Source organism: Rhizobium sp. 01L419, from assembly GCF_056400025.1.
The window spans coordinates 1-43,685 of record NZ_JBFTSM010000031.1 but is presented as its reverse complement, the minus strand read 5'-3'; the positions used below and the strand labels follow the sequence as shown (position 1 = coordinate 43,685).

At 58.3% G+C, this 43,685-nt stretch carries 45 protein-coding genes and 5 pseudogenes; 24 read left to right on the top strand and 26 right to left on the bottom strand.

Annotation, left to right across the window (positions count from 1 at the left end; translation table 11 throughout):
* The coding region (locus tag AC1DUP_RS34960) for a hypothetical protein (protein WP_477837067.1) at positions 1-331 on the top strand (331 nt) is incomplete at its 5' end.
* Here the strand turns inward: AC1DUP_RS34960 and AC1DUP_RS34955 are convergent.
* Complete coding sequence (locus AC1DUP_RS34955; RefSeq protein WP_113310518.1) at positions 309-731, bottom strand: type II toxin-antitoxin system VapC family toxin; 423 nt, start codon at positions 729-731, stop codon at positions 309-311. The two genes, AC1DUP_RS34960 and AC1DUP_RS34955, sit on opposite strands and share 23 nt — an antisense overlap.
* Entirely contained in the window at positions 728-994 is a 267-nt protein-coding gene (locus AC1DUP_RS34950) for a type II toxin-antitoxin system Phd/YefM family antitoxin (protein ID WP_113310519.1), read from the bottom strand. Before AC1DUP_RS34950 ends, AC1DUP_RS34955 begins: the two co-directional genes overlap by 4 nt.
* Before the next feature lie 402 nt (positions 995-1,396).
* Between AC1DUP_RS34950 and AC1DUP_RS34945 the strand changes: the two are divergent.
* A pseudogene (locus AC1DUP_RS34945) lies at positions 1,397-1,666 on the top strand (alpha/beta fold hydrolase); the annotation flags it as partial.
* 51 nt (positions 1,667-1,717) lie between these two features.
* Here the strand turns inward: AC1DUP_RS34945 and AC1DUP_RS34940 are convergent.
* The 3 genes and pseudogenes from AC1DUP_RS34940 to AC1DUP_RS34930 form a co-directional block, all read right to left on the bottom strand.
* A pseudogene (locus AC1DUP_RS34940) lies at positions 1,718-1,917 on the bottom strand (IS6 family transposase); the annotation flags it as partial.
* Positions 1,884-2,057 (bottom strand): hypothetical protein, encoded by a 174-nt coding sequence (locus AC1DUP_RS34935; protein ID WP_477837072.1) that lies wholly within the window; start codon positions 2,055-2,057, stop codon positions 1,884-1,886. The pseudogene AC1DUP_RS34940 and the gene AC1DUP_RS34935, both read right to left, overlap by 34 nt.
* Positions 2,058-2,251: 194 nt before the next feature.
* Complete coding sequence (locus tag AC1DUP_RS34930) at positions 2,252-3,502, bottom strand: histidine kinase dimerization/phosphoacceptor domain -containing protein (RefSeq protein WP_113310520.1); 1,251 nt, start codon at positions 3,500-3,502, stop codon at positions 2,252-2,254.
* Between the two features lie 209 nt (positions 3,503-3,711).
* Here AC1DUP_RS34930 and AC1DUP_RS34925 point away from each other — a divergent pair, with 209 nt between their 5' ends.
* Entirely contained in the window at positions 3,712-3,882 is a 171-nt protein-coding gene (locus AC1DUP_RS34925) for a hypothetical protein (protein ID WP_477837064.1), read from the top strand.
* A 141-nt stretch (positions 3,883-4,023) separates the two neighbouring features.
* Positions 4,024-4,422 (top strand): response regulator, encoded by a 399-nt coding sequence (locus AC1DUP_RS34920; RefSeq protein WP_113310521.1) that lies wholly within the window; start codon positions 4,024-4,026, stop codon positions 4,420-4,422.
* Positions 4,423-4,575: 153 nt separating this feature from the next.
* Here the strand turns inward: AC1DUP_RS34920 and AC1DUP_RS34915 are convergent, their stop codons facing one another.
* Together AC1DUP_RS34915 and AC1DUP_RS34910 are read right to left on the bottom strand one after the other, a co-directional pair.
* On the bottom strand, positions 4,576-5,970 hold the full coding sequence (locus AC1DUP_RS34915; protein WP_113310522.1) for a sensor histidine kinase: 1,395 nt from the start codon (positions 5,968-5,970) through the stop codon (positions 4,576-4,578).
* Positions 5,967-6,629, bottom strand: coding sequence for a response regulator transcription factor (locus tag AC1DUP_RS34910; protein ID WP_113310523.1), 663 nt, complete (start codon positions 6,627-6,629; stop codon positions 5,967-5,969). The genes AC1DUP_RS34915 and AC1DUP_RS34910 overlap by 4 nt, the downstream gene beginning before the upstream one ends.
* 134 nt (positions 6,630-6,763) lie before the next feature.
* On the opposite strand from AC1DUP_RS34910, the gene AC1DUP_RS34905 reads away from it, so the two are divergent.
* From AC1DUP_RS34905 to AC1DUP_RS34890, 4 genes and pseudogenes are all read left to right on the top strand, one after another.
* Positions 6,764-7,282 (top strand): hypothetical protein, encoded by a 519-nt coding sequence (locus tag AC1DUP_RS34905; RefSeq protein ID WP_477837061.1) that lies wholly within the window; start codon positions 6,764-6,766, stop codon positions 7,280-7,282.
* 107 nt (positions 7,283-7,389) lie between these two features.
* Complete coding sequence (locus AC1DUP_RS34900) at positions 7,390-8,679, top strand: MFS transporter (RefSeq protein WP_477837059.1); 1,290 nt, start codon at positions 7,390-7,392, stop codon at positions 8,677-8,679.
* Positions 8,676-9,018 (top strand): annotated as a pseudogene (locus AC1DUP_RS34895) (SLC13 family permease); the annotation flags it as partial. The gene AC1DUP_RS34900 and the pseudogene AC1DUP_RS34895, both read left to right, overlap by 4 nt.
* Entirely contained in the window at positions 8,910-9,185 is a 276-nt protein-coding gene (locus tag AC1DUP_RS34890; RefSeq protein WP_477837070.1) for a hypothetical protein, read from the top strand. The pseudogene AC1DUP_RS34895 and the gene AC1DUP_RS34890, both read left to right, overlap by 109 nt.
* Positions 9,186-9,312: 127 nt before the next feature.
* Here AC1DUP_RS34890 and AC1DUP_RS34885 read toward each other — a convergent pair.
* From AC1DUP_RS34885 to AC1DUP_RS34875, 3 genes and pseudogenes are all read right to left on the bottom strand, one after another.
* Positions 9,313-9,417 (bottom strand): annotated as a pseudogene (locus AC1DUP_RS34885) (acetamidase/formamidase family protein); the annotation flags it as partial.
* Between the two features lie 52 nt (positions 9,418-9,469).
* The gene (locus AC1DUP_RS34880) at positions 9,470-9,913 is read right to left on the bottom strand and encodes a TA system VapC family ribonuclease toxin (protein ID WP_113310525.1); all 444 of its coding nucleotides are present in this window, start codon (positions 9,911-9,913) and stop codon (positions 9,470-9,472) included.
* Entirely contained in the window at positions 9,910-10,137 is a 228-nt protein-coding gene (locus tag AC1DUP_RS34875) for a CopG family transcriptional regulator (RefSeq protein WP_113310558.1), read from the bottom strand. The genes AC1DUP_RS34880 and AC1DUP_RS34875 overlap by 4 nt, the downstream gene beginning before the upstream one ends.
* A gap of 425 nt (positions 10,138-10,562) precedes the next feature.
* Here AC1DUP_RS34875 and AC1DUP_RS34870 point away from each other — a divergent pair, with 425 nt between their 5' ends.
* Both AC1DUP_RS34870 and AC1DUP_RS34865 read left to right on the top strand, forming a co-directional pair.
* A complete protein-coding gene (locus AC1DUP_RS34870; protein WP_115039013.1) occupies positions 10,563-11,321 on the top strand; it encodes an HD domain-containing protein in 759 nt (252 codons plus the stop codon).
* Positions 11,322-11,372: 51 nt separating this feature from the next.
* Positions 11,373-12,350: an NADP-dependent oxidoreductase gene (locus tag AC1DUP_RS34865; protein WP_477837056.1), complete on the top strand. Its 978-nt coding sequence runs from the start codon at positions 11,373-11,375 to the stop codon at positions 12,348-12,350.
* Between the two features lie 33 nt (positions 12,351-12,383).
* Here the strand turns inward: AC1DUP_RS34865 and pdxR are convergent, their stop codons facing one another.
* Positions 12,384-13,811 carry a MocR-like pyridoxine biosynthesis transcription factor PdxR gene (pdxR, locus tag AC1DUP_RS34860; protein WP_113310527.1) on the bottom strand — a complete coding sequence of 476 codons (1,428 nt, stop codon included), beginning with the start codon at positions 13,809-13,811 and terminating at the stop codon, positions 12,384-12,386.
* Positions 13,812-13,899: 88 nt separating this feature from the next.
* Here pdxR and AC1DUP_RS34855 point away from each other — a divergent pair, with 88 nt between their 5' ends.
* The 3 genes from AC1DUP_RS34855 (at position 13,900) to AC1DUP_RS34845 (ending at position 16,191) form a co-directional block, all read left to right on the top strand.
* A complete protein-coding gene (locus tag AC1DUP_RS34855) occupies positions 13,900-14,319 on the top strand; it encodes a cupin domain-containing protein (RefSeq protein ID WP_113310528.1) in 420 nt (139 codons plus the stop codon).
* A 156-nt stretch (positions 14,320-14,475) separates the two neighbouring features.
* Positions 14,476-15,120 (top strand): HD domain-containing protein, encoded by a 645-nt coding sequence (locus AC1DUP_RS34850; protein ID WP_113310529.1) that lies wholly within the window; start codon positions 14,476-14,478, stop codon positions 15,118-15,120.
* A gap of 357 nt (positions 15,121-15,477) precedes the next feature.
* Positions 15,478-16,191 carry an IS6 family transposase gene (locus AC1DUP_RS34845; RefSeq protein ID WP_115039015.1) on the top strand — a complete coding sequence of 238 codons (714 nt, stop codon included), beginning with the start codon at positions 15,478-15,480 and terminating at the stop codon, positions 16,189-16,191.
* Positions 16,192-16,388: 197 nt separating this feature from the next.
* Here the strand turns inward: AC1DUP_RS34845 and AC1DUP_RS34840 are convergent, their stop codons facing one another.
* Positions 16,389-17,294, bottom strand: coding sequence for a LysR family transcriptional regulator (locus tag AC1DUP_RS34840; protein WP_113310531.1), 906 nt, complete (start codon positions 17,292-17,294; stop codon positions 16,389-16,391).
* 97 nt (positions 17,295-17,391) lie between these two features.
* On the opposite strand from AC1DUP_RS34840, the gene AC1DUP_RS34835 reads away from it, so the two are divergent.
* From AC1DUP_RS34835 to AC1DUP_RS34810, 6 genes and pseudogenes are all read left to right on the top strand, one after another.
* Entirely contained in the window at positions 17,392-18,210 is an 819-nt protein-coding gene (locus tag AC1DUP_RS34835) for an enoyl-CoA hydratase/isomerase family protein (protein WP_115039017.1), read from the top strand.
* Between the two features lie 12 nt (positions 18,211-18,222).
* Positions 18,223-19,116, top strand: coding sequence for an alpha/beta hydrolase (locus tag AC1DUP_RS34830; protein WP_113310533.1), 894 nt, complete (start codon positions 18,223-18,225; stop codon positions 19,114-19,116).
* A gap of 45 nt (positions 19,117-19,161) precedes the next feature.
* Positions 19,162-19,386 (top strand): annotated as a pseudogene (locus tag AC1DUP_RS34825) (hypothetical protein); the annotation flags it as partial.
* 93 nt (positions 19,387-19,479) lie between these two features.
* Positions 19,480-19,872 carry a COG4315 family predicted lipoprotein gene (locus AC1DUP_RS34820; protein WP_348633873.1) on the top strand — a complete coding sequence of 131 codons (393 nt, stop codon included), beginning with the start codon at positions 19,480-19,482 and terminating at the stop codon, positions 19,870-19,872.
* Positions 19,873-20,066: 194 nt separating this feature from the next.
* The gene (locus AC1DUP_RS34815) at positions 20,067-21,416 is read left to right on the top strand and encodes a carbohydrate porin (protein ID WP_113310535.1); all 1,350 of its coding nucleotides are present in this window, start codon (positions 20,067-20,069) and stop codon (positions 21,414-21,416) included.
* A 368-nt stretch (positions 21,417-21,784) separates the two neighbouring features.
* Positions 21,785-22,228 carry a cytochrome c gene (locus AC1DUP_RS34810; protein ID WP_113310536.1) on the top strand — a complete coding sequence of 148 codons (444 nt, stop codon included), beginning with the start codon at positions 21,785-21,787 and terminating at the stop codon, positions 22,226-22,228.
* A 554-nt stretch (positions 22,229-22,782) separates the two neighbouring features.
* Here the strand turns inward: AC1DUP_RS34810 and AC1DUP_RS34805 are convergent.
* The 4 genes from AC1DUP_RS34805 to AC1DUP_RS34790 form a co-directional block, all read right to left on the bottom strand.
* Positions 22,783-23,133, bottom strand: coding sequence for a DUF1330 domain-containing protein (locus AC1DUP_RS34805; protein ID WP_113310537.1), 351 nt, complete (start codon positions 23,131-23,133; stop codon positions 22,783-22,785).
* A gap of 52 nt (positions 23,134-23,185) precedes the next feature.
* Positions 23,186-24,298 carry an NADH:flavin oxidoreductase gene (locus AC1DUP_RS34800; RefSeq protein WP_113310538.1) on the bottom strand — a complete coding sequence of 371 codons (1,113 nt, stop codon included), beginning with the start codon at positions 24,296-24,298 and terminating at the stop codon, positions 23,186-23,188.
* 152 nt (positions 24,299-24,450) lie between these two features.
* Positions 24,451-24,810 carry a hypothetical protein gene (locus AC1DUP_RS34795; RefSeq protein ID WP_113310539.1) on the bottom strand — a complete coding sequence of 120 codons (360 nt, stop codon included), beginning with the start codon at positions 24,808-24,810 and terminating at the stop codon, positions 24,451-24,453.
* Positions 24,811-25,310: 500 nt separating this feature from the next.
* The gene (locus tag AC1DUP_RS34790) at positions 25,311-27,113 is read right to left on the bottom strand and encodes a PAS domain-containing sensor histidine kinase (protein WP_115039019.1); all 1,803 of its coding nucleotides are present in this window, start codon (positions 27,111-27,113) and stop codon (positions 25,311-25,313) included.
* Between the two features lie 275 nt (positions 27,114-27,388).
* On the opposite strand from AC1DUP_RS34790, the gene AC1DUP_RS34785 reads away from it, so the two are divergent.
* On the top strand, positions 27,389-30,238 hold the full coding sequence (locus tag AC1DUP_RS34785) for an ATP-binding protein (RefSeq protein WP_477837049.1): 2,850 nt from the start codon (positions 27,389-27,391) through the stop codon (positions 30,236-30,238).
* Positions 30,239-30,593: 355 nt separating this feature from the next.
* The gene (locus tag AC1DUP_RS34780) at positions 30,594-31,478 is read left to right on the top strand and encodes an HlyD family secretion protein (protein WP_115039022.1); all 885 of its coding nucleotides are present in this window, start codon (positions 30,594-30,596) and stop codon (positions 31,476-31,478) included.
* Between the two features lie 177 nt (positions 31,479-31,655).
* Here the strand turns inward: AC1DUP_RS34780 and AC1DUP_RS34775 are convergent, their stop codons facing one another.
* The 9 genes from AC1DUP_RS34775 to AC1DUP_RS34735 all read right to left on the bottom strand — a co-directional run bounded on the left by AC1DUP_RS34775 (position 31,656) and on the right by AC1DUP_RS34735 (position 39,608).
* Positions 31,656-32,582 carry an ACP S-malonyltransferase gene (locus AC1DUP_RS34775; RefSeq protein ID WP_113310543.1) on the bottom strand — a complete coding sequence of 309 codons (927 nt, stop codon included), beginning with the start codon at positions 32,580-32,582 and terminating at the stop codon, positions 31,656-31,658.
* A 5-nt stretch (positions 32,583-32,587) separates the two neighbouring features.
* Entirely contained in the window at positions 32,588-33,535 is a 948-nt protein-coding gene (locus AC1DUP_RS34770; protein ID WP_477837046.1) for an AEC family transporter, read from the bottom strand.
* Positions 33,535-34,422, bottom strand: coding sequence for a triphosphoribosyl-dephospho-CoA synthase MdcB (gene mdcB, locus AC1DUP_RS34765; RefSeq protein WP_113310545.1), 888 nt, complete (start codon positions 34,420-34,422; stop codon positions 33,535-33,537). The genes AC1DUP_RS34770 and mdcB overlap by 1 nt, the downstream gene beginning before the upstream one ends.
* Positions 34,419-35,099, bottom strand: coding sequence for a malonate decarboxylase holo-[acyl-carrier-protein] synthase (gene mdcG / locus AC1DUP_RS34760; protein WP_113310546.1), 681 nt, complete (start codon positions 35,097-35,099; stop codon positions 34,419-34,421). The genes mdcB and mdcG overlap by 4 nt, the downstream gene beginning before the upstream one ends.
* Positions 35,077-35,796, bottom strand: coding sequence for a biotin-independent malonate decarboxylase subunit gamma (mdcE, locus tag AC1DUP_RS34755; RefSeq protein WP_113310547.1), 720 nt, complete (start codon positions 35,794-35,796; stop codon positions 35,077-35,079). The genes mdcG and mdcE overlap by 23 nt, the downstream gene beginning before the upstream one ends.
* Entirely contained in the window at positions 35,783-36,721 is a 939-nt protein-coding gene (locus tag AC1DUP_RS34750) for a biotin-independent malonate decarboxylase subunit beta (protein WP_115039024.1), read from the bottom strand. The genes mdcE and AC1DUP_RS34750 overlap by 14 nt, the downstream gene beginning before the upstream one ends.
* Entirely contained in the window at positions 36,718-37,032 is a 315-nt protein-coding gene (gene mdcC, locus AC1DUP_RS34745; RefSeq protein ID WP_115039026.1) for a malonate decarboxylase acyl carrier protein, read from the bottom strand. Before mdcC ends, AC1DUP_RS34750 begins: the two co-directional genes overlap by 4 nt.
* Positions 37,033-37,045: 13 nt before the next feature.
* Complete coding sequence (mdcA, locus tag AC1DUP_RS34740) at positions 37,046-38,689, bottom strand: malonate decarboxylase subunit alpha (RefSeq protein WP_113310550.1); 1,644 nt, start codon at positions 38,687-38,689, stop codon at positions 37,046-37,048.
* Between the two features lie 124 nt (positions 38,690-38,813).
* The gene (locus tag AC1DUP_RS34735; protein WP_113310551.1) at positions 38,814-39,608 is read right to left on the bottom strand and encodes an alpha/beta hydrolase; all 795 of its coding nucleotides are present in this window, start codon (positions 39,606-39,608) and stop codon (positions 38,814-38,816) included.
* Positions 39,609-40,137: 529 nt separating this feature from the next.
* Here AC1DUP_RS34735 and AC1DUP_RS34730 point away from each other — a divergent pair.
* From AC1DUP_RS34730 to AC1DUP_RS34720, 3 genes are all read left to right on the top strand, one after another.
* Complete coding sequence (locus tag AC1DUP_RS34730; protein WP_162805156.1) at positions 40,138-40,500, top strand: hypothetical protein; 363 nt, start codon at positions 40,138-40,140, stop codon at positions 40,498-40,500.
* A 523-nt stretch (positions 40,501-41,023) separates the two neighbouring features.
* Complete coding sequence (locus AC1DUP_RS34725) at positions 41,024-41,716, top strand: MreC domain-containing protein (protein WP_113310553.1); 693 nt, start codon at positions 41,024-41,026, stop codon at positions 41,714-41,716.
* A gap of 131 nt (positions 41,717-41,847) precedes the next feature.
* The gene (locus tag AC1DUP_RS34720; protein WP_477837041.1) at positions 41,848-42,393 is read left to right on the top strand and encodes a hypothetical protein; all 546 of its coding nucleotides are present in this window, start codon (positions 41,848-41,850) and stop codon (positions 42,391-42,393) included.
* Between the two features lie 638 nt (positions 42,394-43,031).
* Here the strand turns inward: AC1DUP_RS34720 and AC1DUP_RS34715 are convergent.
* Positions 43,032-43,685: HEPN domain-containing protein (locus AC1DUP_RS34715; RefSeq protein ID WP_477837039.1), on the bottom strand; the 654-nt coding region annotated here is incomplete at its 5' end.

Here is a 43,685-nt window from a genome sequence, read left to right as displayed (position 1 = left end):
AGCACGGCGCGCGATCGCGGATCGCTTGACCTTGTCGCAGACGGCCGTTCCCTTAGTCCGTCGCTCCAGCCGAAACCAACACCTTTATAAATTCCTCGTCGCCGGTTTCGCGCGCGAAAGAAAGCGCGGTTTCACCATGGGGCCCCTTGGTATTAGGGTTTGCTCCGTGAGCAAGGAGGGCGGCGACCACATCAGGCCCGTTATCTTGATTGTTGGCCTGTTCAATGAGCGGCGTCCACCCACGGACATCCTTCGCCTCGATATCAGCCCCCTTGTCGTTGCTGGCTCAACTGAAATTGAACTGCATCTCACTCGCCCCACGGATCAATGAGATTGATACCGACGCCCTCGAAATCCTTGATGTTGCGTGTCGCGAGAACGAGGCCGTGTGCAACTGCGGTGGCTGCGATCAGGCCGTCCATCGACGACATGCCTCGACCGCGCCGCTTGGCTTCGCCCATCAGGTCACCCCAGGCCAGAGCAACACGTTCGTCCACCGGAATGACACGGTGCTCGAAACGTTGTGGCAGATCAAGGGCGAGCCACTCGACCAGAGCATCGCGCTTTCGGCCGTTGTCCATCAGCGCAACGCCACGACGAATTTCCGCAATCGACACAACACTGATAAAGGAGCGGTCTTCGTCAAGTCCATCCAGCCATGCGAGAACGCGGCCTTCGGGGCGCGGCTTTGTCACTTCTGACAGAACATTAGTGTCGAGCAGAAGTCTCACAGCGACAGATCACGTGGGTTGTCGCGTTGACGCTCGAGGTCAAGTTCGGCGCCCCGTAGTGGCGACTCCATCAGAAACTCAGCAAGCGTACCCTTGCGTGCGGTCTTCCGCTGCCATTCTTCGGCAGAGACCACGACGACGCTTGGCTTGCCGTTTCGGGTAATAGTCTGCGGCGAGGATTGCGCGCGGTCGATGACTTCTGAGAGTTTCGCCTTTGCATTGGCGACGGTCCAACTTTTTTCATCATACGGTGATGGCTGCATTGCACGTTCCTGACCATAGTGACTATAATGACTATATAACCCGATGCCGGATCAATGGCAAGTAGCTTGAGGGGCGATGAGGCTCCTTCTATCCGTGAGCGGGCTGCTGCTCCCGCTTTCATCAACAGTCAGTAGCCGGAGCACCGATGCGGCACTCCCTGTGTCCTGCCAACAAGTTTTGCCAAACCGCCAATCTTAGCTACCGCTTGGCCATGGGACCGCGACGTTGAACGATCCTGCGGCGCCGCAGGATCGTTCAACCTGGAAGCGCGCAATCCGGACTAGTCATCGTGTGTTGGCGGACAGTTCGCCAAGGACACATGAAGGAGTCATCCAATGTCCAGTTTTTCAACTTGCTCGCATCGGGCGTGATGCTTGCCGCAACCATGGGCACCAGCAGCAATGGCAGCCGATAGCACACTGAAATCCATCGTTCTTGTCCACGGCGGCTTCGTCGATGGTTCGGGATGGGAGGGCGTTTACGACATCCTCAATAGTGACGGTTACGATGTCACCATCGTCCAGAACCCGACGGTCACGCTGGAGGATGACGTCACTGTCACGAAATGCGCCATCGCTGCGGCGAGCGGCGGCGTGGTTCTGGTTGGCCACTCCTACGGTGACGTCGTCCTCTCCGAGGCCGGGACCGATCCCAAGGTAAAGGCGCTCGTCGGCGATGTCACGTTGGTTCATCGAAGTGCGCCAAGGCGTTTTCCAATGAACTCACGCAGCTGCGCCGGTCACGGCTTTCCACTGCGCCATTGCGCGGATCCGATGAAGGTGAGTGGCGAGAGCGGAGTTCTTTTGGCGCGGCGGGACGAAAAGATTTCTACCGCTGAAAACACCGACATAAATACCTGCACGCCACCTACGGATCGGAAGCCCTGCATCACGCGTTGCCGTTTTCGCAGAGGCAGATGGGAACAGCGGAATCCGCCGCGAAACTGCAGCCGGTTGAAAGGAACACAGCGGCGAGAAATCCGCAAACGAATGCTTCAACGAGCTTGAGTTTGGGCTGAAACGAAGAGTTTCCTGCCACGTCAGCTACCGCAAATCCGATCATTTGACGATCCCTCCTTTCGCTTTCATCTGGCGCCAGAGTGCGGCGTTTCGTGCGCCGTCGTCCCAGCGACTGTTGAGCCACGGCAACTAGCTATCCAAAGAGCTGGGGCGCGGCGCCCGTTGAGATCGTTGTTGCATAAGCTGATCCTTCGATGAATCAGCGAAAGCATCATACCCAACAGCAGGAAATGTGAGTCAGAGCCCAAAATCGATGACAAAGCGCGTCCCGGGATTAGTACGTTGCCAATCCGGCTCCGTCTCCAGTTGATTGCAGAGAGAGGTAATGAGGCGCACGCCGAGGCTTTCACGGCTCGCCGAGTCGAAATTCTCAGGCAAGCCTTTGCCGCTGTCCTCTACAACAAGACGGAGCATTCCGGTCCCATTTCGCTTGATCGAAACGTCAACCTGCCCGCCTTGTTGATCGTACGCGTATTTTATGGCGTTGGTGACCAGTTCATTGACGAGAAGCCCGATCGTTACCGCTTGATCGGTTGCGATCTCGACATTGTCTCCCGAACACTTGACCGATGTCCCCGGAGCCGACGCCTGGAGCTGTTCACATAGCTCGGCGACAAAGGCATCGAGATTGATGCTCTTGATCGCGTTGTTGCGCCATAACCTGTCGTGAACGGCTGCCACGGTCTGCACCCGATGTCCCGCATCCCTTAGAGCGCGAGACACGTCTTCGTTTCCGGACGCCCGCGCCTGCATGGACAGTAATCCGGCGACGAGGGTTAGAGAGTTCTTGACGCGGTGGCTCGCCTCCTGCGTAAGAACCTCCTGGTGACGTATTGCTTCACGCAACTTCGCGCTCCGTTCCTCACGCTGGATGGCGACACCCAGGATCGACGCAAAACTCTCCATGAAGGCGACGTCGGCTTCGTCGAATTTACCATCGCTCGGGCTGTCGACCTCCATGACACCGTAAGGTTTTTGCTCGGTGCGGATGATGACGTTGAGGGCCCGCATGATCCCATGCTCGATAAGGAGCGTCGGCGTCCGAAAGCGTTCCTCGTTCGCAAGATGGTTGGAAATCACGGCCTGCTTCGTGTGGAAAGCGTAGCCAGCCGGGCTCTCCAAATCGTCGCCGACGCGCGCCCGACCGACGACACCGTCTTTCCATCCCACGCCTGCCGCGACCAGGAACCCTTGGCCGTTCCCGAGATGCTCCATATACTTTGCCTGGGTCGCACCGACACCGAGCGCCGACAGACGAACGGCCTCTTGTAACAATTCCGGCAAACTCTCGTTTTTCAGGGCGAAGTAGCCGAACTCGGCCGCCGTTCGCTGCTGTCGTAGCCGATAAGATAGTTCATCGGCGGTGGGACGCTGGTCGGGATTGGGGGAGGGCTCTTCATGGAGGTCGGGTTCGGACAATCGACGGGCCTTTGCTAGGAGTGAAACTTTCCTGTCGCCCCAAAGTTCCTGAGCGGAAGAAGCGGACATTAGCGGTTCGTCATGTGCTTGTCATGCTGCATCGTGGACTCCTCCCACCCTCGCGATTGCGGTGCAGTAGCGATCGACATCAGTCTGGCGATGGGCGAGTGAATTCGGATTATCGAACTGAAGCGCTTCCCGCTCTCATGCTGTCGAGGCGCTGATCTTGACTGCGAAGCCTTCATCACCATCTCAAGCTCAACCCCCGGAGCTGCGAGATGGATGATTTGATCCTCACAAAGGTGTTCGACGACGACATGATGGAAATCTTGCCTCCTGAACCGAAGAAATGCCCCTCCGGTTCGGTGTCGTCGTGCGATTGCTGCGGACGTCCGGCCGTGATCGACGAGGACTGTTGCGGCATCTGCGAAGAGTGCCTGTCGCCTTGACCCGCACTGTCGAAGCCGTGAAGGTCCTTGAGCACCACCCCAGTTGCAGCATTCGAGACAACGTCGGAACAACGCTCTCGCCTAAGTGTTGAGTTGGACCCGGCTTCGGTGAGGCCTGTCTCGCGCGTTATAGGCAAAACGATGGGCCAAACTCGACCTCACTCGAAACCCGTCGTTCTCATAGTCGAGGACGAACCCCTTATCGGGATAATTGCCGTGGATTTTATCGAGGCGGCGGGGTTCGATGTTGTCGAGGCGGCAAATGCTGATATCGCTGTGTCAATCTTGGAAGCTCGGACGGACATTCGGATAGTCTTTACCGATATTGACATGCCGGGGTCCCTCGACGGGATAAAACTCGCTGCGGCTGTTCGCGACCGCTGGCCGCCCATCGAGATAGTCATCGTGTCGGGGCACAAACGCATTGAAGAACTGGTTTTGCCAGAGCGTGCTGTGTTCTACCCGAAACCTTATGACCTTGATGTCGTTGTAGCGACGCTGCGGCAGATGGCAGGCGACGGGAAAGGTATGTCGCGGTGAGGACGTATTGCTTGAAGACCCAACAATCTTAAAGTCGCTACAAAAAAAAGCGCGATCCGATCGGCCGCGAAGGCTTTGGAACGATCGGTGCCTCCTTGTAACGGTTGTTTAACCGTTCCATCGCGCTACCCACGACCAAGCGTAAAGGTCTTCCTATTTCCGCATAAGCGACGCGATCCCGGTTGCATCTTTTAAACCCCGTTGCAACGAAACGGAGCATCTCAATCCCCCGTTTGTGGCCTTCGAAAGCGTAATCGATCCACCATACAGCTGGATAAGCTCGTTAGCGATCGTCAATCCAAAACCATCACCGGGAACAGCTTCATCCATGCGCTTACCGGGGAGGAAGGCTTCCGCCATTGTGTCTTGCGCCATGCCTGGACCGTCATCTTCGACTATGATCACGATCATGCTGCCTTCGGTTCTACCCGACATTTGGATGACGCCTGCTGCCCACTTGAATGCATTGTCGATCAGATTGCCAAGAATCTCATCCACATCCTCTTCGGTGCAGGCAACAAACATGTCTGGATCGATATCGCAACGGACAGTGATGCCTCGGTCGGCATAAATCCGCGTCATGACAACAAGGAGATCGTCGATACGAGGTTTGATGGCGGTGCTGAGACCACTCCCCCCGGCCGCGGTCTTCCGGGCGCGGGCGAGATGATGGCGAATGCGCCGGTCGATCCGGTCGACCAGGCTGCGCATTTCACCATCAGGGTCGTTTTCTGGATTCAGCGCGAGCGAAAGACTTGTGACCGGCGTCTTGAGCCCATGAGCAAGATTGGCAAAGTGCAGGCGTGTGTCGGCGAGCCGCTGCCGGTTCTGATCGACCAGGCGGTTAATTTCCTGCGTTACGAGACTCAACTCTTCGACGTCGACATCTGCCAGGCGCGGCAGATTGCCGGCCGTGATTTCCGAGATGCTCGATGTCAGTTGTCGAAGAGGGCGCAGACCGTAACCAACCTGGAGCAGGATGCCCGACACCAGAACGGTACCCAGAAACGTCATCGCGGGGATCAACCACAGAAGCGCACGCCTTGCCGGGGCGGTCAGCGCCGATTGGGGCGCGGTAACGGCGATCTCAGCTGTCTTACCGCCGATGTTCGCCGAAGCGACGCGCAGGTAGAGCTCCCCTCCTTGGAATGGCATGTGATCGGTCGGCTGTGGCGCCCCACTCAAGACATGTCGCCAATCCAACGGACGGGGAGGGCTGTCGATACTTTGACCAGCGAGTGACCTTGAGGTGATGAGAACTTCGCCGGCCGAAACCTGCCAGTACCACCCGGCGCCCCTGCGGTCGAATGGCGGGCCGTCCAACGAAGTTCTGAGAGCCAGCGTTCCGTTCGCGTTGAGGAAAAGGCTCCCTCGCAGTCCGTCGATTTGGGTATCCAGCCGTTGATCGATCTGCTCGCGAACGACACCTGCGACGATCAGATAGAGAATGACGGAAGCAAAGATAACAGTCGCGGTGACGAAGACGAGCGAGAATCCGACCAGCCGCCGCGAGATCGACGGCCGCGTGTACAAGCCGAGACCATTCATGACGCAGCCGTCAGCATGTAACCGCGCCCACGAACCGTTTCAATCAACTCCGCCCCGATCTTTCGGCGCAGCCTCGCAATGATCACCTCGATCGAGTTGGAATCAACTTCGGCATCGCCCTCGTAGACCCTCTCGATCAGCTCGCGCCGATCGACGATGATCTCCTTTCGAAGCATCAGGCAGGATAAAACCCGCCATTCGAGGGCGGTGAGTTTCAACGGCAAGCCGCTGAGTTCGAACGTGCCGAGCTGGGCATCGAATGCCACGGGTCCGCATGTAATCTTCGAGCTGGCGTGACCGGCCGAGCGCCGGACGAGTGCGCGAAGTCGCAGCACCAGTTCCTCGACCTTGAAAGGTTTTGTGAGAAAGTCGTCCGCGCCCGCCTTGAAGCTTTCAACTTTGTCAGGCCAGCCGTCACGTGCCGTCAGCATCAGGACCGGAAAGGTGCGGTCGGCGGTCCGCCATGCTTTGAGAACGGACACGCCGTCGATCTTGGGCAATCCCAGATCGAGAACCGCAATGTCGTAGATCTCGGTAAGGCCGGCATGCTGGGCATCCTCACCGTTATGGGCGATATCGACCACAAAGCTTTCCGCCCGCAGGCTGGCGGCAATTCGCTTGGAAAGGTCGTTATCGTCTTCGACAAGAAGCACGCGCATCTGTGGTCCGTTTCTGTCTGGATGGCGCCATTGCTAAGCCAGCAAGGCTTAACTCAACCTGAACCGCAAGGTTCAGGTCCGTGGTGGTACCACACTGATAAAACTCTCCCGTCAAACCAGAACAGGAGATTTCCATGTCAACCCTGGACCAAAACACCCCCGCCAATCATCACGAGGCCGAGGCCGGCAAGCACCCGCATCCTAAGCCACCTCACAGCCACCGAACCCGTCGCCTGGCGCCGTTCGGGGTAACCGCTTTTGCCATCCTGGCGCTCGGAGCTGCCGCCGGCGCCGGCGCAATGAAACTGACCCGTCCAAGCATGGAGCTCGCCCCCATGACGCCGGTCGCGATCTCGGCCATGCCGGATTGGAGCCTGGTGACCGTCAAGGGAAAGGTAGCCGAAGTCTTCGGCAACAAGTTCATCGTTCAGGACGACAGTGGACGGGCCCTGGTCGAGACTGGGCCGGCCGGCGAAGGCGGCAAGCTCGTGGGGCTCAATGAAGCCGTCAGTGTCCAAGGCCGATTCGAACGCGGCTTCCTGCACCCGAGCTTCATCGTTCGGCAGGATGGCAGCGTCGAGGCACTCGGACCGGCTGGCGGACCGCCGCGTCACGGCCCGCTGGAAGACTTGCTCCGTCACGGCAAGCCCTGACGAATTGGGGTCCTGACACCCGGTGCTAGTCGCCCGGAATTTTGGGATCCGTTTTCCCGTTCCCAGGGTCCATCACATCGAAAACAACCCGAGCAAGAGAGACGGGCATGCAAACCATCTCAAGGACAGGCCTGACCGACCGATCGTTGGTGGCGCTTGCATTTCTCAACTTCTTCCTTGCCGATGCGCGCGATGGCCTTGGCCCGTTTCTCGACGGTTTTCTAGCGACCAACGGCTGGTCACCGATGACGCTCGGTATCATCGCTACGCTCGGTGGAGCGCTTGGCATGGTGGCGACGCCGCTGTTCGGCGCATGGGTCGATGCATCCCGCCGCAAACGCATGCTGATTATCGTCCCGGTCATATTTGTCACCGCAGCGGCCTTGTGGACGCTCGCCAGTCCAGGCAATGCATCGGTTTTCGGTGGCCAGTCGGCCACTGCAATCGTCGGCGCCATCGTCGGACCTGCGCTGATGGGGGTGACACTGGGACTCGTCGGTGAAAGGCAGTTTTCGCATCAGGTGGCGAGGAACGAGCTCTGGAACCATCTTGGTAATGTCGTTTCGCTTGCCGGCATATACGTGGCCACCGTCGCCTTCGGCCTGAACGGAGTGATCGGCCTTATGGTCCTGACCGCAATCGCCGCCGTCGCGGCAGCGATTGCGATAGATCCCAAGAGGATCAATCATGATGTCGCGCGGGGCCTGGCGCATGATGATGGTGCGCCCGGTCCGTCCGATTACTCTGTTTTGATCGGCAGCAAAGGTCTCATCCTGCTCGCCGTGACGCTGATGATCTTCCACTTCGGCAATGCGCCGATCAGTCGCTTGATTGCCCAGGATTTCTCCATCCAGCTTGGCACCCCATTCCGGACCACGGCGGTGACCACATTCGTTTCGCAGCTCGCCATGATCGTCATGGCGCTTGCGGCACCCCTCCTCATCCGCCGCTTTGGCCTAGCAAGCATTTTCACCATCGGATTGCTGGCCCTGCCAATTCGCGGCGCGATTGCCGGCTCCTTCACGGATTTTGCCGTCATCTTTCCGGTACAGATCCTCGATGGCATCGGAGCCGGCCTGATCGGCATCGCAACTCCGGTCGCGGCGGAACGGATCCTGGCCGGGACCGGACGTTTCAATGTGGGCCTCGCCGCGGTGATGACGGTGCAGGGGATCGGGGCGTCGCTCAGCAATATCGTTGCCGGCTGGCTGACGGACATGGGGGGCTACGGGCTCGCCTATTGGGTCCATGGCGGAGTTGCCGTGCTTGCATTCGCCACCTTCCTGATCGGTCGAGACAGTATTGCTCCGCCGAAAAGGACGATATGGATGCTGCGGCCCGTCGCTAATGGCGATGTGTCGGCGCCAGCTCTAAAATTCGGTTTGGAAATACGATGAACGCACTGACCATGACCTGGGGCATAGCCGGGTTGACCGCCCTGGGTGTGATTACGTGGCCTTTCGCTTGGAGCCATCTGGGCGATTCTCGGCGCGGCGCTTCTGGTTGCCATGGGACTGATTGGTCCAGGCGATGCCTGGGCTGGTGTTGCCAAGTGCTTCGACGTCCATCTGTCTCTGATCGGTATGATGTTGCTCTCCGAGCTCGCACGTCAGGAGCGGCCGTTTGAATGGCTGGCTTCTATCGCCACCGCTTACGCCAAGGGATCGCCGAAGCGCCTGTTCGTCCTCATCTACGCGGTTGGTATTGTCGTCACGGCATTCCTGTCAAACGCCGCTATCCGACAAACAGATCAAACGGAGGAAACGAAAAGATGGACTGGCGCGGAGAGTTTCGAGACGGTCTTGCAAACCTGGTTGATCAAGGGGTCGTTTCGGGAGCTAAACAGGCCGAAGTCTTTCAAGCCGCGATGGAAGAAATCGAGCGTTTGCGGATTGCCAATTAACGTCATCCCGACCCTGCAGACGACGTTTCGGCAGAGCTGTTGAAGAGCCGGCAAATGACTGGCCGGCCGCAAGTGTCTAAGGAAGAAACGGCGGCCCGCCTGTCGAGAAAACAGATGGCTGGTCATCCTATCCTATGATCTGTTTCTTCACAGCGGCGCCAACGGAATATTTTGGATCGACGAAGTTGCCAAGGCGTACGATGCCGCACTGGCTGAGCAGCATGTAGGCATCCCATTTCTTCACGTTTTAAGCCAGGCAGATCGCATAATGGATCGACGGGAACTCACGATCTACTCGTGGTGATCAGGTGCAAGGCAGAATTGCCCCTTGTAACCGCTGCTGCTGACAGCTTGCGATCGAATGTCGCCAGCTGGCCCCCGCGCGCCTTGGCTAGCGCAAGCAGGTAGGTGTCAGTTACCTGCCCCGATGTTAGAATTTTCGTGGGAGCGATATCACCTGACCCGACAAGGCTCACATCGTCCGGCCAAAAACTGTGACCGGGGAGCGACCGCAATTTGCGGACAATTTCCATCACGAGTGACGGTGAACCGGGAGAGTTGGGATATTTGGGATTGCCGACAATCCGGATGACACCATTTTCTGTAATGGGGCAGGTAGCCCACGCGGTCTGACCCATCGCCGCGAACCATTCGTGGGCATCATCATGAGCTACATGGCCCGGATCGATCAAGGCAATCAGCACATTGACGTCGAGCAGGAAAGTCACGGCAGTTCGTCACGCATGGCGTTCACGATTTCCAGTGTCACTGGCGGCGTATCCGGCCGAGTTGACAGGAGAGGAATGCCATTGCGCTCGCCGCTGCTGGGCGGTCGGCGTAGAGAATGTCTCGCCAGCTCAGAAATGACCTCGCCGACGCTCCGGTGCTGCTGGGTTGCCATCGCTTTTGCGGCGATCAGCACATCGTCGTCGATTGCCAACGTCGTTCTCATATCCGCCTCATCGCGCATCAATCATCACGCATCATATAAAGCAGGTGGTCGGCCTTCTCAAGGTGGTACCGAAAGACGCACCATTGCGCCAATCTGTTCACCGGCGAAAACGGTTGAAATCACATTCTCAAATCCGTGCGCAAACCACGGGTCTCCGGTTCGAACCTGTTCAAGGCGACAGGCTCTGTGTAAAACAGAGGTCTATATACAACGGTCAACGCTTACGGCGATCGCAACATCTCGCAATATGGTAGCGGCGATCAAGAACAGGTGGATGCCGTAAGTCCGACTTCAGCTTCGCCGCCGCGGTCTTTGTGAAGGACGCCACTGAATCGACCCAGCTGGTACATGATTTTTCGAAATTCTTGGTTCTGTTTCCTGGTCCAGCGCGGAATTATATCCAGCGTGCGATAAGGAGAAATTCGATGAACTTCCAAACCATCATCGCGGCTACCTGCTCCACCCTTTCAGTTTTTGCCGGCTTGACTGGTCTTCCGAGAGACGGCCAAGCCGAACCGCTTGTAGTCGAGGCAGATATCAACACGAGTAAACCCGCAGCAGATATACCGGACACCGAATTGACACGCGACGCGACGCGCCTCGTTCGCGAGGCGGAGGGCGACTTTCTGTTCGAGCACTCTGTCCGCGTCTATCAGTGGGCCGAGCTGGCGGGCAGACGCAAAGGGCTCATCTTTGATCCTGAGCTACTATATGTGGCGGCTTTGTTTCATGACTTTGGCCTGACGGACAGGTACGGTCAGAGCCATCTTCGCTTCGAAGTCGACGGCGCAAACGCCGCACGCGATTTCTTGCGCGGCCACGGCGTGCCGGAAGTTTCACGCGAGAATATCTGGCTTTCGATCGCGCTCCACACGACAAATGGAATTTCCGCCAATCTTTCCCCGACCGCGGCGTTGCTTGCCGAAGGCGCCAATATGGATTTAGTTGGAGCTGGCTACGATAACTTCACGACCGCCGAGCGTAACGCAGTCGAGGCGGCCCATCCCCACCGGCCACACTTTGCCGATGACTTCATGGAGATTCTCTACAAGAGCCTTGGGCATCGTCCGGAGACGACACAGGGCACCGGGCTTGCCGATGTCATGGCTTATAAAGATCCTACCTTTCGCCGCAGGGACTTCAGCAATTTGATGCGCAACTCGAAATGGGCTGTCGGCGATTAGGCGGACAGGCAGAAGTTCCGAGCTTCCACAAAAAGCAAACTCAAGGAGTTCATGATGACATTCGAAACCACTAATCCAAATCCCGAACAAAGGGATGCATCCGTGATGGCGTGGCGCGTCCATAATTTCGGCTCGCCAGAGGTTATGAAATTCGAGCCTGTCCCGAAGCCGGTGCCTGGTCCAGGCGAGGTTCTGATAAGGGTCAGGGCCGCTGGAGTGGGGCCATGGGATGGATGGATCAGGGCCGGCAAGAGCGCCTTGCCTCAGCCCCTGCCGCTCACGCTCGGCTCTGATCTATCCGGCGACGTCGTTTCCATCGGCGCCGATGTGGCCAGTCTTTCGGTTGGGGACGCGGTCTATGGCGTAACCAATCCGAGATTCATCGGCGCATATGCGCAATATGCGGTGGCGTCGGCGGAGATGATTGCTCGCAAGCCTGCAACGATCAGCTACGCTGATGCCGCCTCAGTACCGGTGATCGCCGTCACGGCGTGGCAGGGCCTGTTTGATCAAGCGCAGCTCGTCGCCGGGCAGAAGGTGCTGATCCACGGCGCCGCCGGAAATGTCGGCGCTTATGCCGTGCAGCTGGCTAGGCGTGCGGGTATCGAGATCATCGCCACTGCTGCCAGGAGAGACTTCGCCTACCTCCGTGAACTGGGCGCGGATACTTTGGTCGACTATCACAGCGAGCGCTTTGAAGACGTTGCCCGGGATGTGGACGCTGTCCTTGATCTCGTCGGCGGCGACACCCAAAAGCGTTCGTTCCAGGTCCTGAAGCACGGCGGCAAACTGATCTCGGCTGTCTCACCACCCGACCAGGATCTTGCAAGTGAGCATGGGGTTGAAGCCGCGTTCTTTCTTGTCAGCGTCGGAACCGAGCAGCTGAAGAAGATCGCCGAGCTGATCGACGATGGCGCTTTGAAGACGCGTGTCGGGACGATCCTCCCGCTTGAGCATGCGTACGAGGCTCATCTGATGCTGGACGGGGTGCGTAGTGCGCCAGGGGGCAAGATTGTTCTCTCCGTTTAAGCTAACTGCCCTACAAGATCTCGTAGAGCTGGTTCAGGGTAAAGCGGGCAAGCGTGAGTGACGTATCGCCTCGAGCAGTCGATCACAGGATCGGTCGAGATTCTTCATCGGCGTCGTCGCGACGCCGAGAAGGAGCCCGGATGCCGCGTCGTCGGACGACAGGTACCAGGCCGACAGCGGCGATGGCGACATTCCAAAGCTGAAAGCTGCGCGAGCAGCTGCCACGTCTGATACATCCTCGGGCAATCTCAGTAAGACGGCCAAACCGGTCGCCTCGGCCCTATCGATACCAACACGCGACCGCAGGTAATCCAATAGCGCCTCTTGCCTGGCTGCGTAGGCGCGCTTGGTTCGGCGCAGATGGCGGATATAGTGACCCTCCTGCATGAACTCCGCGGTGGCGACCTGTATCGCAGGTCCAGGGGCCGGCGCCAGGCAGGCTGCCATCTCGGAGAACCGGCCGACTAGATCGGCCGGCGCGACAATGAAACCGAGCCGTATTGCCGGGCTGATCGTCTTGCTGAACGAGCCGATGTGGATGACGCGCCCGCCCCGGTCGAGTGATGCCAGCGCCGGCGCGGCGCGTCCCGTCAACTGAAGCTCACTCAGATAGTCGTCTTCGATGACCCATGCGCCAGCGTTGCTGGCCCATTCGAGGAGACCAAGACGTCGATCAAGCGACATCGTCGGCCCGAGAGGGGCTTGCTGCCCTGGAGTCACAACGGCAATCTTGGCGTCGGGATGCTGACGCAATCCGAAATCAATATCGATGCCATCCGCATCGACGGGAATTGGTGCGAGTGAAAGGCCGGAAAGCTCAAGGCCTTTTCTTGACCAAGGGAATCCCGGATTTTCGACCCAGGCGGCATGGCCAGCCAGAGCAAGGACGCTGAGCGCTAAGCCGAGGCCCGCGCCGAATCCACCGGTGATAATCACCTGCGAGGGCGAGCAGTTTATCCCTCGGGCGACGGCGAGGTAGGAGGCGATTTCGCGCCTGAGCTCGAACTCACCGCGCGGATCGGGATAAAGAGGCAACGCACCTGCCTTTGTGCGGGCAGCCTTCGCGTGGATGCGTGAGAACAACGTCGCTGGGAAGGTGTCGGTTGCCGGGACGCCCATCTGGAAGAACGCCGGTCCCTGCGTCATCTCCAGATAGGTCTCCAGAAACGAGCCTGCCTGTGGCAGAGGGTCGCCTTTTTTGACCGCATGAGGGCGCTGCGCAACCCGGGTACCTGAGGCTCGGGACGCTTCGATCAGTTGTGCGGCGGCGAGTTTTGCGTATGCAGTTCGAACCGTTCCCCGCGCGACACCGAGTTGGGCAGAAAGATCCTGCCATGACGGCAGGCGTGCGCCGGGCACCAACACCCCGCTTTCCATAGCCACGGCCATCGCTTTTCGGATTTGCTCCGATAGGGACGTTTTGGCTGACCGATCGATATTAAAGTTCAATGGCTTGTTCATGAGCCATGGTACAGGATTTTGCTTCGTTCTTGGTACTTTATTCTGATCTTCCGGCTGGCCATCTTTCCAGCATCAGAAGGAGAAACCCATGAAAATCCGCACCATCCTCCCCGCGATCTGCGTCGCACTCGCCTTTACTCTTGGCGGGCATACCTTTGCCCATGACGGCCAGGTCGAAACGGTCATACCCAAATTCGATCAGGCGATTGGTAATATCCCCGGTAAGTCGTTTCGTGTCGTAGAGGTCGATTATGCACCGGGCGCAGCATCGCCGGCACATAGCCACGCCAAATCCGCCTTCATCTACGCCTATGTGCTTGCAGGCGCGATTGAATCGAAGGTGAACGACGGCCGAACCAGGATCTACAAGGTCGGCGACAGCTGGTTTGAACCACCCGGTGCGGTCCACTCGGTGAGCCGCAACGCGAGCAAGACGAAACCAGCCAGGTTGCTCGCCGTCTTCGTTGTCGATGCTGACGAGACTACCCTTACCACCCCGATCAAATGAATGGGATCCGGGCGCTGACCAATGAAGCGGTCGGACCACAGCCATATCGCTCCACAAGGCACCGAGCCGCGCGGCGCGATATCCCAAGTCATGCTGAGCCGCCTAGCCAGCCGGGTGCTATTTATCGACCGGTCTCGCAGCAAAGGAGATACTGATATGAACACAGACGAGCTTTCCAACTTAGGAATTCCTGGCAGCAAACTCAGTCGCGATGTGACGCAGTTTATTCGCGACACGGAGGGCGACCTGCTCTTCCATCATTCTGCGCGCGTCTTTTGTTGGGGCGCCATAACAGGACGCCGCAAAGGCATGACCTTCGATCCCGAGCTGCTCTACACGGCTGCGATGTTCCACGACATCGGCTTGACGGCGCACTACGAGAACAGCCAGCTGCGCTTTGAGGTCGATGGGGCCAATGCTGCCCGGGATTTCCTCAAGAGCTACGGCGTCACCAACAACGACCTGCAAATCGTCTGGAACGCGGTCGCTCTACACACGACGCCGGGCATACCGGAATTCATGGATCCCGAGATCGCGCTGCTTCATAGCGGGGCCGGCATGGATGTGGCCGGCCGCGGCTATGATCAATTCACCGATGAGGAACGGCAGGCCGTTGTCAAAGCTTTTCCGCGTGAGGATAACTTTAAGCACGGGATCATCGACGCGTTCTATCACGGCATGAAGCACCGGCCCCACACCACTTTCGGCACCTTCAATGATGACGTGCTGGCATTCAAGGACCCGAAGTTTCAGCGGGTCGATATGTGCAGCGTCATCCTGGGTTCAAGCTGGCCCGGCTGATTCCGGCGGCGAATACTGGTTCAGGAAACCGACCGCGTATTACTATAGGGCCGTGCGCCAACAAGGAAATGCCGCCTTATCCGGTGGCGAGAGTGGCTTCTGGATTTAGTCTCAGGAGCCAGCTTATCGTTTTCGATCTCCTCGTTGGTTTCAGTCGCCGATGTCTTCATCTTGGGCGGTCCCCGTCGAGGGTCCGGCGATATCGATCTAGCTTCGCTAAGATTGCTGTCCAAGAACACCGTGATTGTCGCAGGACACTTTTTCCGAGCGATTGGCTGCTATTTTAGACAGAGAAATCTCTCTGAAAGGTGGCGTCGCCTTAACGGATTTTGCTGATCGAGGTGATATTCGACCAGCATGACCGAAGAACCGCTTGCCCGTTACCACCGCCATCGTTTTCCGGCCGAGATTATCGCCCATGCCGTGTGGCTTTATTACCGATTTCCGCTGAGCCTCCGCGATGTCGAAGACCTGCTTGCCGAACGCGGGATTGCAGTGTCGTTTCAGACAGTGTCGAAATGGGTGGTGAAATTTGGCCTCAAGTTCGCTTATCAACTCCGGCGGCGATCACGCGGCAACTTTGCCGACAAATGGCATCTTGGTGAACTTGTGGTATCGATCAAGGGCAGGAAATACTGGCTGTGGCGTGCCGTCGATGCCGAAGGCCTTATTCTCGATGCGCTTTTACAAAGCCGTAGGAACAAGAGCGCTGCGCTGCGGCTGATCCGCAAACTGCTCAAAAGCCAGGGTGCCACGCCGAGGGTGATGGTCACCGACAAGCTGCGCTCCTATGCTGCCGCGAAAGCTGAGTTGATACCCGGCGTTGAGCATCGATCGCACAAGGGGTTGAACAACCGCGCCGGAAATTCTCATCTTCCGCTGCGGCGACGAGAGAGGCGGATGATGCGCTTCAAATCGGCGCGGCAATGTCAACGTTTCGTTTCGGTTCATGGCCAGGTCGCCAACCTCTTTCATCTCCGTCGGAAACATCTCACTGCCGCAGACCACCGCCAACTCCACGCCAGCGCCGTCAGCACCTGGCGTGAAATCGCATTGTCGACCGTGCTCTGAAATTCGGGACGCGTGCCTTGCCCGCGGCTACGATCCGTAAAGGCGACGCCACCTTTGGGAGCTAGATCGCGCAACAGATGCTCCTTAATGGACCGGATGGCAGGCGCCGAGGCGTGAGGGTTGCACCGGCCACTGGCTGCTATAGATCGACGTCCGCCGCCCGATGACGGGCGCTCCCCCGTTTTCGCCTGACAGTTCTAGTGCTGTCCGTACCGCAATCTGTCTTTCATCCGCGGAACTGCGAAATCCAGAAATGCGCGCAACTTGAGTGGCACCTGGCGCTGACCGGGATAAATGAAGCTGACCGGGATGGCAGGCGGAGCGTGAGCGTCGAGAACGGTCACAAGCTTTTTCGCCTCGACCAGCTCATCGGCCAGGTAAGACAAAACGCACGCAATCCCCCCGCCGGCCAGCGCGGCGCTCAACGCTGCCTCGATCGAGTTGACGAGGAGGCGGCACGGCACCTCGACAGTCCGGCGCGCGGTGCCGGAGCCGAACTCCCAGCGCGTTCCGGTTGCCAGCCCCTCATAGCCAATGCAGCTATGCGCGGCCAGATCCGCAGGATGTTCCGGAACGTGCCGATCCGCGAAATAGGATGGACTGGCGCAGATGACCTGGCCGAACGAACCGGCGCGCAAGGCGATCATGCTGCTGTCTGGAAGTTCGCCGACGCGAAGCGCAAGATCGACGCCTTCCTCTCCCACGCTGATCTTGCGGTCGGTGAGTTGAACGCTGACGCGGATGTCGGGGTATTCGCGCAGGAATTCGGCAACGACCGGCATCACATGAACGCGCCCCAGAACCTGCGGCACGCTGACCGTAAGCAAGCCGCGCGGCGTCTCGTATTCGCCGGCCGCATCGCGTTCCGCTTCGGCCAGGTCTTCGAGGATCCGTCGGCAGGAGGACAGATAGGTCTGCCCGGCCTGCGTGAGCGTGAGCTTGCGATTGCCCCGCACCAGCAGGCGAAACTTCAAATGGTCTTCGAGCTCGGACACCCTTCGACTCACCGTCGCCAGGGGAATACGCAGCCGCCTGCTGGCCGCCGACAGGCTGCCCGTTTCCACGGCCGCCAGAAATATCGTCATTGCCTCGAGGCGATCCATAGCCTTCCAACTGCGAAAGGATGCTTCTCGTTTTTAACGGCTGCTGCTCAGCTTTGGAAGGGTTTATTTTAAACCATGCCAAGGAAGGGTTGCTGCCATGAACCTCGAAACCATCAAGACGAAGAGTGCTGAAGGCGTCCTGTTTGCAGAGATCGACGCACCGCCGATGAACCTGATCGGCCCCGAACTGGTTCGGGATCTCGTATCGCTGATCGAACATGCCGAGAGCGACCCTGACATCAAGGTCGTCGTCTTCCGCAGCGCCGATCCCGACTTTTTCATTTCCCACGTCGATGTGACCCGCGTCAGCGAGTATCGCAACGAGGCCGCAAGGCTCGCAGGCGAACCCTCCATCGGTCTCCTGTTCCGCCACCTCAGCCAGAGCCGCCTCATATCGATCGCCCAGATCGAGGGTCGCGCCCGGGGCGCCGGAAGCGAGTTCGTCCTTGCCTGCGACATGCGCTTCGCGGCCCGGGGTGCGGCGGTCTTCAGCCAGATCGAGGCTGCCTTCGGCGCGCTTCCGGGCGCCGGTGGCGTCCAGCATCTGGCCCCGCTTGTCGGCCGCGGGCGCGCGCTGGAGATCATGCTGTCCGCCGAGGATTATGATGCCGATACCGCCGAGCGCTACGGCTGGATCAATCGGGCGCTGCCGCCCCTGGAGCTTGCCGATTTTGTGACCGCGCTGGCCCATCGCATCGCGCGCTTCCCGGCTGCGGGGCTCGCCGCTATCAAGGATCGGGTGAACGCCGCCACCCTTGCGCCGATCGAGGACTTCCGGCGCGACTCCGACCTCTTCGGCGAAAGCCTGCGCCATGAAGAGGCCGGACGGCGCATTCGACGCGCATTCGAGCACGGCTTTCAGACGCGAGACGCAGAGCTTAGCCTTGCCCCCTTGCTGGGCTCACTGGATCAATGAGAGGATCGACCGATGTTTACGAAAAAAGACGTTCGCTTTCCCGCAGAGGGCGGTATCGAGTTATCCGCATGGCTCTACATACCGCAGGGCCAGCAACAACCGCTTCCGGCCATCACCATGGCCCATGGCTATGCCGGTACGAAGTATCACGGCATTGATGCCTTTGCCGAAGCCTTCGCAAAGGCCGGTTTCGTGGTGCTGCTGCATGACCATCGCGGCTTTGGCGACAGCGGCGGTCAACCCCGCCATGACGTCAACCCGTGGCAGCAGATCACCGACTGGCGCCGGGCGATCTCGTATCTGCAGCAGCGCCCCGAAGTCGACGAAAATCGCGTCGGCCTGTGGGGAACGAGTTTCGCCGGCGGCCACGCCATCGTCCTCGGTGCGACCGACCGCCGCTTGAAGGCGATCGCCGCCCAGGTTCCAACGATTGACGGATATGCCTCTGGCCTGCGCCGGGTACCCTCGGAAAAAGTGGCCGATCTCGAAGCGCTGCTGGCCGCCGACGACCTTGCCCAGCTTCGCGGCGAGCCGCCCGCGATGCAGGTGATCGTCAGCACGGAGGCGGATCAGAACTCGTCCTACAAGGCAACCGACGCCGTGGACTTCTACCTGAAGAAAGCGCCCGCCGGAAAATGGGAAAACAAGGTCACGCTGCGCTCGACCCGCTGGGCCCGCATGTATGCCCCCGGCGAATGGATAGACCGCGTCTCCCCCACCCCGCTTCTGATGATCGTGGCAGAGCACGACCATACCGCCCCGACCGACCTCGCGCTCAAGGCCTATGAGCGCGCCCTGCATCCCAAGCGTCTCGTCATGATCCAGGGCGGCCACTTCGACCCCTACGAGCGGGAATTCGAGACCGCCTCGGGAGCTGTCACCGACTGGTTCCGGTCCCGCCTTTGATAGATTGCAGGGACGTTGGGCGCTGAGGACCACGCAGCGAGAAGCGGCCTGACGCCTCATGTGACCGAATCCTACGCGCCGATGAACATCACCGTCTCCTATGCTAGCCAGGGCGGACGCCAAGCCCTTCCTGATGATCATCGACTGGATTCATGTTGGAAAGGACTGGAATCGCGACGGCACGATGCGCGCCGTCGAAGACAATACGACCTGGAGGTTGCATCGGAATTCATTCTGCCGGTGCCGCCGGCACCTACCGCCGAGGGTTAGCTGCCCGCGAGACTGAAACCCTCCCCCAACCATGCGCCGCCCGTGCCGCGGGCCCCCTTTCAGGCACGGAGCAACAACAGAAAGGACCTCGAAATGTCTGCAATGACCAGAACCCTCTTCGTTTCCCTCGGCCTCGCCCTGATGTCGGCATCGCTGGCAGAGGCAAAGACCATGTCGCCCGCTGCCGTCGCAACAATCGGACAGCACAAGCTGCTGACGGATGCCGATGGTCAGTCGCTTTACACCTTCGACAAGGACCAGCCCGGAAAGTCCGAATGCACCCTGATCTGCGCTCTCGCCTGGCCTCCGTTCGAAGCACCGGCCGGCGCCAAGGCTTCCGGCCCTTGGAGCATCGTCACGCGGCCCACAGGCGTCACCCAGTGGGCCTATAACGGCGCGCCGCTCTATACCTATCACTTCGATTCCCAGCCGGGAGACGTCCATGGTGACGGCGCCGAAGGCGTCTGGCATGTCGCCCGGCCGTAACGGCATCGCGCCGGACCGCGGATGACGTGTCCCGCACTGGCAACAGGGCAAGCACAATCGGCCATAAGACCCCCGACAAACTTGCCCTGCCGCGCAAATCGCTCCAATGATGGAAAGCTCGATTCCGCGCGCAGACGCTCCAGATCAGTCCTGCGCATCCCACCGAAATCAGAGCCTCCGGAAAAGGGACTCGAATGACGAAACTACCTGGCGCCGTTCTTGCTCTTGCGATCGGCCTTCATGGCGCCGGCGCGCGGGCCGACGATGCGGCGCAGCCTTCCTATTCCGATACGACACTGACCGGCGATTGGGACGGCTTTCGCAGCCGACTGCGCGATGAGGGCGTCACCGTCACGATGACGCAAACCTCCGATGGTCTCGGCAATGTCTCCGGCGGCCTGAAGAGGGGAGCGGCCTATGACGGCGTTTTCCAGCTGCAGGGTGATTTCGACATGGAACGGCTGGCGGGCTGGACGGGCGGCGCAATCCATGTTTCCGGCTATGCGATCCAGGGTCAAGGCCTGTCAGGCAAGGATATCGGCAATCTGCTGACCGTAACGTCCGTAGAAGCCGATCCCGGCTTCAGGCTCGGCGAATTCTATCTCTCGCAGAGCCTCATGGACGACAAGGTGACGCTGAAGCTCGGGCAGATCCTTGCCGACCAGAATTTCGCGATCAGCAATACGGCGAGCCTCTTCGTCAACTCCACCTTCGGATGGCCGGGCATTTTCGCCGAGGATCTTCCAGGCGGCGGGCCGGCCTATCCCTATGCCGTGCCGGGCGCGCAGATCATCGTCAAGCCCGACGACGCCTGGACGCTGCAGGCCGCGATCTTCAACGGCAGCCCGACCGGCTCCGACCCGGATGGCAACGCCAACGGACTGGGCTTTCCGCTTGGAGACGGCGTGCTGGCGATTGCCGAGGCGGCCTATGCCTATACGCCCGATAAGGGCGGCACCGGCCTGCCGGGCACCTACAAGATCGGCGGCTGGTACAATTCGGAGCGCTTCGACAGCCTCACCACCGCCTCGAACGGCCTTTCGCTCGCCGATCCGGCCGCAAGCGGAGACCCGCGCGGCCTTGAAGGCGATTTCGCGGTCTATGCAATCGCCGACCAGACGCTGTGGCAGGAGGCCGGCGGCGCCGGCAGCAGCCTGAACGGCTTCGTGCGTGTCGCCATCGCCCCGCAGCAGGACCGCAACAGCGTCAGCTGGTATGTCGATCTCGGCCTTGCCTACAAGGGCCTCCTGCCCGGCCGCGACAACGACATAGCCGGGATCGGCTTTTCCTATGCCGGCATGAGCTCGGGCATGAAGGATCAGGCAAGGGCCGAAAATACCTTTGGCGGCACGTCGCAGCCGATCCCGAGTTCCGAGGCCGTGATCGAAGCCACCTATCAGGCCGCCGTCACCCCATGGCTGAAGGCCCAGCCCTTCTTCCAATATGTCATCCGCCCCGGCGGCAATGCCCCCGATCCCGACAAGCCGAATTCGCGGATACAGAATGCAGCGATTTTTGGTATGCGGGCTGTCGCGAGTTTCTAAGGGTGAGTTTTCAACTTGGGCCCATGCAATGCAGATTGATATTTGACCTCCTTCGTACGAAAAACGGCAAATTCCTAGGAAGTAAACTGCCGTTATGTGCGCCGCCCCGGCGCAGGGTGCAGCCTCACGAAAGTATCTGTCATCAGGTTCTGCGCGCTTGAGGCAAGCTTGGGTACGACTTGACATGCTGCTTGCTTTCTCAGCAGGCATGTGCCGAGTTCTAACGTTATCTATCACTTCAAGGGGGAGGGAGCGGATCATCGCACACGTCCTGTTCATACCTAGGTGTAGATTGTCGATCGCCGGAATATCGGCCCTAATCGAAGTGAAGAAAGCGAGAGCTTTGGATAGTTCTCAGAGGAGGTAAAATGAGTCGGAAAAAGATTATATCGGCCATTGTCTTGCTCGGCGTTTTTTGGAGCCCTGCGGGTGCGGCTGATGGCACGCATGATTCCCGTATTGCCATGATGAAAAAAATCGGCGGCGCTGCCGGAGCGCTTGCCGGCATTGCCAAGGGCGCGAAGCCGTACGACGCCGACGCGGTCAAGACAGCGCTGACGACGATTGCGGAAACGGCCAAAGCCTTCCCAGACGAGTTTGGCCCGAATAGCGACAAGGCTGATGCCGAAGTCAACCCAAAGCTCTGGGACAACATTGATGACTTCAAGACCAAGGCCGCGAAGCTTTCCTCAGACGCCGAAACCGCACTCGCGACCCTTCCGAGCGACCAGGCTGGCGTCGGCGATACGCTGAAGACCCTGAGTGCGAACTGCGGCGAATGTCATCAGGCCTATCGTGTGTCGAAGAATTGAACGGAAGGTCTTTACAGCATTGATTTGTTTGATGGGCATCTGCCGTGCCGCCGGTGCGGGTCAATCAAGCGATGCCGTCCAACGCGGCCATCAAAAGAGTGTAGAGTATGGGCGCCAAGTTACGAGATGGCTGCGCTGCTCCCTCAATTTCGATCGCGCAGTTTTTGCCTTGGCCGTCAGCTGCGTCGTGAAGGCACGTCGCTGCGGCAAGTACCTGCGACCGTGCTTCAATTCCGCCCGCTCGTGCGGCATGTCCTGACGCAGCGTTTGGTAAGTTCGACTGGGTGCAGAAAGTGTAGTGGTGCGTCTTCCTCTTCATCGCGCCTTATCTTTTCCCAGGACGCTTGGCCGTTTTCCCCAGGGTGCCTTCGTTGTCGCCCACGTCAAGCGCTTGCGCAGGAACGTAGCGAGCGCTGTCTCGTTCAGACGGATCCCGGCTTTTGCAATGGTGACACCACCTTAGCTGTGACCGACGAGTAATGTGAAATCATAACGCTGACACTGACGAGATCGACTTCTATCTCTCGGATCGACCGACCTGGAAACTGAACGAGTCAGCCCGTCCGCTGCGCTTCACGTATATTGGCGACGAATCCCTTGATCGTAAAATCTTCTGGCATCTCATCGATTAGAATGATGTCGGAAATTGCACTGTTCTTCCGCAACGGAAGTATCGCCTGATATTCTTCTGACCGGTACCAAGACGTCGCGGCCTCTCGGCTTGGGAATTCCATCAGGACGACCGAACCCGGCCATGTGCCTTCGACCACCTCAGCCGCCCCTTGCGCCAACCACCTGCCGCCAAAGGGGGCGACGGTGGCTTCAACTTGATCCAGGTAGGACAAGCCAGCCTCGTTGGGAATATCGTTGGGGATGCGAAGATGGTTTATCAGATAGGTTTTCATGATCTTATTCCTTGTTTCGGATCAAGTGGGTGAAATTTTTCGCGTCCGCACGTCAGTCGAGCGTGGACAGCATCTTCTTGTCGAACGGGTTCAGACAATTTTGTCTGTTGCTGCGTATCATGGTTGCCCAGTCGGCGTTTGCGATCAACGCGCGTCCGACTGCGATCAGGTCAAACTCATTGGCGTTCATACGGCGAATGAGTTCCTCCAGCCCGGAGACCGGCGCGAAGTTTGATTTTCCCAGCAATTGCGCGGAGAAGTCTTCTCCTGAGAGACTGACAGAACCGACGCTGATCGTTTTGAGCCCAGTCAGTTTGCTGGTCCAACCCGCGAGGTTGAGATCGGACCCGGGAAATTCCGGCTCGTAAAAGCGGCGCGTCGAGGCGTGGACCACGTCGATACCCGCCGCGGCTAGAGGAGCGAGAAGCGCCTCCAACGCTTGCGGCGTTTCGGCGAGCCGCGCTGAAAAATCCTGTATCTTCCATTGCGAATACCGAAAGATCAAAGGAAAGTCCGGCCCTATGGCCGCGCGAACCGCCCGTACCACTTCCACGGCAAAGCGGGTCCGTTCAACAGCATCGCCGCCATACGCGTCCTTCCGCTTGTTTGTACCCGCCCAAAGAAATTGGTCGATCAGATAGCCGTGCGCGCCATGAAGTTCCACTGCATCGAACCCGGTCTGACGGGCGGCAGCGGCAGCGCTCGCAAAAGCATCAATCGTATCGGCGATATCGGAATCGTTCATTGTCCTGGTGTCCGGAGCAGTTCCAGTTGGACCTTCAGACAGTGCTTCCGGGTGAGAGCCAGTGCCCGGCTTACGCGAAAGACCCTGATGCCAGAGTTGCGGCGCAATGCGACCACCTGCCGCGTGAACCGCTGAGACGACTCGGGCCCAACCTTCAAGGCTCTCCGGCGCATGGAAATTAGGAATGCCCGCATCATTCGAAGCCGCCAATCGGCCGATCGTCGTGCCTTCGGTGATAATCAGGCCGACACCGCCCTCCGCTCGACGCCGATAGTATTCGGCGACATTGGCACCCGGAACGCCGCCAGGACTGAACTTGCGCGTCATGGGGGCCATGACAATCCTGTTCTTTAAGGAGAGACCGTTGAGATTTACAGGGCGAAACAAGGTGTCGGAATTAACAATGGTGTGCTGATCCATCGCGTGGCGCCTTTTATAGATGAGAACGGCCGCCGAGTGTAAGATACCGCTCGGCGGGGAGCGCTTTGCAGGAATTTGCCGAGGAAAGCTGCGCGCGCCTATCAAAGACAATGGCCTGGGCGAGTGCTGGCGTCCGGGCCATTCGTCGAACCTCAGTTTACGGTGAACATGATGCTGCCGTCGGCCGCCTGTTCCGCGTTGACGATATCCCTCACGTGGACGCCGCGTTTCTGGAGGCGTTCGACGAGGCCCTTGTTTGCGGCAATCGAAGCCTGGATATGCTGAATGCCGCCGGTGGTGCGCGGAGCTTCGGCGTCGGTGCCGGAAGTATTGTCGAACTTCGCGTTGTCGTAGTCTTCGAGATACATGATCGAGAAAGGCTTACTGTAGGTGAGCAAGGTTTTCTCGATTTCCGGACCGCCGTTCATTGTGAGGCTGTCGGCGTGGCTGACACCACTGAAGCCGATGGTTGAAACGGCGACGATTATAGCAATGTGGGCAAGACGGTTCATTTCTGCATTCCTCTCGATGGATACGCAAGTGTAAATACGCGCGCCACTTGGTTGTGAAAGTATATAATGATTGCCACTCTTCACAGTCGGTGTATTGAATATAAAGCTCTAAAAAAATATCGATACGATACACTTGCATTCTTTAGTATGTACCCTTATATAGGTTGACATAATCCGAATATTCGGGATTGTTTACGTAGTTTTTTATCCAGATATATATCCTGGCAGGAATACAAAGTCCTGAGGGCAGCTTTAACACCCTCGTCCGAAAGATGGCGTCCGCCCTCGCAGGCCGCCCAGAAGACTTCGTTCTCGAAGCACGCCGCCTAACCGCCGGCAAAGAGTTGCTCGAGGATTTGCTGCGCCGTGTTTGCTGCCGGAGGGCCCTGGGCATCGCCAGGACGAGAGGTTCGGTAGCCCGTCGTCACTCTCGAGTGTCCATACCGTCCGTCTGTCGCGCTGATGTTCGCAGTGTATGGCGTCCATGAAACTCTTCTTTCCTAGTCGGATGAAATGATCGGCAGATGGACATTGAAAGTCGCGCCACCCGCCGGGTTTTGGCTGGCGGTTATCTTGCCGCCGTGCGCCTCGACGATTGATCTGCAGATGGCGAGACCCATTCCCATTCCGTGTTCCTTCGTCGTGTGAAAGGGCTTGAAGAAAGCTTCGCCATCGCCGGAAAAGCCGGGTCCGTTGTCGCTGCACGATATAACGACGGCATCCTCGTAAAGGCGCGCCGAGACGCGGACGATCCGGTTGCTGAAATCGTCGTGGGAAAGCGCCTGTATCGCATTCATTATCAGGTTGATGATGACCTGCTGAAGCTGGACCGGATCGCCGTTGAGGTTGGGTAGATCGTGCGCGATGTCGATCTCAACCTCGACCTTGCTTCGACGGGCCACAGCATCGACATAGGACAGCGATCCCGATAGGAGTTCGCCGCAGTCGACGTCCTGGAACGTCGATCCGCCCTTTTCGAAAAGCGTTCGGACGCGCGCTATGATGTCACTTGCCACTTGGGCATAGCGGACCATGCGTCTGGCGTTCGCCTTTGCCTTTTCGAGGTCAGGCTCATCGCGTTCGATCCAGCGGAGCAGCGCTACGCCGCTGGCGACCAGAGCACCGAGAGGCTGGTTGACCTCGTGCGCGATCGAGGCCGTGAGTTCCCCGGCCATTGCTACGCGGGCGACATGGGCGATCTCCACCTCACTCTGCTTGAGGCGTTCGGCGCTCTGGACCTCCGCGGTGACGTCCATTATCACGGCGGTGTAGGCGGCCGCCCCGGGGGAGGCGAGCTGTCCGAGCACACGGATATGCTTGATCCTGCGGTCGTCGAAAGAAAGGCGGAAAGTCGCTTCGATCTTCGGCCTGCCCTTGCGCAGGTCCGCGCGGAACCGCTCAAAACCCGAAAGGTCGTCTTCGTGAATACGCGAGAGAAGGAGGGATAGCGACGGTCGGGTTTTCGGGTGATACTCGAGTATCCGGTACGTTTCGTCCGACCAGAACAACCTTTCTGCGGAAAGCTCGAAGCCGAAGGTGCCGATCTTGCTGAGTTCCTGTCCTTCTGCGAGATAAGCCTCGCTCAGTTGCAGCGACGTCTCTGCCGCCTTTCTCTCCTCGATGTCGAAAATCACGCCGTACCAGGCGGTGATCGCGCCGTCCTCGTCGCGTCGAGGCGTTCCAATGCTCAGGCACCAGCGGTAGCCGATCGTGTCATTGCCGACGCGAGCTTCGTAGCTTCCCTCGGAACCACGGACGAGCATCCCCCGCCAGTACGTTTCTATGCCCTCCCGGTCGTCGGGATGCACCCCGTCGCGCCAACCCCACCCTACGGCTTCAGCTAGGGTCAGGCCGCAGAAATCAAGCCATCGTTTGTTGGCGTAGTCGAGGAAGCCGTCCGGCCTGGCCCGCCAGATCATCGCGGGTACGAGGTTGAGCGTCCGCTCGAAATCGGCGGCCGTTTTCTCGCGGGCGATGTTCGAGACGATAACGCTGTCGGCGTCCATACCGACAAGGAGTCGACCCTGGTGGACATCGGACGCTTTGAAGAGCTGCCAACGGAATTCGCCGTCGCGGCCGCGCAGGCGTACGACCGCTTGATGATCGCCACCGGCGGACAAGCGCTCGAGTACGGAAATCTCAGCTGGGTGCACGAACGACTTCCAGCGGTCGCCGAGCAAGGAGGAAGTGTCTTCGCCTGTAAGTAGTGCCCAGTGCCTGTTCAAGTGGATCGCATGCCCTTCATGGTCCAACATTATCGCCAGCGCGGGCAGTTCCTCCACGATTTCGAAAGGTTTGAACATCGGGTTAACTGTGCGACAACTCGACGGCGGTCGCTGACACCCGCGGCCCACCCGATGCTGGAGAGGACTCCTCCATCATAGCCGCCTTCCTCAACAAAAGCCGAAGCGATGATTTCCCTTCGATACATCGGATGTTCCGTGACAACATGGATTCCTCCGCAGCAGATCTTAACGAGACCGCTTTTACCCTCGGACACCATCGCGCGACTCCGCCGTTTGTGAGAGTCGTGTTATGTTAATAGTTGTAAATCGATGCATAGGGTTTGTGCGAAGTGATGAACTCCGACCAGGGCGGCATCGTACATTTCGGGCCGTTCGAGCTGAACATCCATGAGAGAATCCTGACAAGGAACGCCGAAGACATTCGGCTCGGTTCTCGCGCCTTGGACATCTTGATTAGTCTGATCGAGCGGGCCGGTGAGGTTGTCAGCCGCCACGAACTCATGAAGCTCGTCTGGAGGGACGTAGTCGTCGAAGAGGCGAATTTGCGCACGCAGCTTTCGATCTTGCGAAGGGCACTAGCGGACGGAGAGGGCGGCAACAGGTATATCGTCAACGTCGCAGGACAAGGCTACTGCTTCGTAGCCCCTCTCATCCGAGTGGCAAGGGCTGCGATCCCGTTGCCGGTTGCATCATCGCGGCATGGCATGCGCCATGAACTTCCCGCGCCTCTTGAAACCCTCATCGGACGAGAAGAGACCGTCACCAGCGTCAGGCAGCGTCTCAAGGAGCGGCGCTTCGTCAGCATTGTGGGTGCCGGTGGGATCGGGAAGTCCAGTGTTGCGGTCGCTGTCGCCGACCAGATGAGGCAAGAATATGGGGAGGATCACGTCTTCTTTGTCGATCTCAGTTCGGTTGCGGATGAGGCGGACGTGCCGAGCGCGATAGCGTCGTCTCTCGGGTGCGCCGTTCAGGGACCGAACGCCGAACCGGCAATCCTCGCGTTCGTTGCCTCTAAGAAATGCTTGGTCGTACTCGACAGTTGCGAGCACTTGATTGTCGCGGTCGCGCAGATCGCCGACCGCATACACGCCTATGCGCCGACCGTCTATGTACTCGCCACCTCCCGGGAAGCCCTGCGGGCGGACGGAGAGACGATCTTTTTGCTGGRGCCGCTCGAGGTTCCGCCGGAAGGAAACCTCTCCAGACAAGAAGTCGTTCGTTTTCCTGCGGTTCAATTGTTCCTGGAACGTGCCAGTGCGAGTGGCCACAACAGCGAGCTAACGGATGACGAGGTGTTGAAAGTCTCCGACATGTGCCGCCGTTTGGACGGTATCGCGCTTGCAGTTGAGCTTGCCGCAAGCCGTGTTGGCACCTTTGGTATCGGCGGGACGGCCGAGCTTCTAGCAAACGGTGCCGAACTTCATCTGCGGGGTCGGCGTAGCGCATTGCCCAGGCATCAGACCTTGCAGGCGATGCTTGACTGGAGCGTCAACCTCCTTTCGGATGTCGAGAGGACGATGCTATTCAGGTTATCGGTCTTCGCGGGTCCGTTCAGCGTCGAGGCAGCGCACGGAGTAGCAGCCGAGGATGGATGGACCGTGGGACAAACCAGTCTCATAATCACCTCGCTGGTCGACAAGTCGCTGATTTTCGTGTCGCCGATCGGTCGCTACCTGTTCTACAGGTTGCTTGACACCACTCGCACCTACGCCGGAAGCAAATTCGCGCCGCGGGAGGACGTCAACGTCATTTCGCGCAGACACGCAAACTATTTCAGGCATTTCCTGAAGTCAGTTTCCGTCGAAAGTGCGATCCACGATGCCAGGACCATGTCGTCCTTCATCCCACATTTGGGAAACATCAGAAAAGCGCTTGCATGGTGCTTTTCCGATAGTGGGGACGCACTTGTAGCCGTTGATCTTTCCGCCAGCGCCTCGGTTCTGTTGATAGACCTCTCGCAGTACGGCGAGTGTCAAAGGTGGTGTTCGCGTGCACTCGCTATCATCGAACCGAATGCAAAGGGCACGTCACTGGACTTGCGCCTGTCCGAAGCACTTGCCCGATCGGCGATGTACACACTGGGTAACCGCGACGAAACGAAGTTCCTGATTGAGGCGGCTCTGAACCTCGCGAAGCGGTTGGGCGACAACCGGCGGCAGTTGAACCTTTTGACCGACCTGAACATCTTCTTCACAAGACGAGGAGACGCGGGCGCGGCGGTCGATGCGGCCAACCAAGCGGCCGGCATCGCCCAGAAAATCGGAGTTGTGGAGGACGAGATCGCCGCCGAGCTCATACTCGGCGTGGCGTGTCATCAGGCAGGGGACCAGGCGGGCGCTCTCAGGCACTGCCGGCATGGTTTTAAACTGGCTGCACAGGCCGCACCAATTCAACTCGACCTGCTCACGGAAGCGCGCGGGCGCTTCATGCTGGCCCGGTCGCTGTGGCTCGTAGGGTACCCAGACCAGTCCCTGCAGGTCGCTCGACAGACGATCAGGGAAATTTCCAGATATAGCCATCATGTGTCCTATTGCGTGGCCCTCACCTATTCCATCCCGGTTTTCTGTTGGTGCGGTAACTTCGACGAAGCATCTGCCGCCGTCGAGATACTTCTGGCGCAGGCGGATAAATATTCGCTTCAGGCTTTCAAGACACTCGGGGCTGCCCTAAACGGCCAGATCATGGTGGAGACCGGGCGGAGCGAGCGAGGAATAGTGTTGCTACGAGCCTCTCTTGAGGCGTTGAAAGCAGAGAACTACAACATCGTTTCCTCGTCGGTTTCCTGCTTCCTAGCGAAGGGTTTGGCTGATCTCGGTCGTTTCGCGGAAGCGAAGTCTGTTGTCGAGGAAGCCCACAATCTTGCCGACGCGATCGGCGAGATTGTCTGGCTTCCCGACATCTATCGTACACGAGCAGAGATCTTACTCGCCCAGCCGGACCCTGATCTCGCACAGGCCGAAGCTTTTTTGGTTCTATCGATGGAGGAGTCCGTTCGGCAGTCTGCCAACAGTTGGGAGTTGAGGTCGGCCATATCGCTTGCCAGGCTATGGCGATGCATGGGAAGAGAAAGCAACGCCAAAGAGTTGCTCGGTCGCGTCTACGCCAAATTCAAGGAAGGGTTCGAAACCTCTGACCTCGTTGCGGCCCGACAGATCCTTTCAAAGAACGGGCCCGTCCAATGAGCCGGCGAGGGTTTTGCCGCTATCGACCTTGGGCCGGTTCGCCTTAGGGGACAGCGTTAGACATTCTCATCTGCTTGGCGGACCGCGCCTGGGAGGTTGTAGCCGCCTGCCAGGAAGCACTCGATCACGGCGTCTGCAAAGAGCTTCGCCGCATTCAGCGCTCTACAGCGGGATTCTATACTCATTTGTTAGGGATTGGTTGCAGGGTGGAGCTCGCGAGGCCGCGATCCTGGCCTTCAACGATACTTTTCTCTTGGGTCACCTTCATTGCGCTCGGCGCAGCCGCGTCTCTAACGGGAACGAGTATCAGGATCAGACTTCAGACAAACCCCAGCAACCGGCAAGGAGCCGCGCAATGAGCGACATACCCGCGTCGTCTTACGAGGCTCCAACGCCTCCCCCGAAAACAGCTGGCTGGAAACCCGCACGGCGCAGCCGTTTGCTCATTGTCGCCATAGCTCTGGGTGCTTTTGCAGCGGGTTTCGCAGTTCTTCTTGCGTGGCGGCTGCCTCCGTTCGACCTGACTTCTCGATACACCAACAATGCATCTGTCGAAGGGAATGTCACTGTCATTGCTCCTCAGGTCAGCGGCTATGTCAGCAGTGTGATGGTTCACAACTATCAAAAGGCACGGAAGGGCGACACGCTCGTCGCAATCGACGATTCCATATACCGCGCCCAGGTGGCCCAGGGAAAAGCCAACCTGGACGCACAACTTGTTGCGCTGGATAACAACAAACAGGACCATGCCGCAAAGGAGGCCGACCTGGAGGTGGCGCTTGCCGGGGTCGACAATGCCCATGCTCAGCTGGTGAAGGCCCAGGCGGACATGACCAGAGCGGATGAACTGATCAAGGACGCCGCGATTGCCCGCAGCGCCTACGATCAGGCACAGGCTGCGCTTCAGGCAGCGCAAGCCCAGGTGCGGACAGCTCAAGCCGATGAACAGATCCCTCGCGAAGCGATCAAAACCGTGGACGTCACGGAGAACGGCTTGGAGGCCCAGGTGGAGATGGCTCGAGCTGCGTTGCAGCTTGCGCAGATCAACCTTTCACATGCGATGATTTTCGCACCTGACGACGGGCAACTGGGAGAAATCAATGTTCAGGTTGGGCAACTGGTACAACCTGGTACGCAGCTCCTCGCGTTGGTTCCTCCAGATCTCTGGGTGATCGCGAACTACAAGGAAGCACATACGAGCAACATCTTCCCCCGGACAGCCGGCGGAAGTACGGGTTGATGCGCTTGGTGACGCTCGTCTAAGCGGGCACGTTGAACGGCTCTCCCCTGCCGCGGGTTCGGAGTTCGCAGTTCTCAAACCCGACAACGCGACGGGCAACTTTGTAAAAGTCCCCGAGCGCATCGGCGTCTTGATAAGGATTGAGCCCGGGCAACCTCTCGCCGACAGGGGTTCTCGTTAGTGTGAACAGATCCAGTTCTTGACGCCCGCAACCGAGCTGAATTCATCGACACTTCGGCTCGGAAGTTCGGGATAAGCGGAAATCGCCATTTCGCTTAGCGCTCTTCCAGGGCCTAACTCCAGAAACGACGTTGCCCCGGCTTCCACACAGCTCCGCAGACACTCCGACCACAGTACAGTTTGCGATACTTGACTTGCAAGTTTGGCAAGACCGCTCTTCACATCGACAACGGTCGCACCATCGATGCCACTAATCAAGCGAACTCCCGGATGCTGCGGGCACGGTGCTGCATTCAGCAGGACGTCGTGGAAATGTTCGGAAGCTTCTTTCAGCAGATTTGTGTGAGAGGCGACCTCGACGGGAACGAACGCCACCCTCTTAGCTCGTGCGGTACGAGCTGCTTCGGCGATGGCGTCGAGAGCCGCTCGCCTGCCTCCGACTATGAACGCGTCACCGGGATTGACAATTGATATTGCGGCACCGTGTTCTGCGCACAGAGTATCGATCGCGTCCCGTGAAAGACCACGAATGAACAAAAGGCCGTCACCTGGAGAGCTAACGGCGTTCATGATGTCCGCACGGCACGCAACATGGTCCAGGACCTTCGTGGACGTGAACACGCCTGATATGCCCCAAGCCGCTACCTCTCCGACGCTATACCCCGCGATTATCTTTTGGGAGGGCAAGGACGACTCTAGCGCTGCAAACATCACGAGTGTCTGGAGGGTGCAAAGTATCTGGCCCAATCGGTTGCCGTGAAGCGTTTCGGAGGATTCTCGTCTTACGAGTTCGCGAGGGTCAACTCCCCCAAGTAAATTCGCGCAGTAAGCAAACAGCTCATCTGCTTCCGGTGCCCTCTCCGTGAGAGAAAACATCGTGGAATGCTGATGTCCTTGTCCGGAACACAAGATGGCGACAGGCATTGGATTCAACTCGGAAACAGCACGGCGATGGCGATCGCCAATGTTACGATGCCCGAGACCGTACTTGCGATCACGATCGATCCCGTCGCACCGGAATCGAGGCGATAGTTGACAGCGAACAGAATTCCGAAAAACCCAGAAGGCACCGCAGCCAGCAAGATGGCGACCTTTGCTGTGTCCCAGGCGATCGGCAATAGAAGCACCACGCAAGTCGTCAGGACAGGACGGACCAAGTTAGACATGATTGTTGCGGTTATTACTTTCCTGTTGAGTTGGAAAGCCTGCGAGGACAGCACGACACCTGTCAGGAACAGCGCCACGCCGGGTGCCGCGTGACCGATTAGAAGGAGACTGGCATTGACGGCATCGTTTGTTTTAAATCCGCTCAGCGAAAAAAGTATGCCAAGTATGGGGGCGACAACAACGGGCTTGGTCAGGGCATGAAATAGACTGCTGGAGATCTTGGGCTGATGACCGCCATTCGCGGCCGGCTTTCCGGCATACATTTCCACGAGGAGCAATGACAGAGGGCTGATGATGATCGAGCCGCTTGCGAGCACGATTGCGAGTGGCACGGTCCCTGCCGGGCCGAGGACGTCAGCGAGAAGAGGGAGGCCCACACCCGCCAGATTTGGAAATGCGATCGTGAGGGCCTGCAGCGAGGCGTCTGCTTTGCCGACCTTCATGTAGCGTATTTGCAAGCAATACCAGGCGACAAAGACGACAAGCATCACGCCGCTGCTGATCAGGAAGAGTGGTGCTTGAGCGAACATTTCGGTACGCGAGGCCGTCGCGGTTGCTGCAAACAGAGATGCGGGCAAAGCGAAAGTCATCACGAGGACATTAAGCCCTTCAACATGATGATTATCGACGATGTTCCAGCGCCCGGCAACGTAGCCAAGCGCCATGACGAAGAAAATCGGAAGCAATGCGAGCAGGATCGTATGTGCCATCAGATGCCTCGCCGTTCATGTGCATCGACAAACAGCGTCATTGCCAGGAGATCCGCCGAACCTCCTGGGCTGAGCCAACGATCGATGAACTCTCGATGGATCGATGCGGCGCGACGTTTCCAGTGGGGAGCACGGATCCCACCATCGTCCAAAAACTCTTGTGCGAGTTGCTTCGCGTGCAGGAGGCCGTGCGGACCGCCCCGATGAAGCAGATTTGTGTCTTCGAGAACTGCAATGAGTGCGAAACAAGTCTGGACCCGAGCGGCCTCCAGATCGTGCGGACGTGCCTCGAGAGCGTCCCTCAGAGCGGGCAATCCAACCTGATAAACGGTTGGAAAACCTTGCGCCGCTTCCATGCGGGCACCGCCCGCACCAAATCGGCGTCGCGCTCTGTCGCCATGGCTGTGCAACAGCACCGGGCCGTCGACGATGTCAGGTCCCCAACGTTCAGAGACGATTGCGCCGAGCGAAAGATCTTCTGCAACTGCACCGCTCGCTTTCGCGCCTGCGGCTGCGCACAGAAGTCCCATTCCAAAAATCGCTCCCCTATGGGTATTGATACCGCTGGTGGCTGCACGCATTGCTGCTTCCGCCTCGATACCGATTACCCTAAGGCGGCCCATTTCGCAGTCTTGAGCCCCGGCGTCCGCCAGAGCGCCGAAGAATGGCTTGATTGCCGCCGCGCTGTCACGAAACGTCTCGGAATTCATGTCATAGTGACTGCCGCAGTCAATGTGGCTCACCAGACCCGGTTTGGGCCACGTCTCAAGCTCCAGCAAGAGACAGGCAGTGGCCGTCGATGCGATGAAATGGAGGTTGGCCGGCAGCCTTCGTTTGATGCGGGAGCGTTCTTGCTGTGCGGGAGCGGGCAACAAATAGTTCTTCATGGCCTCGCACCTCCGCCCAGAAACGCGGTTGGGTGGCAAAGTGCTGTTCCGGATATCGATTTCACCAGTATTTCCCCGGTCGCGCCGAGGAACTCCCGCCAGTTAACGGCCGCACCGTCATCGCGGATCAACTCGCCGTCCAAGCGCATCGGAGCTGCAGACTGGATGCGCTCCAGATCGTCCACCAGGGAAAACACATTCGCATCCCGATGAAAATAGAACAGGAAATCAAGATCCGAGGTGATTGTCAGATAGTTCAAACCTGTAATCACACTCCATCCAAGGCTACCGAACACCCGAGCTTCGATGCCGTGCCGCGAAGCCAGGATATCAAGTGCATGTAGTGTTGGAAGCCACTCGCCGGGGGTTCGGTGGTCGACCGAGTTCAAAGCGGGCGGGCGATCGATCGACCGGATCTGATGCTCTTGGATAACGAACGAGAGGCGTTTTTTCCCGGCGTAAGGAGGGAGCGGAAGCCCGACAGACACTCCGGCTGCATCGCCCGGTTCGGGCCGCCGGGTGATGAGCGGCCATCCTCGCCTACTCCATTCAGGGAGCATGGGCTCAGACCGTAGATGAGGGTTATCGGCGAATATAGAGACCCAGGAGGCCGGTTCTAGCGAGATCAGGTCGTGCCGCCTTGGCGGCGCCGCGTTACCGTGCGAGTGCGAGAGCATGGACCCGCTCCGCGATCTCGGCAGCCTTGGAGCGCCCGTTGCGTTCCTTGCCCAAAGCGTCCCGTATATCTCGAGCGTCCGGCAGTTCAGCCAACAGGGCCTCAAGCTGGGACGCAAGGGATTCGGTCTCACTCCATATGCGGTGAACCGCTCCTGTTTTTGCCAGATTATCGAGACCAGGTGCGAAAACGGGCGTTGATTTGGCCTTCTCTTCAAGAACCTCGACAGGAAGTTTCGTCACCTTCGACATCGAGGGCAGGTCCATGACCGCCGGTGACGCACCTGGTAACCCGACCAACACACGCGTTGCCAACGCCGTGGCGAGGAACGCCCCGGCTGCTGAATGACCGTAGAGAATTCCGATGGTCGGACGACCGTGGATATCGGCGTAAATCAGGCACTTGGCGAGGTGGGCCAGGAATTCATTCAGGCCCAGCAACTCATCACGCTTGCTCATCCTTTGGCTGTCACTGTCCACAATGACAAGGATCGGACCTTTTCCTGTTTTCAAGTTTCCAAGCACGAAGCTCGAAAGACTGATCGCCTCGTCCACGCCCAGCGCCTTCCGGTCCGAGATGCCGATAACCAAGGCTCCGTCTGCTGATCGAAGGGAGCCGTGTCCGGTGACGACTCCCTTATCGGTCGTAACCTTGTGACCGCCGGGGAAAATCGAGGCGAGGATCTCATCGAGCGTCATGTTCGGGGCTCCATACTTTGTCGGCCAGGGATATGAATTTCTCGGCGGGCATTTCAGGCACCAACGCCGCATCCGGCACGCCGATCGCCTGCCAGATATCGAGCGCGTCATGAGAAGCCCCGAAGTTTTCCAGCCGCTTCTCGAGTCGATTCTGCTCGTTTATTAGGGTTTCAAGTGTGAGCCCCCCGACGGCCCGCACAAGCGCGGTCGCGGCGTCTCGAAATGCCTTTGCCGTATCGTCGACAAAGTCATCGGCTGCACCGATTAGGCGCCTGTGCTTTCCGCCCATTGTCCGCCAAACCAAGGCTCGGTCGCGAGAATCAAATTCCTCTACGCCTCGGTTCGTCTCAATGACTTCTGGGCCGGAGACCGCAATGCGTCCTTGCTCGGATACGACCAGCGCCGAGCAGCAGCCAGCTGTGAGACCGCCACCGCCGTAGCAGCCTGCACGGCCGCCGATAAGTCCGAATACTTTTACGCCTGCCGTCCTAGCTTCGACGACGGCGCGCATGATTTCGGCAATTGCAAGCTCTCCTGCGTTTGCTTCCTGAAGCCGCACTCCACCCGTGTCAAAGAGGATAAATACGGGTATCGATTTCGCATCGCGTGCCGCTCGAAGCAGGCCTGTCATTTTCGCTCCGTGCACTTCGCCGAACGCTCCACCCATGAAGCGACCTTCCTGTGCGGCCACGAAGACCGGAGAACCTCCGATCGTGCCGCGCCCGATCACAATGCCGTCGTCGAATTGCTCCGGAAGGTCAAAGACTCGAAGGTGAGGGCTAACCTCCCGCATTTCCGGACCTAGGAATTCCTGGAAGCTGCCGGCGTCTAGTAAAAAGTCGACACGCTTACGCGCCGAAGCCTCATACCAGCTTGAGGAATCCTCGTGAATCTTCGAGGGCCACGGTTTTTTCGAAGAGCTCATTGTTGTTCCTCCATCACGCTGACCGCTTGCGCCAGTCGCAGCATCACAGTATCCGGTCGTGCACCGCCATCATTGATGGACAACTTGAGACCGCCGGGTGCGTATCGCTCGACAAAGTCATCGATGACCGCGGTCCAGACCTCTTTGAAGCCCTCTGCTGCCGTCTTGATTTCGATTTGGCAGTGGTTATCAGGCAGGACACGCTCGGCGAGAACTTCGAGATTTCCGGAGGCGACCACTCCGACGATGGCAAGTTTTCTGTCACCTGCAGCGCGCTTGCGTGTCTTATGGTGAAAGGTGAGGTCTTCCATCATGTTACTCCTTTCACCAGTTGCGGAATTTCGAGGGAGGAGCGTAAAGACCGCCCGACCATTGGACCAGGTCCTTGATAGAGCGAGCTGCCAGGAGGTTTCGATCTGCGTCGAGAGGGTCGATGCCAAGGTCTTCCGGGCGACGGATCACGCCCCGCTCTCTCAGGTGCTGAACGATCTTTTTGTCACGAGCGCGGCCAACGTCGGTATATCCCGCTACGCCCCGTATAGCCTGTTCACGTTCACGGGCGTCCCTGCACAGGAGGAGATTTGCGATGCCTTCCTCGGTAACGATATGCGTTACGTCATCGCCGTAGATCATCACGGGAGCCAGATCCAGCTTGAGTTTTTCAGCGAGAGCAAGCGCGTCCAGTTTCTCGACGAAAAGCGGAGCGTTTTTCTCGCCGAATGTTTCACCGATCTGCACTACGAGTTTCCGACCGCGCCGCAATGGTGCAGGTCTGTCGGGATTAGCTTCTCTGCCTGCTTGAAGCCACGGCTCGCTTGGATGACGCCGCCCCCTGGGATCAGAACCCATGTTCGGTGCACCCCCGAAGCCTGCGATACGGTTGGTCGTCACCGTGGATGAATTGCCGTCGAGGTCGATTTGTAATGTTGAGCCGATAAACATATCGCAGGCATATAGGCCAGCCACCTGTGAGAAAGCCCTGTTCGAACGCAGGGAACCGTCCGGTCCTGTGAAGTAGATGTCAGGTCTGGCGCGAATGTAATCCTCCATGCCGACCTCCGAACCGAACGAGTGGATCTGTTGAACCCAGCCCGACTCAATCGCGGGGATCAAAGCGGGATGGGGATTTAAGGCAAAGTGTGACGCAATCTTCCCCTTGAGCCCGAGCTTCTCTGCGAATGTGGGGAGAAGCAGCTCAATGGCTGCGGTGCTGAATCCGATACCGTGGTTCAGGCGTTGAACACGGTAGGGAGCATAAATTCCCTTGATGGCCATCATGGCGGTAAAGATTTGAGTTTCCGTGATAGCGCCAGGGTCGCGCGTGAACAGGGGTTCCACAAAAAATGGCTTATCCGCTTCAACTACGAAGTGGACGCGGTCGCCTGGGATATCGACACGGGGCACACGATCAACGATCTGATTTACCTGGGCGATTACGACACCATCCTTGAATGTTGTCGCTTCCACGACAGTGGGCGTGTCTTCCGTGTTCGGTCCCGTGTAGAGGTTCCCGTCGCGATCAGCGCTGACTGCGGCGATCAAGGCGACATTGGGAGTGAGATCGATAAAATACCGGGCGAAAAGCTCGAGGTATGTATGGACTGCGCCAAGCTCTATCTTGCCGCCGAAAAGCATCGTCGCGATGCGGGCGGATTGAGGGCCGGAGTATGCATAGTCGAGCCGCTTGGCGATGCCATGATCGAACAGATCGAGATGACTTGGCAGTACCACACCGGATTGTACCATATGAAGGCCGTTGACCTTGGTTCGGTCTACTGCCAGGAGGGCGTTACTCAACAGGTCCGCTTGCTTCTGGTTATCACCCTCAAGACATACGCGATCGCCGGGACGCACCACAGCCTCCAGCAATCTGGTGGCGTCGCGGGCTTCTACGATCTTTCCGTTGGCAAGAGCACTTCCTGCCTTGATGCGCTCCAGGCACTCCTCGCGGTGTCGTTGCCAGTCCATGGTCATCGGGCTCCTGCTTGTCGGTCGGTCGAGATCTGTGTCGTTTCGATTGACTGTTTTTGGTTTTCTCGTGGAGAGATTTGACCACCGCCTTATTGGGCGGTGGCCCTATAATATCAGGAAGCTACTTCTTGGCCGTCGAGGCGTCACGCTCCGCATCGCGGGCCGCCCGCACGATAACCTCTGCCACTTCCCGGGGATGGGATTCGTAGACGGAGTGGCTCGCTCCTTTGATTTCAATCGTGCGGCTCTTCGCCCTGGCGTAGTACCAACGCTCGAGATCGGGATTGATGATCTGGTCGTTTCCGGCCACGATCCCCCAACTCGGCTTTGTTTTCCACGCGGCGGACGTCAGCGGGGTGGTGAACACTTCGGCGGCGGCAAGTACCTGCGACCGTGCTTCGAATACGGCTTGTTCATGGGGCATGTCAGGGGCGAATAGCTTCGGAAATTCTACCGGGTTCAGATAGGTGTAGCCGTCGGCCGTCTTCTTTATCGCGCCGTCGGTTTTCGCCAGGACGCTTGGCGTTTTCTTCCCGAGAGTACCTTCGTCCTCGCCGACGTCAGGCGCGTGTGCAGCGACATAAACGAGTGCCGTCACATTAGGATGGACGCCAGCTTCCGTGATGATGGAACCACCATAGCTGTGACCGACGAGCAGTGTTGGGCCATCCTGAAGGTCGAGAACGCGTTTGGTTGCAGCCACGTCGTCAGCGAAAGACGTTTCGGGTTCCTGAACCATGGTGACGTTGAAGCCCTCTCTCGTCAGGATTTCGTAGACGGGTTTCCAGCCGGAGCCGTCCACCCACGCACCATGAACCAGAACGATGTTCTTGAGCGGCTCGGCACCTGCGGGTGCGGCCAGGGCGATAAACGGAAGTGTAGCTGCGAGGGCCAAGTATGCTTTGAGTTGTGTCATGGCTACGGCTTCCTATCTGGTTGCTGAGACGACAGTCGGCATTTTGCGTGCACAAGAGGTAAGTCATTCGACCAAGCCGGACCTGCGCGGCAGAGTTCTGCGCTTGGAACGTCGGCGCTCACAGAGCAGTTCGGACCCGCCCACGTCGCTTTGATCGTGTGGCGTCTGCATGTAGATGATTTCGTTTTTATTCTATTATTTGGAGGCTTCCGAAGGCCTCTGCCCAAAAACCTAACTGTGGTCGATGTATTCGGGAATCACACCTTGGTGTAGGATAGGCACGACCAACGAATGCAGCGTATTAAACCTGAGGGTCTGCACGTCTTTGGATCTGGAAACACGCTAGCGAATACACGAAGATAGACTGTCGGGCTGATCTGCCGAAGCATCTCGGCCTTCAAGAACGCAAGATTTGGGGCAGGGCTAAGCGAGGCTGCAAGTGCGTTAGTCTGAGCCAGGTTCGCGTCGAGCGCTGGAGCCGACAAGCGTCCAGCGCCTCCCGAAGTTATGGACACCCATGCGGGAACTCATGAACGAGCCTTCCAGTCGTCCGTATCTTGTTCTTGCTGTCAGTGTGGGCAAAGTGTTTTATCCGACCGCTTGTGGAACCGCCTGTGGGGTAGAGACCGACGCGATCGTTTCCCCAGCCTTGGCAAATCCAATGGCCACGGCGTTCTCAGAGCAAATTTTGCAAGACCGCGACGATGCCGGGGCACCCACGCGGGTTGATATTGAACCGACGTCACTTTGGCCCAATTATCCCAAGGTGGCATACCGTCATCCTGTGACTTCGGGCATCACTTTTCCCATCTCCATCTCCATCGCGTTGCTTGCATCGACTTCCTGCAGCGATACGATGACCTCCTCGTCGGGCGCTATGGTCGCTTCCTGAATGATCGACCACAATTGCTTTAGCAGTTTCCGCTTGTACTCGACCGATCTGCCCGTTCGGATAGCGGCAGTCAGGACGACGGCCCGAGACGGCTCACAGCCGCTAATCCACTTCCGGCTTGGTAGTCGTGGAAGATGACATGAAACCAGTTCCTGGGGACGTTTGCGTATCCAGAATGCAAGGTGGTCAGTCGCGTAGCCAGGCTGGCCTTCGCCGCGTCTGTTAAACTGTGGGCTTGGGTGGTGATGGTATACAGCGGCATCTTAATTTTCCTGGATATTGCAGGATTGGGCGAACCAATACCGTTGCAGTGCAGGAATGACTTGCGGCATGATTATGACCAAGCCTTAATGAGGCCCATTGTTCATACACAGCTTGCAATAGTCGCGGGCGTTGCCTTTGGTTCACCCTGCGAATTCGTGCTTTTACAGCATGGACTGATACGCGAATAACGTCCATTTCCTCGGCCTCTGGCGATATTGAGTATCGCTGAATCATCCCGTGATACCCGAGGCGTCTTCCGGTGGAAAAAGTCCAACGCAGTTTGGTCGTCGAATACAAATCCGGTCGACAGAAACCCGGCCCGAAATCGGATTCGATCTGGGGCAAGATCGACCTGAAGTCCGTTGCCCGCGATGTCGAAGACGACGCGGTTTCATTTTTGCCGGGTGGGAGAACACATGGTTCCGCCAGCGAAGTGTCTGTATCGAAAGCCGGGCCAACCGGACCTTTGTTGACACCGGCGACCGGGCAGCACACAACATCATCAGTGACCGAGGAGACGATTATGGCCGACGAAATCGATACGATACCCACGACTGATGCGCCGGCGGTTGCGGAAACGCCAATCGCGAAAAAGCAGCGCCAACCGCGCGCGAAAAAGGCAAGCCTGCTAACCGCCTCGGTCGATGATGCAGTAGAACCGGCCGGCACTTCTGCCGACGTGCCCGAGAAACAGAAGCGCGGACGCAAGGCTAAGTCGATCGAAGGTACTGGTACCGCAAAGCGCGAACCTGTGAAACGCGCATCGAAGGCCATACCGGCGGCTCCTGTCGCGCCGACGGCGCCTGCGTTGACGACGGCTGCCGCAGAGGCGAGTGACGAGATGGCCGATCTGCTGCAGCTGGAAGAAGAGAACCAGAGGCTGCGCAAGCTGCTGGCCGAAAAGCTCCGTTCGGAAAACGCCGATCTGCGCAAGCGGCTCAAGCTCGATTGAGAAACAACCGGCGGCCCATCGCCGTCAGCATTTTGCATGGCAACAAGACAAATAGTCTGGTGGGCGGTCACGGCCGCCACCAAACCATCAACGCGCAGCTTGCATGCGGAACGTACTGCGAGGTCGAATGAATGGCGTCTCCCTGGAAATTCCTTGCCGGACTTGTGTCGCCGCGACGCGAGCCGAAGAAGGACGACAGCGCGATCGAAGCCGTCAAGCCGGACGTTCTTGCGATAGCGGGTCCGACCGAAACCACAGTCGAGGAAAGCCGGCATAGTGCCGATCACCGGGCAGGCGAACAACCGGAGCCTGTCGATCGATCTGATGCAGCTCCTATCGCGCCTGAACCGTCGGATCAAACTCGTCGCGATGTTGTTGGTATTGTGGAACACGATAACGGCAAGCTGGAACCAGGTTCTGGCACTGTCTTGCCGGATGTCGGCGTTCCCGTTGCGAAGCTCGAGGCTGCAAAAGCCATGCGCCATAAGCGGAGAACGCGTGGCCAAAAGGTCGAAGCAGCCGCGGTCGTGTTACAGGTCTCTCCAGTCACTGCCTCTATTTCCGACGGAATGGTGAGCCTTGACGAGGAGATCGCCATGCTCCGGACCCAGTTGGCAGGTAAGCTACGACTGCAGAACGCCCAGTTGAAGAAGATGCTGGCGCGTTTCGAGCGCTGATCCTTTGACGATGTCGCTGTCTGTGGAAAATGCCAAGCGGAAATCAACTGACAGGATCAAATGCATTGTTGCGGCATATCTCTTGAGTAATCCCTCCTCATCTGACGGGCTACCGCATTAGTGGACCGGGTCACTGATGAACAACAGGTCGTTTTGGGTATGGATCGCGGCACTCGCCGCACCCGTTGTTTCCCTGATGGCAGTTCAGATCGATACGAACTTTGGAGCCTCGATTGGCGGTGGCGGCTACGATCTTGGTCCGTTCCTATATTCCTGGCTATTGATCATAGTCACAGCCCGGTGGTCGCTTTGCGCTTTTACGGCCGCGTTAATTCATCGCGACCGGGCAGCTTCAATACGGGCCGTCGGCTTGACTGTTATTGGCTTTGTCACATTCGTCACTGTTCTGCTTCTTTACCGACAGAACCTTTCCTAGAATCGGGAATCCGGGCAAACCTCGTCCTGCGTCCGGCGAAGCTCGAGATTCATAAGAATAGGAGCCGGTGCAGTTTCTGGTGGATGCTCGCTTGATAGCTCTTTTCTTCAAAGGCTTAAAGATTTCAGATGTCGGCGAAAATGGGGTTATGGGTTCGATTCCTATCAAGGCGACCAATTCAAAAACAGGCAAATCTTTCTGCTTACGCAAGACGTTCGCGACAGCTCACCTCGACCAGCTCCTGCAGAACCTTCACTCGTTCGACCAACCAACCAAGCTCTTCCGCACTTATCTCATAGTTCGGCGAATACCGAGCTTCGACATAGGCGCGTGACAATAGCTCGAAGTGACGGCGGGCAATCCTGTTGTCGCGCGGCCATGCTTCGATCAATCTTTTGTCGAGATCTTCTGCCTTTGAACGCAGCACTTTAATACGATGTGATTTCGGGCTGTAGAGCGTCATGACCAGGAGAAGACAATGGTACGCCGTCTCAGTTGCCTGATGAAGATTGAACGCTGCATGCCGTGGAACGCCATCCGCGATACTGGTCTCCGCAAGCTTGACATTGTGTCTTGATAGCGGAAACCATTGCTCGAAATGGCGCCGTGCTTCAGCCTTGGCCTCGTCTGTCGTCAGCGGCTTCGGCTGGGCGAGGGGATGACCCTCCTCTTCGTAGAGGATCTTGCCGTCCCTGGCGATATCGACAAAGAAGGGCCGGCCGCGTGAGAGCTGGTCGTTGATATCATGCAAACTGTGGACGATCGGAATGACTGGGGTTTCGATCCGGTGGGCGATCTGTTCCTGCAGGAACCGTTCTTCGAGGGAAAGCCAAAGTTCCTGCTCTTGGGCGAAGTT

Excerpts from the sequence above, each read along its gene's own strand:
- AC1DUP_RS34910 (WP_113310523.1), bottom strand. The coding sequence starts at position 6,629 with ATGCGCGTGCTTCTTGTCGAAGACGATAACGACCTTTCCAAGCGAATT.
- AC1DUP_RS34820 (WP_348633873.1), top strand. The coding sequence starts at position 19,480 with ATGTCTGCAATGACCAGAACCCTCTTCGTTTCCCTCGGCCTCGCCCTG.
- AC1DUP_RS34800 (WP_113310538.1), bottom strand. The coding sequence starts at position 24,298 with ATGGATCAGCACACCATTGTTAATTCCGACACCTTGTTTCGCCCTGTA.
- AC1DUP_RS34815 (WP_113310535.1), top strand. The coding sequence starts at position 20,067 with ATGACGAAACTACCTGGCGCCGTTCTTGCTCTTGCGATCGGCCTTCAT.
- AC1DUP_RS34780 (WP_115039022.1), top strand. The coding sequence starts at position 30,594 with ATGAGCGACATACCCGCGTCGTCTTACGAGGCTCCAACGCCTCCCCCG.
- AC1DUP_RS34840 (WP_113310531.1), bottom strand. The coding sequence starts at position 17,294 with ATGGATCGCCTCGAGGCAATGACGATATTTCTGGCGGCCGTGGAAACG.
- AC1DUP_RS34830 (WP_113310533.1), top strand. The coding sequence starts at position 18,223 with ATGTTTACGAAAAAAGACGTTCGCTTTCCCGCAGAGGGCGGTATCGAG.
- mdcC (WP_115039026.1), bottom strand. The coding sequence starts at position 37,032 with ATGGAAGACCTCACCTTTCACCATAAGACACGCAAGCGCGCTGCAGGT.
- AC1DUP_RS34805 (WP_113310537.1), bottom strand. The coding sequence starts at position 23,133 with ATGAAAACCTATCTGATAAACCATCTTCGCATCCCCAACGATATTCCC.
- AC1DUP_RS34850 (WP_113310529.1), top strand. The coding sequence starts at position 14,476 with ATGAACACAGACGAGCTTTCCAACTTAGGAATTCCTGGCAGCAAACTC.
- AC1DUP_RS34770 (WP_477837046.1), bottom strand. The coding sequence starts at position 33,535 with ATGGCACATACGATCCTGCTCGCATTGCTTCCGATTTTCTTCGTCATG.
- AC1DUP_RS34950 (WP_113310519.1), bottom strand. The coding sequence starts at position 994 with ATGCAGCCATCACCGTATGATGAAAAAAGTTGGACCGTCGCCAATGCA.
- AC1DUP_RS34875 (WP_113310558.1), bottom strand. The coding sequence starts at position 10,137 with ATGAGAACGACGTTGGCAATCGACGACGATGTGCTGATCGCCGCAAAA.
- AC1DUP_RS34915 (WP_113310522.1), bottom strand. The coding sequence starts at position 5,970 with ATGAATGGTCTCGGCTTGTACACGCGGCCGTCGATCTCGCGGCGGCTG.
- AC1DUP_RS34865 (WP_477837056.1), top strand. The coding sequence starts at position 11,373 with ATGATGACATTCGAAACCACTAATCCAAATCCCGAACAAAGGGATGCA.
- AC1DUP_RS34920 (WP_113310521.1), top strand. The coding sequence starts at position 4,024 with ATGGGCCAAACTCGACCTCACTCGAAACCCGTCGTTCTCATAGTCGAG.
- mdcG (WP_113310546.1), bottom strand. The coding sequence starts at position 35,099 with ATGCTCTCGCACTCGCACGGTAACGCGGCGCCGCCAAGGCGGCACGAC.
- AC1DUP_RS34890 (WP_477837070.1), top strand. The coding sequence starts at position 8,910 with ATGGCTGGCTTCTATCGCCACCGCTTACGCCAAGGGATCGCCGAAGCG.
- AC1DUP_RS34795 (WP_113310539.1), bottom strand. The coding sequence starts at position 24,810 with ATGAACCGTCTTGCCCACATTGCTATAATCGTCGCCGTTTCAACCATC.
- AC1DUP_RS34835 (WP_115039017.1), top strand. The coding sequence starts at position 17,392 with ATGAACCTCGAAACCATCAAGACGAAGAGTGCTGAAGGCGTCCTGTTT.
- AC1DUP_RS34810 (WP_113310536.1), top strand. The coding sequence starts at position 21,785 with ATGAGTCGGAAAAAGATTATATCGGCCATTGTCTTGCTCGGCGTTTTT.
- AC1DUP_RS34750 (WP_115039024.1), bottom strand. The coding sequence starts at position 36,721 with ATGAGCTCTTCGAAAAAACCGTGGCCCTCGAAGATTCACGAGGATTCC.
- mdcA (WP_113310550.1), bottom strand. The coding sequence starts at position 38,689 with ATGGACTGGCAACGACACCGCGAGGAGTGCCTGGAGCGCATCAAGGCA.
- AC1DUP_RS34720 (WP_477837041.1), top strand. The coding sequence starts at position 41,848 with ATGGCGTCTCCCTGGAAATTCCTTGCCGGACTTGTGTCGCCGCGACGC.
- AC1DUP_RS34900 (WP_477837059.1), top strand. The coding sequence starts at position 7,390 with ATGCAAACCATCTCAAGGACAGGCCTGACCGACCGATCGTTGGTGGCG.
- AC1DUP_RS34730 (WP_162805156.1), top strand. The coding sequence starts at position 40,138 with ATGAACGAGCCTTCCAGTCGTCCGTATCTTGTTCTTGCTGTCAGTGTG.
- AC1DUP_RS34870 (WP_115039013.1), top strand. The coding sequence starts at position 10,563 with ATGAACTTCCAAACCATCATCGCGGCTACCTGCTCCACCCTTTCAGTT.
- AC1DUP_RS34925 (WP_477837064.1), top strand. The coding sequence starts at position 3,712 with ATGGATGATTTGATCCTCACAAAGGTGTTCGACGACGACATGATGGAA.
- AC1DUP_RS34855 (WP_113310528.1), top strand. The coding sequence starts at position 13,900 with ATGAAAATCCGCACCATCCTCCCCGCGATCTGCGTCGCACTCGCCTTT.
- AC1DUP_RS34775 (WP_113310543.1), bottom strand. The coding sequence starts at position 32,582 with ATGCCTGTCGCCATCTTGTGTTCCGGACAAGGACATCAGCATTCCACG.
- mdcE (WP_113310547.1), bottom strand. The coding sequence starts at position 35,796 with ATGACGCTCGATGAGATCCTCGCCTCGATTTTCCCCGGCGGTCACAAG.
- mdcB (WP_113310545.1), bottom strand. The coding sequence starts at position 34,422 with ATGAAGAACTATTTGTTGCCCGCTCCCGCACAGCAAGAACGCTCCCGC.
- AC1DUP_RS34930 (WP_113310520.1), bottom strand. The coding sequence starts at position 3,502 with ATGTCCGCTTCTTCCGCTCAGGAACTTTGGGGCGACAGGAAAGTTTCA.
- AC1DUP_RS34905 (WP_477837061.1), top strand. The coding sequence starts at position 6,764 with ATGTCAACCCTGGACCAAAACACCCCCGCCAATCATCACGAGGCCGAG.
- AC1DUP_RS34935 (WP_477837072.1), bottom strand. The coding sequence starts at position 2,057 with ATGATCGGATTTGCGGTAGCTGACGTGGCAGGAAACTCTTCGTTTCAG.
- AC1DUP_RS34735 (WP_113310551.1), bottom strand. The coding sequence starts at position 39,608 with ATGACACAACTCAAAGCATACTTGGCCCTCGCAGCTACACTTCCGTTT.
- AC1DUP_RS34790 (WP_115039019.1), bottom strand. The coding sequence starts at position 27,113 with ATGTTCAAACCTTTCGAAATCGTGGAGGAACTGCCCGCGCTGGCGATA.
- AC1DUP_RS34845 (WP_115039015.1), top strand. The coding sequence starts at position 15,478 with ATGACCGAAGAACCGCTTGCCCGTTACCACCGCCATCGTTTTCCGGCC.
- pdxR (WP_113310527.1), bottom strand. The coding sequence starts at position 13,811 with ATGAACAAGCCATTGAACTTTAATATCGATCGGTCAGCCAAAACGTCC.